We start from the raw sequence: 54,696 nt of genomic DNA, 5'->3' as shown, positions 1-54,696 counted from the left end.
TGCCGGCGCGCTATGCGCCGATCGTGATGCCATTTGTGCTGTCCATCCTCATGACGGCCGTGGTGTCGGTCATTTCGACGCTCCGGAGCCTCGGCGCGACGCCGGCGTTCCTCGCGACCTGGCCGGGCGCCTGGGCGCTGTCATGGCTCGTCGCCTTTCCCACGCTGCTGATGGTGCTGCCACTGGTCCGACGGATCGTGGCGTGCGTCGTCGCTTCCCCATCTCAACCAGGCCGATAGCCGGCGCGGACGGCGGCACACGAAGCACGCCGTCCCGCTTCCATGATTGCGCCTGCGGGAGTGATCCTACGACAGCGCTCCGAGCACGCCGCGCGTTGCCTTGTCGATCTCCTCGACATAGCGGCGGCGGGCAAACGTCTCGGTGAGGAAGCCGACCACCTTGCGGCTGTCGGTGGAATCGACCACCGCCAGCATCTCGGCTTCCGCCTCGTCGAACACGGCCATCGCCGACTTCACGTTCATTTCCGGGATCAGCACGATCTCGGTCAGGCGGGCGAGCTCGATCACCTGGATGTCGTCGGCGATGCTGTCGAGATCGCTGGAGAACAGGTCGGGCAGCAGGACGAGGCCGACATATTCGTCGGCATTGTTGACGATGACGATGCCGGGCCGCGAGCCCAGCGCGAATTCACCGCGCACGGCGGCGATCGTCGTGGTCGATGGCACCTTGCCGACGTCGGAGCGCATCAGCCGCTCGACCGTGAGGTTGCGCAGCCAGCCGACGTCGTTGGCGCTGCGGATGGTCTCGCCGCGCAGATGCAGGCGCCAGGTCGAGAAGGAATGGCCGAACATGAAGCGGACGCAGATCGAGGTGACGATGCAGCCGGCCAGCACCACGGCGGTGACGTCGACATTGCGAGTCATTTCCAGCACGAGGAACGACATGGTCAAGGGGCCGCCAACGATGGCGACGCCGAGCGTCGCCATACCCGTCAGCATCGCGACCAGCGGGTCGATCACGAATTCCGGGCTGATGAGCAAAAGAACCGCAGCGAAGAACTTTCCGATCAGGCTGCCGACGAACAACGAGGCAAAGAACAGACCGCCACGGAAACCCGAGGCGAGCGAGATCAGGCAGGCCGTCACCTTCAAGGCGATGATGATCGCGATCAGGCCGATCGTCATGTCGTGAAAGAGATCGAGCACCATGGCGCCGTGGCCGGCCGCGAGCACCTGTGGCGTGACGATGGCAAAGCTGCCGACGATAAGGCCGCCGATCACCGGGCGCAGCCAGACCGGCAGCCAGATAAACAGGCGCTCGAACATCGAAGACGACCGCATCACCGCGATGCCGACGCCGCTGGTAATGAGCGCAAGCCCGATCAATGCCAGATATTGCTCGACGCCGACCGCGCTGACCTTCGGTATCTCGATAGAGTACGGCGCGCCGCCGAGCCATTGCGCGGTCAGCGCGCCAGCAAGCGAGGCCGCCAGGATCGGCGCGGCGCTGCCGACCGAATAGACGCCGACGATCAGCTCGCAGGCATAGAAGGCGCCGGTGATCGGCGCGCCAAACGCCGCTGCGATCGCAGCGGCGGCGCCGCAACCGACGATCAGCCGCAAATCGTTGCGGCGCAGATTGAAGAACTTGCCGAGCAGTGAGGCGATACCCGAGCCGATCTGGGTGTAGCCGGCCTCGAGGCCGACCGAGGCGCCGCAGCCGTTCGAGATCAGCGTCTGGCTCGACACCACCATGCTGTCGCGCATCGACAGATTGCCGCCGCGCAGCGCGTTCGCCTCGATCGGGTCGACCGCGTTGGAGATCTTCAGCCGCCGCCGCCACCACTCCATGATACCGAGCGCCAGTCCGCCGAGCGCGGGCGCGATGAGGGCCGCCCAGGGGCTGACCCGGGCGTGGGCGGATAGGCGAACATCGACGGGAATGCCGTAGATCACCATATGGGCAATCTGCGCGATCTCGGCCATCAGCGTCACGATGGCACCGGTAAGCGTGCCGATCACGAGCGCCAGCGGGATCAGGTAGAACTCGTTGCTGCGCAAGAGCGCGCGCAGGCGAACCATGACGCGGTTCGATCCCTTGCGATCGGCGATGTGTCTGATCCGCGCGAACACCTTTTTGCCCGCCCTAACCTTCCGACATGCCGTAGCCGGCCATGCGCTGGCTGACACGTTCGATCTCGGCACTCGACAGCAGCGGCGGTTTTCCGATCTGGAGGCAGCCGTGATACTGCCGCGCCAGCGTCTCGACCTCGACGGCGAGCCACATCGCCTTGTCCAGCGTCTTGCCGACCGCAATCATGCCGTGATGGTCGAGCAGGCAGGCGAGCCGGCCCTCCAGCGCCCGCAGCGCATGCTCGGACAGCTCCGCCGTTCCGAAGGTGGCATAGGGTGCGCAACGGATACTGTCACCGCCGGCGGCCGCGATCATGTAGTGCACAGGCGGAATCTCCATGCCCATGATCGCCAGGATGGTGCAATAGGTGGGATGAGCGTGGACGACGGCGTTGACGTCGGGCCGCGATTTCAGGATGTCGCGGTGGAAGCGCCATTCACTGGACGGCTTCTGACCGGGGGCATGCGAGCCGTCCATCGCCATGAACACAATCTGGTCGGGCGTCATGGCGTCATAGGGCACGCTGGTCGGCGTGACCAGAAGCCCGTCCAGATGCCGGACGCTGATATTGCCCGAGGTGCCCTGGTTGATGCCGAGCGCGTTCATGCGGCGGCACGCGTCGATTATGGCCTGTCTCTTGTCGAGCTCGTCCGCTGTCATCGATATCTCGACTTCTTGGCGATGGGCGTTTGTTAGACCGGGAGTACGTCAAAGCAATATGGCAGTGCAAGCGAAAGCGACCCGGATCAGGTACCGTCTTGCCGGCAGCCCCGCCAAGCCACGAAATATCACTTGAAATCAATAAATTAGCAGATTGCCGCAGGCCCAGGGCAACCCCTAGGGCAGGCTCGCCCGGACGGCCGCGATCCCGTTGATCACGAACTGCACCGAATAAGCTGCGAGCAGCATGCCAAGCACGCGTGAGAGCACGGCATTTCCGGTGCGCCCGAGGGTGCGCGCGATCAGGCTCGCGGAGACGAAGCACAGCATGCAGAGCAGGCAGACGGAGACGACGACCGCGATGATGATCGCGAGCTTGGCCCCATAGCCGGCATTGCCCGTCAGCAGCAGAGTGGTCGCGATCGCGCCGGGACCGGCCATCATCGGGATGGCCAAGGGAAACACCGCGACGTCGGAGGCGTGCTCCGAGGTCGCCTTGTCGGCCTCGCGCGCCTCGCGATGCGGACGGTCGCCGAAGATCATCTGGTAGGAGACGCCGAACAGCAGCAGTCCGCCGGCGATCTGGAAGGCGGGGATGCCGATCCCAAGTTGGCGCAACAGCCAGTTTCCGGCCAGCGAGATCACCACCAGGATCGAGGCCGCGATCAGCGGCGCGCGCAGCGCGATCGTGCGCTTGACCTTGTCGGGCATGCCTCCGGTCGCGGCCAGGAAGGCCGGCGCAAGGCCGACGGGATCGACCACCAGCAGCAGCGTCACGAAGGCGGACAGGGCGAAGTCGAGCATGCGGGTGGGTCTCACGCGAGGTGCAGCCGCAATCCATAACCGCTGGAGGAGGCCTTCGCGAGGAACATTTGCCCTCGCAGAGTCTTGGTCGCGCGAGGATTGAGGAAGGCATCGCCCTTCCCGTGTCGCCTCAAGAGGAGGATTTATGGCTAAACGAGCGAAGAAACGTGCGAACGCGAAAAAGACCGCGGCGCGCCGTCCGCGTCAGGCACCGAAGATGTTGAGCGACCTGTTCCTGGAGACGCTGAAGGACATCTATTACGCCGAGAACAAAATCATCAAGACGCTGCCGAAGATGGCCAAGGCCGCGCATTCCAAGGACCTTGCCGCCGCCTTCAACAAGCATCTGCGCGAGACGCAGGGCCAGGTCAAACGGCTCGACCAGATCTTCAAGATGCTGGGCAAGCCGGCCCGCGGAAAGCCCTGCGAAGCGATCAACGGCATCACCGACGAGGGCGCCGAGATCATGAAGGATTTCAAGAACGCCCCTGCCCTCGACGCCGGCCTGCTCGCGGCCGCTCAGGCCGTCGAGCACTACGAGATCTCCCGCTACGGCACGCTGCGCACCTGGGCCGAGGAGCTCGGCATGCCGGACGCGGCAAGGCTGCTCCAGGAGACGCTGGACGAGGAAGAGGCGACCGATCACACGCTGACCGAGCTCGCGACCTCGGTCATCAACCTCGAAGCGGAAGAGGAGTACCGCGCCGCGGCCTGATCGGCGCGACGCGCCCTACTGTTGCCTTCGATGCCGCGGAATATCCCCGCGGCGTCGAAGCGTGCGACCACAAGGGCCTCTTCCGGTTGGAGAGGCCAGGCATGCTCCAAACGCGCGATGCTGGAATTTTGGGGAACCGTCCCCATATGCTCGTTTTCCAACCGCAGCGCCTTCCCCGAGTTTTGCCATGCAACCCAAAAATCCCCTCGACTGGATGCTGTCCGAAGCCCTGGACTCGCTGACCCGCGCCGAACGGCTGCGCCAGCAGTTCGGCCGCCAGGAAGCCTGCTGGGAGCCGCCGATCGACGTGCTCGAAACCGAGCATGAGCTTTTGATCCTGGTCGCGCTTCCCGGCGTCAATCCCGATAATGTCGAGACGGTGATCCTCGACGGCGTGCTCGTCATCTCCGGCCAGCGCACGCTTCCGCCGGAGCTTCGCAACGCCCGCATCCACCGGCTCGAGCTGCCGCAGGGCCGCTTCGAGCGGCGCATCGCGCTTCCCGTTGGCCGCTACGCCATCAGCCGCTTCGTGATGGACGGCTGCGTCGCGCTGCGCCTCGCCAAATCCTGAGGTCGATCATGGCCACCGAACAGATGAATAACGCACAGACCAATTCCACCGAGTCCGATGTGAAGATTCCCGAAGACGCGCTGATCGTCATCCCGGTGCGCGAGATGGTGCTGTTCCCCGGCGCCATCGCGCCGATCGCGATCGGCCGGGCGAAGTCCATCGCCGCCGCACAGCAGGCGCTGCGCGAGCAGCGGCCGGTCGGCATCGTCCTGCAGCGCAGCCCCGAGATCGAGGAGCCCGGGCCGGACGATCTCTACCGGGTCGCGACCATCGCCAACATCGTGCGCTACATCACCGCGCCCGACGGCACCCATCACATCGTCTGCCAGGGCGTGCAGCGCGCGCGCATCCTCGACTTCCTGCCCGGGACACCGTTCCTGGCCGCGCGTTTCCAGCAGATCCCCGAGCCGACCACGAGCTCGCCCGAGATCGAGGCGCGCGCGCTGAACCTGCAGCGCCAGGCCATCGAAGCGGTCGAGCTGCTGCCACAGGCGCCGCCCGAGCTGGTCGCGATGTTCCAGAGCACCACCGCGCCCGGCGCGCTGGCGGACCTGGCGACCTCGTTCATGGACATCAAGCCGCAGGACAAGCAGGAGGTGCTGGAGACCATCGACCTCGCCTTGCGCGTCGAGAAGGTGTCGAAGCATCTGGCCGAACGGCTGGAGGTGCTGCGCATCTCCAACGAGATCGGCCAGAAGACCAAGGCCTCCTTCGACGAGCGGCAGCGCGAGGCGATCCTGCGCGAGCAGATGGCGACCATCCAGCGCCAGCTCGGCGAAGGCGACGGCAAGGCGGCCGAGGTCGCCGAGCTGACGGCTGCCATCGCCAAGGCCAACATGCCGCCGGAAGCGGAGGCGCACGCCAAGAAGGAGCTGCGGCGCTACGAGCGCATGCCCGAGGCTGCCGGTGAGTCCGGCATGGTCCGCACCTATCTCGACTGGCTGATCGAACTGCCCTGGGCGCTGCGCGCGGAGAAGCCGATCGACATCACGGAAGCACGCCGCATCCTCGACGCCGATCACTTTGGCCTGGAGAAGATCAAGGGCCGGATCATCGAATATCTGGCGGTGCGCAAGCTCGCTCCGCAGGGCAAGGCGCCGATCCTGTGCTTCGTCGGCCCGCCCGGCGTCGGCAAGACCTCGCTCGGCCAGTCCATCGCACGCGCGATGGATCGCCCCTTCGTGCGCGTCAGCCTCGGCGGCGTGCATGACGAGGCCGAGATCCGCGGTCACCGGCGCACCTATATCGGCGCGCTGCCCGGCAACATCATCCAGGGCATCAAGAAGGCCGGCACGCGGAACTGCGTCATGATGCTGGACGAGATCGACAAGATGGGCCGTGGCGTGCAGGGCGATCCCTCGGCCGCCATGCTGGAGGTGCTCGACCCCGAGCAGAACGGGACGTTCCGGGACAACTATCTGGCCGTGCCGTTCGACCTGTCGCGCGTGGTGTTCATCGCGACCGCCAACATGCTGGACCAGATTCCGGGTCCGCTGCTGGATCGCATGGAGCTGATCAGCCTCGCCGGCTACACCGAGGAGGAGAAGCTGGAGATCGCGCGCCGCTACCTGGTGCGGCGTCAGCTCGAGGCCAACGGCCTGACGGCCGAGCAGGCCGAGATCGAACCGGAGGCGCTGAAGCTGGTGGTCAAGGGCTACACCCGCGAGGCCGGTGTGCGTAACCTCGAGCGCGAGATCGGCAAGCTGTTCCGCCATGCCGCGGTGCAGGTCGCCGAGGGCACCGCTGCCAAGGTCGTGGTGAGCCCGAAGGACATCGCTATCGTGCTCGGCCAGCCGCGCTTCGAGGGCGAGATTGCGCAGCGCACCAGCATTCCGGGCGTGGCCACCGGCCTTGCCTGGACGCCGGTCGGCGGTGACATCCTGTTCATCGAGGCTTCGCGCGTGCCCGGCCGGGGCGGCATGATCCTGACCGGCCAGCTCGGCGACGTCATGCGCGAGAGCGTGCAGGCTGCGATGACGCTGGTGAAGAGCAAGGCCACGCAGCTCGGCATCGATCCGTCGGTGTTCGAGAAGAGCGACATCCACGTGCACGTGCCGGCGGGCGCAACCCCGAAGGACGGACCGAGCGCGGGCGTTGCGATGTTCACGGCGTTGACGTCCCTGCTCACCAATCGCACGGTGCGCAGCGACACCGCGATGACCGGCGAGATCTCGCTGCGCGGCCTGGTGCTGCCGGTCGGCGGCATCAAGGAGAAGGTGGTGGCTGCGGCCGCCGCTGGACTGAAGCGGGTGATGCTGCCGGCGCGCAACAAGCGGGACTACGACGACATCCCGAAGAGCGCGCGGGACAACCTCGAATTCATCTGGCTGGAGCGCGTCGACGAGGCCATCGCCGCAGCGCTCGAGCCGGCTGATGCCAAGGTCGAAGCGGCGGAGTGAAGGCGATGAAGAAACTGCTGGAAAAAGCGAGGCGATCGCGGAAGACGCAGCGGCTGCGTCAGCTGCTCGACCGTGCGATCGACCGGGTTCGCGATGCGCTGGCGGCACCAGGGCCGCGGCTTCAGCCCGTTCCGATCCGGGTGAAGCGCCGCAAGGGTTGAGCCCTCCGTCTCAAGCCCTCGCGGCAGCCCCAAACAAAAGGCCCCCTCCTAGCCGAGGGGGCCTTTGCGTTGTTAGCCCACCGCGTCCTTGGCGGCCTTGACCGGGCGGGCGCGGACGATCTTCCGGGCCGGCTTGGCCTTGAACATCATCTCTTCACCCGTGAACGGGTTGGTACCCTTGCGCGCCTTGGTCGCGGGCTTCTTGATGACCACGAACTTGGCGAAGCCCGGCACCAGGAACAGGCCGTTCTTCTTGAGCTCCTTGTGACCGACGTCGGTCAGCGTCTCCATGACGCTCTTGACGTCGCGCTTGGAAAGCTCGGTGGCGGTCGCAATCTTTTCGATCAGCTGCGATTTGGACATTTGGGTTGGCATCGTGTCTCCTCTGATTCGTTGCCGGTTGCATATTAGACCAACCGTTGAAGGCCCAGAGCCTTCTGCACAGTTTTGTCGCGATTTTACGGGCTTTTTTGGCCCTCTGAGGCAAAAAACCCTGCTTTTCAGCGGCTTCCAGCGCGGAAGGAGCCTCCGGCAGCGGTTTTTGCCTTGTTTCAAAGGCCCGCACGCCGCCTTGCTAAAGCTGATTCGCTGCTTTCGACAAGCGACGACCGGCCTCTTTGTTAAAGGCCGGTCGCGATTCACCCTGAAAAATAAGGCTAGACGCGCTCGATGATGACGGCGGGAGCCATGCCGCCGGCGGCGCACATGGTTACGAGACCGCGCTTCAGGTCGCGCCGTTCGAGCTCGTCGAGCACGGTGCCGATCAGGATCGAGCCGGTGGCGCCGATGGGATGGCCGAGTGCGATCGAGCCACCATTGACGTTGACCTTGGCGCGGTCGAGCTTGAGGTCACGGATGTACTTTTCCGCCACCACCGCAAAGGCCTCGTTGATCTCGAACAGGTCGATGTCGTCGATGGAGAGCCCCGCCTTCGCCAGCACCTTGCGCGTGGCCGGCACCGGCGCGTTCAGCATCAGGGTCGGCGAGTCCCCCATGTTGGCCATCGCGACGACGCGAGCGCGCGGCTTCAGGCCGTGCGCGCTGGCATAGGCGGGCGATGCGAGCAATATCGCGGCGGCACCGTCGACGACGCCGGACGAGTTGCCGGCGTGATGCATGAAGTCGATGTTCAGGTCCGGATATTTCTGCAGGATGAGGCCGCGATAGGTCGTGCCCTTGTCGTCGAGCGCATAGTCGGCGATCGCAGGGAATGCGGGCTTCAATCCGCTCAGCCCTTCCATCGTGGTCTGCGGCCGCGGATACTCTTCATGGTCGAGCGCGAGGCTGCCGTCCTCGCGATGCACGGGCACGAGGCTCTTGTTGAAGTGACCGCCGGCAATCGCCTGCGCTGCGCGCTTCTGGCTTTCGAGACCGAGCGCGTCGACGTCCTGCCGCGTGATGCCTTCCAGCGTCGCGATCGCGTCGGCGCAGACGCCCTGATGCGACTGCGGATGCCGCGCACGCAGGCGCAGATTGCCGGAGTCCATCATCATCGGACCGCCGCCGCGGCGTCCTTCCATCGACATCATCTCGCAGCCGCCGGCGATGACGAGGTCTTCGGTGCCCGACATGATGGAGGCCGCCGCCATGTTGACGCTGGTGATGCCGGAGCCGCAAAAACGATCCAGCGTCACCGCGCTGGCGCGCACGTCGTAGCCGGCATCGAGCGCCGACATGCGGCCGAGGTCGCCACTTTGGGTCGCGACCTGCGCGCTACAGCCCCATACGATGTCGTCGACATCGGCGGTGTCGATGCCGGTGCGATCGGCGAGCGCGCGCAGCACGGTCGCGCCGAGCTGCTGCGGATGAATGCCCGAGAGTGCTCCCTTGCCGGCCTTGCCGACGCCCCGCGGGGTCCGGCAGGCATCGATGATCAGCGCGTCAGCCATTGGCGTTGTCCTCTTGTTTATGGGTGTTGATGTCGTTTCTGAATAAGGGGAAGAGTGGAGTCAACGTGCGGTGCCGCGCGGCCTCCTTGCAAAAAACTGAAAAACAACCCCATGCACAGTAGAAACGCGGGTTCCGCATGAGGCGCGGCGATACCGGCGAAGCGATTGGCCTGTCAGGCTAAACGGCCGTGGCCGCGCGATCTTGCGTCACCTCGCCCCGCCTGCGGGAAGAGGTCGGATTTTACGCGCGGCGGAAAATCCGGGAGAGCGAGAGAAAGCTACGCCCCCGCCGCGTTCTTCGCGATCACGTTGCGGTAGAAGGTCGCGCTGAGCTTCGGCGTGCGCACCTGCGTGTCGAAATTGACGTGATAGAGCCCGAAACGCTTGTTGAGCCCGAACACCCATTCAAAGTTGTCCAGCAGGCTCCAGAGGAAGTAGCCGCGCACCGGCACGCCCTCGGCGGTGGCGCGCTGGAGCTGCGCGAGATAGTTGCGCAGGTACATGATGCGGTCGGTATCGTAGATCTTGCCGTCGGGCGTCACCACGTCGTCGCCGGAGGTGCCGTTCTCGCTGATGTAGATCGCATCCGTCTTCCAGATCTTTGCGGCCAGCTTCGGCACCCAGTAGATCGTCTCCGGCGCGACGCGGAGCCAGTTCGAGTTCATGTGCGGGAACGATTTCGGGATCGGCAGCGGCATGAAGCCCGCGCCCTGGTCGGAAGGCACCACATAGTTCTGCGGCGCGTAGATGTTGAGGCCGAGGAAGTCGACCGGCGAGGAGATGATCTTCAGCTCGGCGTCGGTGTATTTCGGCGCATCGGCGCCCGCGTATTTCAGGAAGGCGTCGGTATACCGGCCGGTCATGATGACGTTGAGATAACCGGCATTCATCTCGCGCAGCGCGATCTCGGCCGCACGGACATGCTCGGGCGTGTCGATTGCGGGAACGCAGACGTCGATATTCTCGGCCGGCCCGACCCTGGTGCCACGGCGGCCGTGCGCCCGCACCGCCTGCACGGCGAGCCCGTGCGCGAGCGCACTGTTATGCCTGACCTGGTTGACCTCTGCTTGCGGCAGCGTCACGCCCGGCGCGTCGATGCCGAGGCCATAGCCGAACTGGACGAAACGTCCGCTCTCGTTCAGCGTGAACACGTTCTTGACGCGATCGGTCAGGCGCTCGGCGACATAGCCCGCATAGTCGCCAAAGATCTTGCACGTCTCGGTCGAGCGCCAGCCGCCGAAGCGATCCTGGAGCGATTGCGGCAGGTCCCAGTGATATAGCGTCAGCCACGGCTCGATGCCGTTCCTGAGGAGCTCGTCGACGAGACGATTGTAGAAGTCGAGCCCCTTCGGGTTCGGCTTGCCGTCGCCGTCCGGAAACACCCGCGGCCATGCCACCGAGAAGCGGTAGGCCTTGCAACCGAGCTCCTTGATGAGCGCGATGTCTTCCTTGTAGCGGTGATAATGCTCGACGGCGCGATCGCCGGTGGTGCCGTCCTCGATCTTGCCGGGGATGCGCACGAACTTGTCCCAGATCGAAGCCCCCCGCCCGTCGACGTCGACCGCACCCTCGACCTGATAGGACGAGGTCGCCGTGCCCCAGACAAAGCCCGCCGGAAAGCCGTCCACGCCCCGCGGCGCCGGCGCCGGCTTAACCTCGGCGGCCTCCAGCGGATTTGCGATTCCGGCTGCGGACAATCCCGCCAGCTTGGCAAACTGGCGACGCGAAACCTTGTCCGACATTGATACTGCCCCTTGAGACGATTGTTGCGGCGGCACAATGGCGTGTCGGAAGCTGCTTGAAAAGCGGGAGTTCCGGGACTTTCGGATGCAAAAATGCAGAAGAACGCCCGGATTTACCCCCTGCCCTGCTTTTTGCCCTTCACGCCCTGAGCCGCGTCGAAGCACGCCAACAGCGAATTGATCACGGCTCGCGAGCCCAGACCATCCACCACGAAGTCGCGGTCCTTGCCGTTGGGCGGTATGATCTTCAGCTTCGCGCTGCGAATGCAGGAGCGATCGTCCGAAACCATCGATAGAACGATCCGACGCTCCACCATCGATGGCAAGAACGCATACGTCCGTTCACAAACGCGGTCCCGAGTGATTGCGAGTCCTGCTGCGGCCGTCGCGCCAGCCTGGTCAGTTGGCGACGCGCGAGCCCGCCGGCTCGCTCGATCAGCGCGAGCGCTTGGGCAATTTCGGAAGCTTGTCGGGATTGAACGCCGATGCCTGCTCGGTTCGTTCACGTGCGGGCAACTGCTGTTCCGAGAGGATGAGCGTACCCTGAAGGATCATTCCCGGCATCTGCGCTGCCTTCGCCGTGTAAGTCGCGACCTTGCCGGGGCAGTTTCCCTCGATGTCCAGCGTGAGCTCGTCGTCGATGCCGAAGACCGTTGCACGTCCGTCGGTATGACGCTTCGTCGACACGGTGGCGGTGAAGCGATCTCCATCGACCTTGCAGGAGCCGTGATAGGTCATCAGGCTGTCGCAGCCCCAGATTTGTCCGTCTGCGACATGGACGATCCCGGTACCCTGGTCCAGTGGCGTCTTGTACCACGCCGCGTAGGTGCCGTCCTTCAGCATGGGAGCAGTCTCCCTTGACATTCCCTCGCGAATAATCCGCATGATCAGCGCTAAGAAACGGTTAATCGCGCGGCCCGTGCGAATCCGGTCTGTCCCTTCGCAACTCGGCTTCCAGATCCTCGATGATGCTGTGAAGCAGGCACGCGGCAAGCGGATCGGTGACTTCGCGCTCCAGAAGCCTGTAACGCGCGATCTGGAATTCCCGCTCTCGCAACTGGTGCTCTGTCATCGGACGGGCCCTCCGGCAAACCTACCCGGAAACAGCCAAGTCGTTTCGTTACAATTTTCAGATCATTTGCTATGGTTTCTGATCGGTAAAGGAACGCGGCGCCAAGCAGGTCGGTGTACGGGGTTTGCAATGTCGATCGTTCAAAGCTATCGCGCCTTCGCCTACAATAATGCCTGGGCGAACCACCGGTTGCTCCGCGCGTGCGCCGAGCTGAGCCAAGGCGAATTTGAGGTCGAGCGGACGGGCTTCTTCCCGAGCCTACAGCGGACGTTGAACCATATTTACGTCGTCGACCTCTTTTACGTCGATGCACTCGAGGACGGATGGCTTGGGCCGAAGGCCTGGGAGGATCCGATCCCATTTCCAGCTCTTGCAGGGCTCTCGGAAGCTCAAGCATCGATGGACCGGCGCTTCATCGGCGTCTGCGATGCTCTGACGCCCGCCTCCTTGAACGAAGACGTGCGGATCAATCGAGATCCCAGTGTCCAGATAGAGCGACGCGACCGGCTGCTGATGCATCTCATTCAGCATCAAATTCACCACCGTGGGCAGGCGCATACGATGTTATCGGGAACGCGCATCAAGCCGCCGCAGCTCGACGAGTTCTTTTCAACCGCCGAAGCGCCGTTGAGGGCATCCGAGTTTGCCGATCTGGGCTGGACGGAGGAAACCGTTTGGGGGCCGCCCAACTGAGCGAGCCCGCGCTACCGATTGCGGTTCCGACCTGCTCCGACCGAGGCGAAGACAACCTCCATCAGCCATGCAACACCGGCGTCCTTCATCGCAGCCTTGGTTGCGATGGCGCAGATCGTATCCGGTTTACGGGCGAAAGGCAGCTCGACGAACATCAATCCGAAATGCCCGGCGTGCTGCTGCACCAGACGCCGCGGCAATGCGGCGATCAGTTCGGACCCTGCAAGCTGGACCAGCGCCATCATAAAGTTCGGGACAGTCAAGGCAATGCGGCGCTTGAGACCGCGCTTTGCCAACATCTCATCGACGAAGCCGCGCGGCTCGCCGCTGAGAGACACCAGCAGATGCTGCGCTTGCGAGAATGCCGCGGGTGTCGGAGCTCTGGCGAAGGCGTGTCCCTTGCGCATGGCCAGCACGAATTCCTCGTCGTAGAGCCTGCGCGCCTCGAAACGCGGCGATACCGCCGGCAGCGGCAGCATCGCGACGTCCAGCTCTCGTCTTTCGAGCATCTCGAGGCACTCGTGCCAGGGTTCGCCGATCGCGCCGCCGCGGGGCGCGGGCATCACATGGATCAATCCGATGTCGATGTGGGGCGCCCTACTCGCGATCGAACCGAGTAGCTGCCCCGTTGTCGAGGCGAGAACAGCATCGGGTGCACCGATCGTAAACCGGCGATGGCTTTTTGCAGGGTCGAATGGTCTAGCCGAGCCAACCAGTTGTTCGACGCGCGCGATGATTTCAGCGATCGGGTGGTCGAGCTCCAGGGCCCGCTCCGTTGGAACGACGCCCTTCGGCGTTCGCAGGAACAGCGGGTCGTTCAAAACAAGGCGCAGCCGGCCAAGCGCGTGGCTGACAGCGGACGGCGTCAGGTTCAGTCGCGCGGCCGCGCGCGCGACATGGCGTTCTTCCAGGACCACGCGGAAGACCACAAGGAGATTCAGTTCGACCCTGGATAGATCAATTTGGTTCAGCATGTTGCTGAAATCATATCGCTGGATTCATCGAGATCAAGGCCCCATGGAATGCGTAGATCGTGCAATCAGGAGCCTCGAAATGATCAGAAGGTCGAAAGGGGTGAGCAAAGGCCATGGCTCGCCGGACAACCAGGACTCGCCGCACAGAATGTCGAGGCGCTCGATGATGATGGCGGCGGCGGCAATTCCTGCTTCCGGTCAGCTTCCATGCAATGCAACCGCCGGGGACGCCGCGCTAGCCAGCATCATCCAGCGCGCCGGGGAGAAGAATGCGGCCTTCATGCGTGGAGATATGGACCGTTGGTCCCAGCTTGTCCGCATTGCGCCGGATTTCACACTGATGCAACCTTTCGGAGGCCCTGCGAGTTTCGGATTCGACAGCAGTCCAAAGCGGCTGGCCGACCTGGCGCAATATTTCAGGAACGGTGAGACCGAGCTGGAGGTCTTGCAGATCTATGCGTCGAACGGGCTCATCGCTCTCGTCATGATCGAACGCCAGAGCGCGGAGGTCGGCGGCTTGCCTGCCCAGGACTGGTCGCTGCGCGTCACGGAAATCTATCGCAAGGACAGCACGGATTGGCAGCTGGTGCACCGCCATGCAGACCCGCTGGTCCGGCGCATTTCCTTGCAGCAAGCCGCGATCCTCGCCCGAGGCTGGGTGGAGTAAAGATGATAATGTCTTTCGCCCTCCAGAGGCGGCCGGGCTTGCGTGTCGAACTCAGAACGTCATCCGCATGCCCGCATAGAACGCACGGGGCCTTGCCGGGCTCAGCGATCGCGGGTCATTAAATTCCGCACCGCCATTGGTGAAGTTGGGCAAGGCTTCCCTATCGAAGAAGGTGCCAAGGGTCGAGTAGCGGTTGTCGAAGATGTTGGCGACGCGACCGTAAATCTGCAAGTTCTTGGTGATCTGGTAGGAGGTGTGGAGATTGAACACCGCGTAGGACGGCAGCTTCGGAAACTGGTTGGACTCGTCGCCGACGAAATACTGGCTCGAGACAAAGAGCGCGTCACCCCCGACCTTCCAGACATCGGTAACCGCATATTCGATGCTTGCCTTAATAAGGTGGCTAGGGAGGCGCGGAATGTGATTGCCCGGCAAGACCTGGATGTTGCCGGCGTCGGCGAATGGGCTCTCTGATCCAAGCGTCAGCGCGTCGAGGAAGCGCGCGTCCAGGAACGCATAGCTCGCCTGGAACTGAAGGACATTCGACTTCAGGCTCACCTCGGCTTCGACACCCTGCCTGCGTGTCCGGCCGACGTTCTGGAAAAAGCCGAAGCCCGTCAGGCCCGGAATTGGGGTCGCGAGGATGTCGTCGTAGTTGGTGGCACGGTAGGCACCGATTTTCCAGCCTAGGGAGCCGATGTTCAATTCCTTGGTACCACGGAAGCCCGCTTCGAAGGTCTTGGATACGACTTGCTGCAGTGGGGGGTCAGCGATCAGGAACTGCCCGATGATGCATGGCCTCGCCGGATCGGCGCAGCCGAGTTCGAGTGGTGTCGGCACCCGGTTGGCTTCGGAATAGCCCGCATAGGCGGTCACTTCAGACGTGATCTTGTAGGTGCCACCGATGATCGGATTGAATCGATCATAGGTATGATCGCCATTGAGCGCGGTGCCGAGTTGGTCCATCAGCGTGACACGGGCCGCATTGAACCGGCCGCCTGCCGTCACCGCAAAGCGATCGTCCACGTTGAACGTGTCGAGCGCATAGAGCCCGTGATATTGGTTGACGGTGCGAAGCGACACGGGACCAACCGATGTCGGGTCACCGGAGGGACCCAGGAATATGCCGCTGCCCGTGACGACATAGTTCGTGCCTATGGTTCCCAATTCAGCGCTGCCGGTGAAGCGCGTGCTGCTGACATCATAGCTCGCGCCAACTACGAAGCGGTTCTCATGACCGAACAGCTGGTCGGTGTTGGTTGCCTGACCGGATACGCCAAATGTGGTCGATTTCGTGCTGGTGCGATCGATCTCGCTGAGGATGGCGTCTGGCGCAAAGGTATTGGCGAGCTGAACGCCATTCAGGCCAAAAGCCGGGACCGTATCATTGCCAAAGCACAGGAGCGTTGGATCGGCACATGCCTGGGCGTCGGTCGGGTTTCCGTCCACGGTGCTCTGTTTGAAGCTCCGCAGATGCGCCGTGCCCTCAAAGGTCCAGGTCGGCGTCGCCTCCACCTTGCCGGTCAGGTTGAGATAGCCGACCTTGTTGGAGATGGTTTGCGGCGTTGTGTAGGTCGCCCCCCAATATTGCTGGAGCAATTCGGCCGGAACAGTGCTGGGTCCTGCCAGGGAATTGTTGGCGACGCCGCCATTGAGGTGAAACTCGTTGCCTTCGAAGCGATACCCGACATCGCCATAGAACCGCCGGACATCCGATTGCGAGAAATTGCGGAAACCATTGTCGTGAACGCCTTCGAGCGCTCCGTAGACCGACCAATTATTGTCGACCTGCTTGCCCCATTGTGCAGAGCCCTGGATGCGGCCGAATGAGCCGCCCATGATGTCGATTTCGGCACCTTGATAGTTAAAGCCGTTCTTCATCTGCAGATCGATGGCGCCGCCGAGCGCGTTAAGGCCGTATGCCGGATTGTTAGTTACGACCACTGCCGATCGGATCGCAGCCGTCGGGATCAGATCCCAATTAACAGTGTCGGAAAACGCCTCGTTGATGCGTACGCCGTTCTGGTAGACGGCGAGGCCCTGCGGCGTGCCGGCCAGAGGTGAAGCGACGAAGCCGCGAAACTGCACATCGGGCTGGAATGGATTGCCGGTCACTTCATTGATGCTGAGACCAGGCACGTACTGCTGCAGGGCAACGGCGATATCTGGCGAGGCGGTACGCCTGATCTGGCTGGCATCAACCGCATTGATCGCGGACGGCACCTTGTCGACATCGAGACCTCGGCCGGTGCCCGGCGAGGTCGGGTAGACGTAAAGGCGCGTCTTCGGAGCGGCGGACGCCGGTGCCCCTACCCGTGCGACCGGCCGCGTTGGCGCACTGCGCCTCACGGCCGACGGCGGTGGTGCCGTGATCTCGACCGCCGGCAGATTCTGGACGTTGGTTTCCTCATCCTGCGCGGCTGCGGCGGGGCCTGCAAGGACCAAGCCCGACACCAGCCCCGTCGACACCGAGGCTATCAACAAACGACGCTTGAACCAAAGAGGCTTGCCCATCCCTGCCTTCCCATCCGTGACCACCGGCTGTTTTGATTTTCGCCGTTTGGTTGAGATGAGTGTATTCGGCGGCAGTGAGTTCGCCAGCCACAAAAGGTCTGGCACTATCCGCACCCGTTTTCCCGACCAAATCGGGAATTTTTCCCGATGTAATCAGGACGCCGCCGTCGGAACCAGCGCCTCCACGGTCAAGCCGCCGTCGCCGGAGACGACGTTGAGCGTGCCGCCCAGCGCCAGAATGCGCTCGCGCATGCCGACGAGGCCGAAGCCGAGCTTCTGGCCCGGCTCCATGCCGCGGCCGTTGTCGCTGACCCGCACGCGCGCGTAGCCGCGGCCGCCGGCCTGCTCGACGGGCTCGATCACGACATTGACCGAAGTCGCGCCGGCGTGGCGGAACACGTTGGTAAGCGCCTCCTGCACGATGCGGTAGATGGTAAGATCGGCCGTCTCGCCGGTGACCCCGAGCGTGGCGGAGATCACGGTTTCGATCGCGACGTCGGGATGCGACTCCCGCCACAGCCGCGAGAGCGATTCCAGCGCCTGGCGCAGGCCGAGCTCGGCAAGGCCGACCGGCCGGAGCCGCTCCAGCACGCGGCGCGTGAACTGCTGGAGCTGGTTGATCTGTTCCAGCAAGGCGCTGCCGTGCTTCCGGACCGACTCGGCATTCGGCGCGCGCCCGTCCGCGAGCTTCGCCAGCGCGCTCGCATGCGCGCGCAGCGAGAACAGATACGGCCCGAATTCGTCGTGCAGCTCGCGCGCGATCTCCTTGCGCTCGACGTCCTGGAGCGACACCGCGCGCTCGGCCAAAAGCCGCTTTTCCTCTACCGCCTCGCCGAGCGCCGCCGCGAGATGATTGAGCTTGCCGCAGATCGCGGCCAGCTCGGGCGCACCGCCCGGCGTGGCGCGCGCGTCATAATGCCCGCCCTCGATCGCGGTCATCGTCTGCGCCAACGACTGCAGCGGCGCGAGCGCGCGGCCGATCACCGTCATCATCACCAGGAACAGCGCGAGCGCGATCACCGAGCCGACCTCGAGCTGGGTCACGATGGCGTCCCAGATCTCGGCGATCTCGTCATCGGGATGTGCGGTGATCACCAGCGAGCCCGGCTTGCCATGGACCGAGACCGGCACGCTCACCGCGGTCTGCTCGGGATGAACCAGGCCGACGAACCAGGCCGGCGGTCCGCGCGCGTCGTCGTCGGCAGGCCGGGGCGGCGTCAGCGGGTTACCGCCGGCGTCCAGAAGCGCGATGCTGACATGGCGCAGGCGACTCAGATCGCGCGCGATCTGGTTCAGCCTGGCATCCGGGTCGGGCGCCTCGTTCAAATCCGCAACGATCATCTCGATGAATTCGCGCGCAAGCCGGATCACGCTCTGGTCCTCGGCCTGCACGCGGGGACCTGCTTCCGCGACCTGGCGGCCGATATTGACGGCGAGCCCCAGCGCCAACAGCAGCGCCAGCAGAAGGTTGATGCGCGCGCGCAACGATAGATTTTGCCACATTGGTGCCGCCCGTGCCTCGCGAAGGTTGGCCCGCGCCTGTCCGATGACGTTGACAGAGGCGAAGCGCCCGATATCTAATCGAAAGCGTACAGCAATCCCGGCCGGGTTGCATGAGGCGACATGAGACGCGCGCAGCGTTCTTGTTCGGATCATGCGGCGCAAAAGCAGGCCGAGGCTGTCACGGGGAACGCCTATGCGCATTCTGATCGTCGACGATCATCCCATTGTCGCCTCCGGCTGCCGTGCCGTGCTGGCCGACGAGGGCGAGATCGAGATTTTGGAGGCCGCCGACGCCGAGGACGGCGAATGCGTCTTCATTGTCGAGCGCCCCGACCTCTGCATCATCGACATCAACCTGCCGACCGTCTCCGGCTTCGAGCTCGCGCGCCGCATCCTCGAACGTGCGCCCGAGGCCCGCATCATCATGTTCAGCATGAACGACGACCCTGCGTTCGCCGCGCGCGCGATCGAGTGCGGGGCCAAGGGCTACGTCTCCAAGACCGGCGACCCCGACGACCTCGTCGAGGCGATCCGCGCCGTCGGGGGCGGCGGCACCTATCTGCCGACCGCGATCGCGCGCAGCATCGCGTTTGCAGGACCGACGCTGGCACAAAGCCCGCTGTCGAAGCTGAACGCGCGCGAGATGGAAATCCTGCGGCTGCTCAGCGCCGGAAAGAGCCTGTCCGAGATCGCCTGGCTGGTGCAGTCGTCCTACAAGACTGTCGCCAACACCTCCTCGATCATGCGACAGAAGCTCGGCGTGAAGACCTCGGTCGAGCTGGTGCGGCTGGCGATCGACAGCGGCGTCGCCTGACGCGCACACCGCCACGAATTCGGTCACACAAGCGTTGCAATCTTGATGTGGTTAGATGCCACGGAGCATAACGGCATGACGATCCAGACTGTCTCGACCAACACTTCCTATGGCGGCGTGCAGGGCGTGTACCGCCACGCCAGCCAGGCGACCGGAACCGACATGGTGTTCTCGGTCTATGTTCCCCCACATGCCGCCGGCGCAAAGCTGCCCGTGGTCTGGTATCTCTCCGGCCTCACCTGCACCCATGCCAACGTCACCGAAAAGGGCGAATTCCGCAAAGCCTGCGCCGAGCTCGGCCTGATCTTCGTCGCGCCGGACACCAGCCCGCGCGGGCCCGACGTGCCGGGCGACGCCAACAATGCCTATGATTTCGGCCTCGGCGCCGGCTTCTATGTCGACGCGACGCAGGAGCCGTTTGCGCGCAACTATCGCATGTGGAGCTATGTCACCGACGAGCTGCCCAAGCTCGTGGCGGAGAATTTTCCGGTCGACGCCAAGCGGCAATCGGTGATGGGCCATTCGATGGGCGGCCACGGCGCGCTGACGGTCGCGCTGCGCAATCCGCACCGCTATCGCGCGGCAAGCGCGTTCGCGCCGATCGTGGCGCCCTCGCTCGTGCCCTGGGGCATCAAGGCGCTGACCGGCTATCTCGGACCGAACAAGGAGACCTGGCGCAACCACGACACCGTGGCGCTGATCGAGGACGGCGCGAAATATTCCGGCTTCCTCGTCGACGTCGGCGAGGCCGACAATTTCCTGAAAGAACAGCTCAAGCCCGAGCTGCTCGAGGCCGCCTGCACCAAGGCGGGCATCCCACTGACGCTGCGGCGGCAGGCGGGATATGACCATAGCTATTATTTCATCTCGACCTTCATGGGCGATCATCTGCACTGGCATGCGGAAAGATTGAAGGGGTGATTTCTTCCTTCTCCCCTTGCGGGAGAAGGTGGCATAGGCGGCCCACGGCCGCCGTTCTTAAGAACGCCGAAGCAAAGCTTCGGCTATGGCGCCGGATGAGGGGTTCTATCCGCGCTTCAAGTGAAAGTTAGACTCGCGGAGAGAGACCCCTCACCCGTCTTCGCTTCGCGAAGCCACCCTCTCCCACAAGGGGCGAGGGTGCAGCAGAGCTAGCGGGGAGAGGCGAAGATCTACTCCGGCTTCCCGTAATTCGGCGCCAACAATCGATTGCGGATCAGGTAGCTCATCGTGCGCGACCACGATTCGTCCGTGTTGCCGCGCATGTCGGCGCTGGCGGCGGTGATCATGTTGCCGGTCTTCACGTCGCGCAAATAGATGTTGAGATTGATGATCAGGTTCGAGACCTTCTGCACCATGCCGGTGATCTCGAGGTCGGCGCCAAGCTGGCCGGCAAGCTTGAGGTCGCAGCCGCCGCAGGCCTGAAGATTGGCGTGACGGGCGGCATCCCTGACCGGCGCGATGTCGAGCAGCTGGAACCTTCCCGACAGCGCCAGTTCCTTGCGCAGTTGCTCGCTGATGCGCTCGAGCCGCGCCTCCTCCGGCCTGGAGCCGTAGAACTCGCCGGGAAGGCTGGTGTCGATCAGCTCGAAGTCGAACACCGCGAGCCTTGGCGGATCGGCCAACGCGACCGAACCGGTCAACAGCAAAGCTGCGAAACAGATCAGCGCTCGCACGATCGTGATTCCCGGCCTCTCGCGCGCGGGGACGAAATGCGGGGTTGCAAGCCGGGCCAAATCGGTCATGCTTTAGCAGAGACAATTCTCCACCGGCGGTCAAGCCAGGGAGAACATCTGGAGGAAACATGATCCGATGGTTGGTCGGCCTGATCGGCCTGGGTCTTGCCGCGACGAGCGCGCTCGCGGCCGACCCGGTGCAGATCGGCGTCGGCTATCTCGGCGTCGCCGGCACCAGATCGACGCTGTCGCTGGTCGAGCAGCCCGCGGAGAATGACGGCGTCGCCGGCGCGCGCCTCGCCATCGAGGACAACAACACCACGGGAAAATTCCTCAACCAGCGTTCCACGCTGGAGGAGCGCCGCATCAGGGAAGGCGAAGATCCGGTCCAGGCTGCGGCTGCGCTCGCCGAGAAAAACGGCTTCATCATCGCCGACCTGCCGGCCGACGCGCTGTTGAAGGTCTCGGACGCCCTGCGCGAGCGCGGCACGCTGCTGTTCAACGCCGGCGCGATCGACGAGCGCCTGCGCGAGGCCGATTGCCGCGCCAATGTCATCCACACCGCACCGACGCGCGCGATGCTGGCCGATGCGCTCGGTCAATATCTGGTGTGGAAGCAGTGGAAGCGCTGGGTGCTCGTGGTCGGCTCGCATGACGAGGACAAGCTGTTTGCAGACGCACTCCGGCGTACCGCCACACGCTTCGGCGCCAAGATCGTGCAAGAGAAGACCTTCGAGGACAAGGGCGGCGCGCGCCGCACCGATAGCGGTGTCACGCTGATCCAGCGCCAGATGCCGGTGTTCACGCAACAGTTGCCGGCCTATGACGTGCTGGTCGCCGCCGACGAGAGCGAAGTGTTCGGCGCCTATCTGCCCTATCGCACCTGGGATCCGCGCCCCGTCGCAGGCTCGGCCGGCCTCGTGCCGCGCAGCTGGGACGCATCGCAGGACCAGTGGGGCGCGATCCAGATGCAGAACCGCTTCATCAAGCTGAATTCGCGGCGCATGACCGCGCTCGACATGCAGGCCTGGACGGCGGTGCGCATGATCGGCGAGGCCACCTCGCGTACCAATTCCGGCGACGTCAAGAAAGTCACCGACTTCATCAAGGGGCCGGACTTCTCGGTCGCTGCCTTCAAGGGCACAAGACTGACCCTGCGCGACTGGAACCTGCAGCTGCGCCAGCCGATCCTGCTGGTCGACGGCCGCATGGTGGTGTCGGTGTCGCCGCAGGAGGGATTTCTGCACCAGGTCTCCGAGCTCGACACGCTCGGCTACGACCGCCCGGAGAGCAAATGCAAGCTGAAATGAGGACGCGAATGTTGCGCATGTGGCGTGTGGGGTTGCTGTCCGGACTGGCGCTTGCGGCCGCGCCCGCGCACGCCTTCATCGCCTATGTCTCGAACGAGAAGAGCAACACGGTCTCGGTGATCGACACCGACAGCTGGACCGTGACCAAGACCATCAAGGTCGGCCAGCGCCCGCGCGGCATCGATTTCACGCGCGACGGAAAGTTCGTGATGGTCGCGGTCGGCGACGACGACACCATCCAGGTGATCGATGCCAAGACGCAAGCGATCGTGGACAGCCTGCCCTCCGGGCCCGACCCGGAATTGTTCGCGCAGGATGCGGCCGGAAAAATCCTCTATGTCGCCAACGAGAACGACAACACGGTGACCGTGATCGATCTGGAGAAGCGCGCGCGGCTCGGCGACATCCAGGTCGGCGTCGAGCCCGAGGGCATGACCATCAGCCCGGACGGCAAGACGCTGATCAACACGTCCGAGACGACCAACATGGCGCATTTCATCGACACCTCGTCGCGCCAGATCGTCGCCAACGTGCTGGTCGACGCGCGGCCGCGCTTTGCCGAATTCAAGCACGACAGTTCCGAGCTGTGGGTGTCCTCGGAGATCGGTGGCACCATCTCGATCATCGATCCCAAAAAGCACGAGGTGACCGGCAAGGTCACGTTCGAGATTCCGGGGTTGCGGAAAGAGGCGATCCAGCCGGTCGGCATCGGCATGACCAAAGACGACAAGACCGCCTTCGTCGCGCTCGGCCCGGCCAACCGCGTCGCCGTGGTCGACGTCGCGTCGCGCAAGGTGACGAAATATTTGCTGGTGGGGCAGCGCGTCTGGCACATGGCGTTCACGCCGGACGAGAAATACCTGCTCACCACCAACGGCGTGTCGAACGACGTCTCGGTCATCGACGTCGCCGCGCAAAAGGTGATCAAGACCATTCAGGTGGGCGAACTGCCCTGGGGCATTACGATCTCGCCATGACCAGCCCTGCTCCCATCGCCGAGCCACAGGAGATGCCGAGGCTGCAAGCGGCCGCGGTGCCGGCGCTGTCGATTGATGGCGTCAGCCATTCCTATGGGCCGCGCCGGGCGTTGATGGACGTCTCCTTCCATGTGCAGCCCGCGAGCTTCACTGCGCTGCTCGGGCTCAACGGCGCCGGCAAGAGCACACTGTTCTCGCTGATCACGCGCCTGTTCGGCATCAAGAGCGGCCGCGTCGGCATTTTCGGCCACGACATCAGCAAGAGCCCCGGCGAGGCGCTGCGGCTGCTCGGCGTCGTGTTCCAGCCGCGTACGCTCGATCTCGACCTGTCGCTGACGCAGAACCTGCTCTATCACGCCGCACTCCACGGCATCAGCCGGCGCGAGGCGGCCGCGCGCAGCGCCGAGCTGCTCGGCCGCATCGGCCTCTCGGAGCGTGCCGGCAGCAAGGTGCGCGATCTCTCCGGCGGCCAGATGCGGCGGCTGGAGATCGCCCGCGCCCTGCTGCACCGGCCGCGCCTCTTGCTGCTGGACGAGCCGACCGTCGGCCTCGACGTCAAGGCGCGCGCCGACATCATCAGCCATGTCCGCCAGCTCGTGACCGAGCAAGGCATCGGCGTGCTCTGGGCCACGCATCTGTTCGACGAGATCATGGCTGGTGACGACCTCGTGGTGCTGCACCAGGGCAAGGTGCTGGCGCAGGGGCCGATGAGCCGCGTCATCACGGATGCCGGCGCGCAGGACGTCAACACCGCCTTCATGCGCCTGACCGGTGCGCAGACGATGCCGGGAGGCGGCGCATGAGCAGCATCACGACGCGGGATACACCGCGCGGTTTCTCGGCCGCGGAATACATGACCTGCCTCACCGGCATCGTCTGGCGCGAGGGCCTGCGCTTCCTGCATCAGCGCGAGCGCTTCGTCTCGGCGCTGGTGCGGCCGCTGGTATGGCTGTTCATCTTCGCCGCCGGCTTCCGCCAGGTGCTCGGCATCTCGATCATCCCGCCCTACGAGACCTACATCCTCTACGAGGTCTATATCGCGCCCGGGCTGATGGCGATGATCCAGCTCTTCAACGGCATGCAGTCCTCGCTCTCGATGGTCTATGACCGCGAGATGGGCAACATGCGGACGCTGCTGGTGAGCCCGCTGCCGCGCGGGTTCCTCTTGTTCTGCAAGCTGCTGGCGGGCACCGCGGTGTCGCTACTCCAGGTCTATGCGTTCCTGCTGATCGCCTGGTTCTGGGACATCACCCCTCCCGCGATCGGCTATCTCACCGTGCTGCCGGCGCTGATCCTGTCGGGGCTGATGCTGGGCTCGCTCGGCATGCTGATCTCCTCGGGCATCAAGCAGCTTGAAAGCTTCGCCGGCGTGATGAACTTCGTGATCTTTCCGATGTTCTTCGCCTCCTCCGCGCTCTACCCGCTCTGGCGCGTGCAGGAGGGGAGCCCCTATCTCTACTATCTCTGCCAGGCCAACCCGTTCACCCATGCGGTCGAACTGATCCGTTTTGCATTCTACGGGCAAATCAACTGGATCTCGCTGGCGGTAGTGGCGGCCTGCACAATCGTCTTCATGATCGGCGCGATTCTGGCCTATGATCCCTCGCGCGGGCTGGCGCGACGGGGCCCTGCGGGAGGCGAAGGATGAAGGTTCTGGCCATGGCCGCTTTTGCGCTCGCCGTTGCGAGCACGGCTGCGTGCGCCGCCGATCCGCGCTATCCCAACTGGCCTTGCACGCAGGCCAAGGTGCCGGACATCTCGCTCGCCGCCGTCTGGGCCGGTCCCGCACTCGACGACGCCGAGACCAAATGGAAGGACGACGCAAAGGTCACCGCGCTGGTCTCAAAACTGTCAGCGCGGAAGACGCCGATGGACGAGGCCGAGAAGTCGGTGAAGGAGTTTTTGGCCGGCTCCGCCGCTGACAAGACGGCGAACGCCAAGCTGTTGTTCGCCGGCTTGTTCGACACGCTCAACGCCCAGCGCTCGCAGGTCATGAACGGGCTCGAACGCGTCAGCCGCAAACAGCGCGAGGCGGCCGACAAGATCCGCGAGGAGTCGATCCAGCTCCAGGCGCTCCAGAGCGCGACACCACGCGACGACGCAAAGGTCGATGCGCTCAGCAACCAGTTGATCTGGGAAACCCGCATTTTCGAAGATCGCCACAAGGTGGTGCGGTTCGTCTGCGAGGTTCCGACCGCGATTGACCAGCGCCTGTTCGCTCTCGGACGCGTGATCCAGCAGGAAATGGAATAGCGTCAGCCTCGCTGACGACGACTTTCGGAAAGTTCCCGCGATATCAATCGTTACCCTTTGCCGCGCTATCAGCCGGAACCAAATCGCTCTAGGATGGCTTGTCGACGTGAACTCCAAGACGTCGGGAGGCCTCGATGGGAACAACAAAATTCATCTTCGCATGCGCTGCAGCCATCAGCACGCTTGCGTCCCCTGCTTTTGCTGACGACATGACCGGGATGGTCACCAGAATCGACCGGCTCAACAGCACGATCTCGATCCAGCAGACACAGAAGGGCACGGTCGGCGGCAGCGCAGGCGGCGCCGGCACGCTTCAGGAGTACAAGGCCAAGGACGCCGCGATGCTGGATGCCGTCCATGCCGGCGACAGGGTGACGTACTCGGCGACCGACAACAACGGTACGGGCACGCTGACGAAGCTGCAGAAGCAGTAGGCTTTGCTTCCGCCTCGCTCTCGGCGAAAGGAAGCTTCCGCGAGGCGTCTAGTCGATGTGCGCGGACGCTCGACCCACACCGTCATTGCGAGCGCAGCGAAGCAATCCAGAATCTTTCCACGGAGGGACTCTGGATTGCTTCGCTACGCTCGCAATGACGAGGAGAGAACTATTGCTCCGGCCGCGGCTCGGGTTGCGCATCGTCCAGCGGAAGCTTCGCGCGCTCCCAGCCGTCGGTGCCGTCGGGGTACCAGGCGACGTTGGCATAACCGTAGGCCAAGGCGCGCTTGGCGGCGTTCCAGGACATCCAGCAGTCGGCCAGGCAATAGATCACGAGCAGCGCAGCCTTGTCGCCGCGCGCGGCGTGGGCGAGGCCGCGCTGGAAATAATCGTCCATGGCGGGCGGCAGCACGCCGTAGCCGGTGTCCGGCAGCCAGGTGCTGCCCGGTATGTTTTTTCGCGGCATATCGCGCCAGACGGTGCCTTCGGGAAGGTTCTTCGGCTTCGGCGCGCGCGGCAGCACGTCGATGAAGGCGCCGCTCTTCGCACGCCAGATTGCTTCGGCCTCCGCAGTCGTCAGCACGCGCGCGCCAGTGAGCGTCGCCGGCACCGGCGCGCGGTAATTGTCGGAGCGATACCCCTCGGGCTCGAACGGCTCCTGCTGCTGCGCCAACGCTGGCGCCACCAGAATGGCGGCAACCAGCGCAGCGGCAACGCGCCGCCTCATGGCGTCTTCTTGGCCGTCTCCGCGCCGAGCGGCTTGTCGCTCTCGTCGAGCAGCGGCACGCCAAAGTCGATCAGGATCTTGTTGATCTCGCCCTGGTTCTCCTGGATCAGCTTGTTGAGCTGCCGCTTCCAGTTCTGGTCGGCGGGGCGCACGCCCATGCCGATGCGATAGACCAGCTTTGGCCCCGAGGTTTCCTTCACCAGCGGCGTGACATGAAGCGAGCCAGCCTTCTTCGCATAATACCCGGCCATCGGACCCCACAGCACGCCTGCGTCGATCTTGCCGGCGACGAGGTCGTCGACCATCGCCTGTGCGGAGTTGTCGAAGCGCGTGTCGATCATCAGGGGATAGGGTTTTGCATCGCCCATCAGGCCGGCGATCGCCATGTTGGTGGCCGGCGGCGTGCCGGCGACGATGCCGACATGCTTGCCTTTCAACTTCGGGTCTTCGAGCGTATCGACTTCCTCGAGCCCGCTGCCTGTTTTCGCGACCAGCGCGTATGACGTGCGATAATAGGGATTGGTGCCCTGCACGAGATCGTCGCCTTGCGGAAATCCCATGATGACGTCGCAGCGATGCGCGCCCAGCGTCATCCGCACGAAGCCGGTGGCCTGCGGGAAGAAGACGTAGTCGAGCTTCTTCTGGAGCTTGTCTGCGAGCAGCTCGGCGAGCTTGTTCTCGAACCCCTCGCCCTTCTCGTTCGAGAACGGCAGATTGCGCGGGTCTGCACAGACGCGCAGCACTTTTGGATCGACCAACTCGAACGAGAGGTCGCCGGTCTCGCTGGTCTGCGCAATGGCGACGTCGCCGAATGCGCAGGATGCCACCAGGACCCACAGTGAAAACAACCAGCGACGATGTCGCCCGGCCTCCGTCATCGCGCTTCCTCCTCGGTTTGTTTGAATGCTAGCCATGCAACGCATGACGCGCCATGCTTTGCCAAACTTTGTGTTGGCTTTGGTTTGTTGCAGTGCAGTGCGGCAAGCCATCTGAACTGAGGCGGAAAAGTGTCTCGCATCGCTTCCTTGATCGCAGCCCTGTCCCTGCTGGGGACAGCAACGCTAGCACGCGCCGGGGCAGCCGAATTGCCTGTCAGCGAAGTCGCACCGGGAATCTTCGTGCACTCCGGGACCACCGCCCTCATGACCCGCGAGAACGAAGGCGACATCGCCAATGTCGGCTTTATCGTCGGCGAGGATGCGGTGGCCGTGATCGACACCGGCGGCAGCCTCCGTGAGGGCGAGGCGCTGCTGGCGGCGGTGCGGGCTCGCACATCCAAGCCGATCCGCTACGTCATCAACACCCACGGCCATCCCGACCATGTCTTCGGCAATGCGGCCTTTGCCGCAGAGGGAACCAGCTTCGTCGGCCACAGCAAGCTGCCGCAGGCGCTGGCGACGCGCGGGCCGTATTATCTCGACAATTTTAGACGCATCATGGGTAGCGAATTGATCGATCCCGTGAAGATCGTGCCGCCCACCCTGCTCGTCGTTGATACCCTGACGCTCGATCTCGGGTCGCGCCGCCTCACCTTGCGGGCCTGGTCGGCCGGGCACAGCGACAACGATCTGACCGTGTTCGACGAGACCAGCAAGACGCTGTTCGCGGGCGATCTCGTCTTCCTCCGCCATATTCCGGTGATGGACGGCAGCATCCGCGGCTGGCTCGGCACGCTCGGGGAACTCGATAAAATTCCGGCGCAGCGCGTCGTGCCGGGTCACGGGCCTGTGAGCGACTGGCCTGCCGCGCTCGGCGACGAGCGGCGTTATCTCACGACCCTGCTGGCGGACGTCCGGGCGTCGAACAAGAAGGGCGAGCCGATCCGGACTGCCGCCGACAAGGCGGCCGCATCGGAACGGCCGCATTGGCAATTGTTCGACGACTACAATGCTCGCAACGCAACCGCAGCATTTTCGGAAATTGAATGGGAGTAGTGGACGCGCTACGCTGGACGGGGGATCGGCTGCGCCGCCCCAGAGAAAACTGCTTCGTCCGCACGGAACCACGACCATGACGGGATGCACACGCCGCCTGCCCCTGATCGCCGCATTGCTTGGCATCGCCTTCGCTGTGCCGGCGAGCGCCGAGGAGGCTTACGATCCCTGGCCGGGGCTGGTGCAGGACATCTTCAGCAACCGTCCGATCAACGACGGCAACGACGTCATCGGCATCGAGATGCCCTATCGCGCCGAGGACGCGGCGATCGTGCCGGTGACCCTGCGCAGCAAACTGTCGCCCGCGGATAGCCGCCGCATCCGTTCGATCACGCTGGTGATCGACCGCAACCCCGCGCCGATGGCAGCGAAGTTCGAGCTCGGCGCAGATGCCAACGTCACCGAGATCTCCACGCGCGTGCGCGTCAACAATTATACCGACGTCCACGCGGTCGCCGAGCTCAGCGACGGCCAGCTCTACGTCGCCAAGACCTATGTGAAGGCCTCAGGCGGCTGCTCGGCGCCGGCAGGAAAGAACATCGAGGAAGCCAGGAACCGGCTCGGCCAGATGCGCTACCGGCAATTCGCGCGCGAGGAGGCACCGGCCAGCCGCGTCCGCGAGGCGCAGATCATGATCGGCCATCCCAACAATTCCGGGCTGCAAATGGATCAGGTCACGCAGCTCTACATCCCCGCCTTTTTCGTCAACCAGCTGAAGCTGACGCAGGACGACAGCCCCGTGCTGTCGATGGAGGGCGGCATCTCGATCTCGGAAGATCCCAACCTGCGCTTCACGTATGTGTCCAACGGTGCCAAGCGCTTCCGTGCGGAGGCGAAGGACACGGATGGGCACGTGTTCCGCAATGAATGGGATGTGGAGAAGCCGGGGACGTAAGGCGCTGCCTTCCCTCCCCCTTCAAAGTCAAACGCGGTGCGAATGACTGTGCCCTCGCCCCGGAGAGGGCAGCACCGCTGGTAGACAAAAATTCGCTTGGGTGAGGGGTTTGTCTCCGCGAGCTACTCTCTTGCGATAGTATTCGCGGAGGCATACCCCTCATCCGGCGCTTCGCGCCACCTTCTCCCACAAGGGGAGAAGGGACCGCACCCTCTATGCGGCAGCTAGAAACACCTCACCTCGGCTTCCGCCTGCGCGCGCCGGAGATCGTTCACCGCCGAGTTCGCCTGCTCGGACGTACGAAACTGAACGCCGAGATTGCCGCGCACCTGGGACATGCTCAGCGCCGTCTCGGCGGTGACGTAACGGTCATAGGACACGATCGAGGCCACCACGTCGATCGAGCAGGAACATTGCTCGATCGACTGCCGGCTCTCGCCATTGGCCTTCATGCAGCCATAGACGTATTCGGCACGCGCCGAGGTCGGATAATCGTTGGCCTCCTCGGCACGTGCGGCGTAGACGGTCGCAGCCCACACCGCCAATGCGGCGACAATCGGTCGTAGCTGTCCCGCCAGATTCATGAGCGTCCTCCCGCTGGTTGCGACGAAAGCTATGCTATGCGTATTGTCATGAAAAGCACTCCCTTCGAGGAAACGGCTCACAAGGTGATGAGAGCACTTGGTTTGAGAGCGCCTGGACGAACATTGGCGCTCGCGATGACGCTGGCGCTGTCGCTGGCCGCACCCGGCCGCGCCGCGGATACGATCCGCCTTGCAGTGCAGAAGACGGGAACATTCTCCTGGGAGCTGGCGGCGATCCGCGCCGGCGGGCTCGACAAGGAAGCCGATCTGTCGCTCGACGTCGCCGAGCTCGCGAGCCCCGAGGCCGGCAAGATCGCGCTGCGTGCCGGGAGTGCCGACATCATCCTGTCCGACTGGCTGTGGGTGTCGCGCGAGCGCGTGCTCGGCGCCAAGCTCACCTTCTATCCTTATTCCAGCGCGCTCGGCGCGGTGATGGTGCCCGCATCCTCGCCGCTCAAGACGCTCGCCGACCTCAAGGGACGGAAGCTCGGCGTCGGCGGCGGCGCGATCGACAAGAGCTGGCTGCTGCTGCAGGCGCGGATGAAGCAGGACGGCATCGACCTGAAGTCGGACGCGAGCATCGTCTATGGCGCGCCGCCCTTGATTGCCGCCAAGGCGCTCGATGGCGAGATGGATGCGAGCCTCAACTTCTGGAATTTCTGTGCGCAGCTCGAGGCCAAGGGCTTTCGCCGCCTCGCCGGCATCGAGGACATTTTGCCGAAGCTGGGGGCCAAGGGCGCGGTGTCCGCGGTCGGTTATGTCTTCGACGAGAGCTGGGCCGCAACCCACCGCGATGCGGTGGCGCGTTTCATTGCGATGACCCGCAAGGCCAAGCAGCTGCTGGTCACCTCGGATGCCGCCTGGGACAAGATCGCGCCGCTCACCGGCGCGAGCGATCCGGCCATCCTGAAGACCTACCGCGACCGCTATCGCGACGGCATTCCGCGCCGGAGCATCGTGGACGAGGAGGCGGATGCGCGCGTGCTCTATCGCGTGCTCGCCGAGATCGGCGGACGTGACCTGGTCGGGCCGGCGGCCGAGCTCGATCCCGGCACCTTCTATCACGCAGTCCCCGGAGACTGAGGTGCTGCGTCTTCTCTCGTTTTCCCTGTTCCTCGCGACCTGGTGGATTGCGGCTCTGTTCGTCGGCGGCGCAAAGCTGCCCTCCCCGCCTGCCGTGCTCAACGTCATCATCGCGGAAGCATCGAGCGGCGCCCTGTTCCTGCATCTCGGCGCCACGCTGGCGCGCGTCGCGCTCGCCTTCGTGCTGGCGATGTCGCTCGGCAGTGCCATCGGCTATTTGATGGGGCGGGTGAAGCTCGCCGACCGGCTCGGCGATCCCTGGCTGATCCTGCTGCTGAACCTGCCGGCGCTGGTCGTGATCGTGCTGGCCTATATCTGGGCCGGCCTGACCGAAGCGGCCGCGATCGCGGCGATCGCCATCAACAAGCTGCCGACCGCCATCGTCACCTTGCGCGAGGGCACGCGTGCGCTCGACCGTTCGCTGGACGAGATGGCCACTGTGTTCGCGATGCCGCGCTGGCGCGCGTTCCGCCACGTCGTGCTGCCGCAGCTTGCGCCCTATATCGCAGCCTCGGCCCGGTCCGGATTGTCGCTGGTATGGAAGATCGTGCTGGTGGCCGAGCTGCTGGGACGGCCGAACGGCGTCGGCTTCGAGATCGGCGTCGCCTTCCAGCTGTTCGACACGCCGCGACTGCTGGCCTATTCGCTCACCTTCGCGGCCGTCGTACTCGTCATCGAAACCTTGCTGGTGCAGCCGTTCGAAGCCCGCGCAACACGGTGGCGGCCCCGTGCGGCTTGAAGTCGATATCTCCGGAAAGACATTCAGGAGTGCCGCGGGCGAAACGCACGAGGTGCTGGCCCCGGTCAGCTTCGCGCTTCAATCCGGTGAGGTCGGCGTTTTGATCGGCCCCTCCGGCTGCGGCAAGAGCACGATGCTGCGCATCATCCTCGGGCTCGACCGCGATTTCCACGGGACCATCGCGCGTCCACCGGAAGCGCGGATCGGGATGGTGTTCCAGGAGCCGCGGCTGCTGCCGTGGCGCTCGGTCGAGCAGAATGTGCGGCTTGCGGCTCCTGATATCTCCGAGGCGAAGCTGTCGGAGCTGTTCAGGATCCTGGAGCTGGAGGCGCATCGGAGCCACTTTCCCGGCGAATTGTCGCTGGGTCTTGCCCGGCGCGTCGCGCTGGCCCGCGCCTTCGCGGTCGAGCCCGATCTGCTCGTGCTCGACGAGCCCCTCGCCTCGCTCGACGACGCGCTCGCCGGCCGCCTGCGCGAGGAGATCGCGACGCTGGTCGCAAGCCGCCCCATGATGACGCTGCTCGTCACCCACAGCCTCGACGATGCGATCCGCCTCGGCGACCGCTTGTTCTTCCTGTCGCCGCAGCCGGCGCGAATTCTGGCAGAGGTGCCCATCAGCATCCCGCGTGGCGCACGCGGCGACGCAGAGGTAGCCGCGATCAGGGCGGACCTCGCGGCGAGAATCCAAGGCGAACATGGCGGCGAACGCGCCGGGCGTGATGCCTCATAGGCAGCCACGCAAAGCGCGTGCTAAACAGGGCCCGTAGCGGAGCCCGATGATGACGCGAATGGTCGCCCTCATGACGCTTGGCCTCGCTCTCGTCGCGACCATGGCGAGCGCGCAGGACATGATGCGTGACGTCGACCTCACCTCACCCGCGATGGTCTCTGCGGAAATGAGCCGGCAGGAGGTCGAGGCCATCCTGGCCAAAGCCAGCGCCGGGGCGCCGGCCGATTTCACCGGCAAGCGGTTGTCGGGGCTCGATCTCTCGGGGCTCGACCTTTCCACGGCGATTCTCCGTGCGGCACGACTCAACAAGACGAAACTCGCCGGTGCCCGTCTTGATCGGGCGATCCTCGATCAGGCGTGGCTGCTGGACGCTGATCTCGCGGGCGCGAGCCTGAAGGGCGCCAATCTGTTCGCCTCGCAGATGGCGCGCGCGCGTCTGGACGGCGCGGACCTGACCGGTGCTCGCATCGCGGCCGACCTCACCGGCGCAAGCCTGATCGGCGCCTCGATTGCGGACGCGCATCTTGGCGCCGATATGCGCAACCAGTCGATGGGGCTGATGCGCGCCGTGCTGCGATCCGCCAATCTGGAAGGGTTGAACGCGCGCAATGCCGACCTGTCGCGCGTCGATCTCGAATTTGCCTCCCTCAAGGGAGCCGACCTGACCGGCGCATCGCTCAAAAATGCTCAGCTCGGCGGCGCCGACCTGACCGGAGCCACCGTCACTGACGCCGATTTCGAGGGCGCTGATCTTGCCTCGGCGAAGCTGATCGCGCCGATCGGCCTTGACCGCGCCAGGAATTTCGACAAGGCAAAGAACCGCGAGCGCCTGATCAGGGAATAACAGGGCGCCTTTGGGAGGATCGGCTGATGCGTTGGTTTCTGGCTTTGATCGCGTTGTTGACGTTGACCGGCGAAGCCGCCGCCCAAAGCAAAGGCAAGGGCATCCGGCTCTGGAATTTGACGACGGAGACGATCTCCGGCTTCCAGCTCTCGCCCGCCGGCAAGACCGAGTGGGGCCCGAACCAGTGCCTGAACGACAAGGACAAGGAGGTCGACCACGACGAGCGGCTGCGCATCACCGGTGTCGAACCCGGCCGCTATGACGCCAGGGTCAGCTATCCCAATGCGCGGCAGTGCATCGTCCGCGACATCGAGATCAAGGCGGACGCGGTGTTCTCGATCGCCGACAAGGACCTGAAGGACTGCACGAAGTAGTTATGAGACCCTCATGGTGAGGAGCGCGAAGCGCGTCTCGAACCATGAAGGCCCGGCTGATTCAGCTCGGCCTCGATCCTTCGAGACGCCGCTTCGCGGCTCCTCAGGATGAGGGGTCAGAGCACTCAAGGCCCGGCAGCGCGAGCGCTTCACGCCTTGTCGTTCGGGTGCGGATATTCGCAGCGCCACCGCACCGCCTGCCACTTCGGATGGTCGCCGACCCATTGGGCGATATAGGGCGGCGCGGCCATCACGCATTGCCTCGGCGACCCCGCAAAGTTGAACACCAGATGCTGCTCCTCGCAGGTCGCAGGCGAGAGCACCGCACATACAGTCACCACCAGGTCAATCGGGTTCATGCCGGGATCCTGTCGCAAGGGGACAATGGAGATTAGCACGAAAGATTACGTTCCGAGGAGCGGGAAGTTTCAAACGGACGGATGTTCCCTCTCCCCCGCGCGCGGGCAAAGGCGGAACACGCTAGAAGTTTACCCCGAACACCAATCGCGCCTGATGACGCTCGAAATTGACGAGGTCGAGATTGCCGCCAGATCCGGCCGGGCGGCCCCAGGCCTGCATGCTCCAGCTCAGGGTGAGCCGCGACTTCTCCGATAGCTGGAAATAGGCGGTCGGACCGACAAACAGCGCCTGCCCCGAGAACTCACCGAGGCCGATGCCCTCATACTGGCGGAAGTAGCGCATCTCCCCACCGAGCAGAAAATTGGGGCGCACGCGCACCAAGCCGCCAAACGCCGCCCCGATCGTCGAACTCTTCTCGGACAGACCTGCCACCTCGAAGCGCGCCCATTCCGGCTGATAGATCAAGTTGAGCGCGCCGATGACGAAGTTCGGGACCAGCTCGCGGTCGAAAGCGAGCGTGAATTCGGAGCCGTACATCCGTCCCTTCGCGCCGCTGGTCTCGTCGATGCGATCGCCATGGAGTTCGGCGGCGACAGTCAATCCGAACGGCGCGCGCTCGCGGTCGAGCAGGCGGTAACGCAGGTCGAGCGAGGCGCCCTGGAAATTGAACTGACGGCGGTCGTCGATATCGGGGACGCCGGTGATGTCATGCAGCGTGGCGGTGCCGCCGACCTCGATACGGAAGTTCGGCAGCGGCACGACTTCGATCTCGACCTCCTGCTGGAGGGCGCGATAGGTGCCGCCCTTGCCGAAGCGTCCCGTGGTCTGAGTCTGGAATTCGCGCTCGCCGGGATTGCCGACATCGGTGCCGATCATGAAGCCGAAGATGTGCTCGGTATCAAAGCTCTCTTCGGCACTGACACACGCCGGTGCAAGCGCAACACCGAACGCAATTGCCGTCCAGATCGTGTGGGCTCCAATGGGCATTGCGAACACTACCACGGCTTCGACGGCGTTCGCCATCGAAGCCGCGGCAGGTCGTCAGTCTTACTTGCGCGCAGCGCAGGCGTACATGTTGATTTCCATGCCGACCGGCACTTCCACGATCTTCGGAGCTTTCCAAGCCATTCGGGTCTCCCAAGGGTATTGAGCGCGACATCGCGCGGGGCAAAACCTAGGGCTGCGTCAGGTGCAGCGCAAGCCTGGAATCGAAGCGCAAACACAGCGAACTGTCGCATTATGCTCGCGAATTTCCCTCTCGGGCAAATCGCCTTCGCTCCCAGTCAAGCGCCGCGTCTCTCACCGCAACAAGCGCAGCAGCGCGCGGCCGGCGCGCGAGTTCAGCTCCTTCGCATCCAGCGTTCCGTCCTTGTCGGGATTCGCTGCGTTGAAGCGCTGTTCCACCACCGCGAGATATTCGTCGAGCGTGAGAGTCCCGTCGCGATCGGGATCGGCGGCGGCGAGTTCTTTCGCCGTTAACCGTCCGCGCAATTCGCGCGCGTCCAGCGTGCCGTCGTGATCGGGATCGAGCTTTGCGAACAGCGCGGCGGCCGCCTTCTTTACCTCGGCGAGATCGAGCGTGCCGTCATTGTCGGTGTCGAACATCTTTACGGCGTTGCCGGAAGCAGCCCAAGCTGGACCGGACAGCACTGCAATCGTGAGCGCAAGCGCAACTGAGCGACGTGAAATCATCAAACCCTCCTGACCAGCCCCCCGATTCGTAGGGGGTCGAAACGACATAAGTCTACAAGCGAGCCCCGGTTCAAGTCCGGAATTGCAACCTCCGCACCGCACAACTCGCGGAACCCGACGGCCCGAGCAGAGCGGCCGAAGCCGGCACCGCTTCATGCCACGGAATTTTTTCAGCGTCTGCGCACAAGTGAAAGTCGGTTGTCAGGTTTCTGTCAGGTGACCGGCATCTGGCATCCAACATATCGGCGACGCACTTACGACTTTCGTATTGACGTGTTTTGCGTTCGGGCGGAGTGTTGGTGCCGCAGCGTCAAAAGGCGCGCATATTGGGAGGAACGGATGAAACGCTTTGCGATGGCCGCGAGCCTCGTCATGCTTGCATCGACTTGTGCGAGCGCACAGACCACCGAGCAACTGGTCAAGGGCGCGACCGATACATCGAACGTTCTCAATTACGGGATGGGCTACAATCTGCAGCGCTTCTCGACGCTGAACCAGGTCAACAAGGACACCGTCAAGAATCTCGTCCCGGTCTGGAACTACAGTTTCAACGACGATCGCAGCGAGGAATCGCAGCCGCTGGTGTACCAGGGCGTGATCTACGTGACCTCGCACAACGCCACCATGGCGGTCGACGCCAAGACCGGCAAGCAGATCTGGAAATCCAAGGTCGAGTATCCCGCCGAGACGCCGCGCATCGTCTGCTGCGGCATCATCAACCGCGGCGCCGCGCTCTATGACGGCAAGGTCTTCCGCACCACGCTCGACGCCAACGTGATCGCGCTCGATGCCAAGGACGGCAAGGAGCTGTGGCGTCAGAAGGCCGCCGACATCAAGGAAGGCTATTCGATGACGGTGGCGCCGCTGGTCGCCGACGGTGTCGTCATCACCGGCATCTCCGGCGCCGAGTTCGGCACCCGCGGCTTCATCGACGGCTGGGATCCGGCGACGGGCAAGCATCTCTGGCGCACCCATTCGATCCCCTCGCCCGACGAGCCCGGGGGCGACACCTGGAAGGGCGACACCTGGAAACTCGGTGGCGGTTCGACCTGGATCACCGGCTCCTACGATCCCGAGCTCAACACGGTCTATTGGGGCATCGGCAATCCCGGACCGTTCAACTCGGCGGTGCGTCCCGGCGACAACCTCTACACCTGCTCCGTGCTGGCGATGGATCCCAAGACCGGCAAGATCAAGTGGCACTACCAGTTCTCGCCGAACAATCCGTTCGACTATGACTCGGTGGCCGAGATGGTCCTCGCCGACATGAATGTCGAGGGCAAGCCGACCAAGGTGCTGATGGACGCGAACCGCAACGGCTTCTTCTACGTGCTCGACCGCACCAACGGAAAGCTGCTCGCGGCCAATCCTTACGTGAAGGTGAATTGGGCGACCGGCGTCGACATGAAGACCGGTAAGCCGATCGAGACCGACGTCACGAAGGACGCGCGCGACGGTAAGAAGGTCACCGTCTATCCGTCGATCCTCGGCGGCAAGAACTGGGAGCCGATGTCGTTCAATCCGCAGACCGGCCTCGCCTATGCCAACACGCTCGCCTTCGGCGGCAGGTACAAGACCGAGCCCGTCACCTTCAAGCAGGGCGAATGGTATCTCGGCATGGACCTCACCGACCTCTGGGAGTGGGGTGACGGCCCGCGCGGTCATCTGAAGGCGATCGATCCCATGACCGGCAAGGCCAAGTGGGAAGCGCCGAGCGACATCCCGCGCTTCTCGGGCGTGCTGTCGACCGCAGGCGGCGTCGTGTTCTCGGGCGCGCTGACCGGCGAGTTCGAGGCCTTCGATGCCGACACCGGCAAGAAGCTCTGGCAGTTCCAGACCGGCTCGGGCATCGAGGGACAACCGGTGACCTGGCAGCAGGATGGCGTGCAGTACGTTGCCGTCACCTCCGGCTATGGCGGCGTCTACTCGCTGTTCTCCGGCGACGAGCGGCTTGCCAAAGTGCCGCCCGGCGGCTCGCTGTGGGTTTTTGCGGTCAAGCAATAACCACGGCCCGATGCTGAAGGACATATCTCACAAGACGGTGGCGACGATCGCCACCGTCGCGGTGCTGACGGTCGCGCTTGCGGCGACCGTTCGTGCCGCGGACGATGCAACCGACAATCCCGTGCAGGCACAGATCGACTATGGCAAGTCGACCTATACTTCGAAATGCTCGCACTGCCACGGCCCCAACATGATGAATTCCGGCACCATCACGCCGGACCTGCGCGCCTTTCCCGACGACAAGACGCGCTTCGTCACGACGGTGAAGAACGGCAAGAACAACAAGATGCCGCCCTGGGCCGACATTTTGAGCGACGACGAGATCGGCAATCTCTGGGCTTTCGTCTCGAGCAGGAGAAAGCCATGAGACCCTGGCTCGCCGCATGGAGCGTTGCCGCGATCCTCGCGGCGGCGACCACAGCCGCGCGTGCGGCCGATGAGCCGCTGAAGGTCTGTCTCGACGAGGACCGGCCTCCGCTCTCGATGCATCACAAGGGCAAGCCGGATTCAGGCTTCGACGTGCTGCTGGCGCAGGCGATCGCGGACCGGATCGGCCGGCCGCTGAAAATCCAGTGGTTCGAGAGCAAGCTGGACGAGGATTCGAGCCCGCAGCTCGAGGCCAACGCCTTGCTCTCCGATGGGCGCTGCTCGCTGGTCGGCGGCTATGCGCTGACGACGGATTCCCTCGTCAAGCCCGGCATGAAGACGGCACGCTTGCCGGACTTCGCCGGGGCCACGCGCGACGACCGGCGCCGCCGCGTCGCGCTCGGCGTGCTTGTGCCCAGCCAGCCTTACGTCTATTCGCCGATGACGGTGGTACTCGGGCCGAAAGCGCAGGGCCGCAAGATCGGCGACATCGGCGATCTCGCCGGCCTTCGCCTTGCTATCGAGAGCGGGTCGCTGGGCGATGCCATCCTGATGACCTTCGACAAGGGCCGCCTGATCGACAGCATCACCCATCTCGTCCCCGGCCGCGACGATCTCCTCGGCGCGCTCCAGCGCGGAGACTATGACGCGACGCTGATCGACCTCGGCCGTTTCGACGCCCACCGCGCCGCGCATCCGGAGACGACGATCACCGCGTCGGGCTATTATTATCCAATCGGCGCCAATCGCGGCTATGTCGGGCTCGCCAGCGACGGCGCACTGATCGACGCGGTCAACAAGGCGCTGACCAGCCTTGGCGCCGAGGGCAAGATCGCCGAATTCGGCAAGCAGGCCGGCCTCACCTATCTGCCGCCGCGCGAGCCTGCGGTGCTCGGCGATGTCTGGGCGAAGATCATTCAAAGGTGAGGTGGCCTCACGTGCCACCACATCACCGGTGTCATGCCCCGCGACCCGGCTACGCCAAGGCTTCGCCGGGGTTGAGGTCTAGGGGCGCCGAAGCTTTAGCGTAGGCGGCAGGCGGGGCATCCAGTACGCCGCGGCCTCTCGATTCAATCGCAAGCGCCTCTGGAATACTGGATCGCCCGGTCAAGCCGGGCGATTACAGCGAGGGTGTGGTGCGACCGTCGCTCCACACGCCAAAGTGCCGACCACATTTCCGTGGTATGCATAGTGTTTCGTTCGCCCCTTTGGTGCCCCGTGAATCCCCCCACGACACCCTCCGCCACCAACCTGCGCGATCTCCTCTCCCGCGAAGTCAAGACCGCCGAACTCCTGCGCGCTCTGATCGTCGTCGGCCCGATGGTCGCCGCCTATTTCATCTCGCGCGAGACGGCGCTGCTGAACCTGGGGCTCGTCGCGGTCTCGCTGCTCATTCCGGCGCTCAGGCAGCACTTTCCGCCAAAAGTCGTCGCGTGGCACTATCTCGCCATTCTCGTCACCTTTGCCGCGCTTTTCCTTGCAGCTCCGGTCAAGCCGCTATTCGTGGTGCTGACGGCGATCGCCGGCTTCCTTGCGGTGGCGGGGACGCGCTACGGCGAACATTTCCGCACGCTCGGCAATTGGGTTTTCATCCCGGCCGTCTATCTCGCCTGCGAGGTGCGGGAGGGCGTGAGCGCCGAGGAAGCAATACGTCCTGCCGGCGTGATCATCGCCTCCTCTCCGATCGCGCTGGCGCTCGTCTGCGCTATCCAGATTTACGACCAGCGGCAGCGTGGCAATGCCGCGACCTCGTTCGGACCGCCCGCGGCCGACTGGTTTCTGCCCGCTGCGGCAACCGCCATGGCGGTCTTTGCCGCAGCCGCCCTGGTCGAGATCTTCAACCTCGCGCAGGGGCAATGGGTGATGTGGTCGGCCGCAAGCGTCGTGGTCGGCGACCTCACGGCGTCCACCGGCAAGCTGAAGCAGCGGGCGATCGGCGCCTTCGTCGGCGTGCCGCTCGGCTTTCTCCCAGGCCTTGCCCTGTCGCAAAGCCGCGTCGGCTACGCCATCGCGATTCTGGCGGCCACCCTCACCCTGATCTCGTTCTCCCGCTACATCGTCGGCTTCGGCCTGCGCTGCTTCTTCATTGCGCTCGCCGCATCCTTTGCCGGCGGCGCCAACGGCATCGCCGAGGAGCGCATCGTCAACGTGCTGATCGGCGGTACGTTCGGCCTGATTGCGGTAGCCCTGACCGAGATCGTCTGGCTGCGGGTGATGCGGAAGACCCGATCGCCCGGATGACGCACAAAATGGGCACCGCGGCGGCCTTGTCGAATGCGCCAATCTGTCTCGCCTACCACCCCAGCCTGATGCAGTAGGGTCGGCAAAAATCAGGAGGGAATCATGCCCGCAAAATTCGATCGCCGCCACTTCATCGCCGCCGGTACCAGTGCAATCGCGATGCCCTTCGTCGCGCGCGGCGCCTCGGCGCAAGGCAGTTGGCCCTCGCGGCAGATCCGCATGATTTGCAGCTATCCCGCCGGCGGACAGACCGATTTGCTCGCGCGTGCCTATGGCGAATTCATCTCCAAGCAGGTCGGCAAGACCGTCGTGGTCGAGAACAAGCCCGGCGCCTCCGGCGCGATCGGCACCGCAGAGGTCGCCCGCGCCGAGCCCGACGGCCACACCATCCTGTGCTCGATCTCGACCACCTACATCATGAACCGGGTCGTGATGAAGAATCCCGGCTACGACATGGACAAGGATCTGACGCTGGTCAGCGTCATCCCGGGCGCCGGCCTGTTGCTGGTCGCGAACCCCAAGACCGGGGTCAATACGCTGGAGGATTTCGTCGCCTTCGCGCGCAAGAGCGGCAAGGTCAACTTCGGCACCTATAGCGCGGGCTCGGCCCCGCACATGACGATCAACGAGCTCAACAAGCAGTACGGTCTCAACATCGAGCCGGTCCATTACCGCGGCGAGGCGCCGATGTGGACAGGGATGCTGGAAGGCACGCTCGATGCCGCAATGGGCAGCTACACGGCGGCGCAGTCCGTCCTGCAAAGCGATCGCGGCACTGTGTTCGCCGTGCATTCGAAGAAGGTCGACGCGATCCCCGCCATCAAGACCCTCCCGGAGCAGGACGCAACGTCGAAATTCTTCACCGTGAGCGGCTTCTCCGGCTGGGCCGTGCCGAAGGCGACGCCGCAGCCGGTGGTCGACCGCCTGGCGGCGCTCTGCGTCGCCGCCAACAGCGATCCGAAGGTGAAGGAGGTTCTCGCGACCTTCGTGCTCGAGCCGGCCATCGGCTTCAAGGAGACCAATGCCCTGTATCAGCACGAGTTGCCGATCTGGATCGAGAGCGCGCGGTCGCTCGGCCTCGAGCCGGCCTGAACCTTGCGCGGCGCACCGGGCTGTCCCATCGCAACCCGGCATCCGACCAAAGCCTAGTGTCGGAACCGCACTTTCCCGCTATGATTGTGCGCCGGTACCGCCCCCTCACCGGCGGACAAGAAAGGCCGATCGCATGACACCGGATGGCGTCGCCGTTGCCGTCATGATCATCCTGCTCTTTCCGATGGGCTATTTCACGCTGGCCTCGCCCGCCTTCCTGCTGGTGAAGCTCGATATCCAGCCCGTCGCCCAGCTCTTGCGTGGGATGTTCAACGCCCATTTTCTGGTGATGCGCGTCGCCGGCGTGATCGGGGCGCTGGCTTTCCTGCTCGACGGTCGCCTGGTCGCCGCGATGGGCGTTGGGCTGATTGCAGCCTTGGCCATCTACGGGCGCCGCTGGTTCATGCAACGGATCGACGACCAGCTCCGCGCGAGGGACGCAGGCGATGCTGAAGCCCCGCGCCGGCTGCGCCGGCTGCATTGGAGCGGCATGCTGGGCAACGCGGTGCTGCTGGTCGCTCTCGTGACCAGCATTCCCTACGTCGCCATATCGGCCTGAGAGATATCGCCGCGCGGCCTAGGTCGGCTGCGGCGCTCGCCTAATGCTCGCCCGAGGCCGCGGCGCCTTGCTGGGCCTTGTGGATCGAGGACGGCACCACGCCAAAATATTTCCGGAACACGCGGCTGAAATGCGATGAGCTGGAGAAGCCCCAGGAGAAGGCGACGTCGGTGATGGTCTTGCCGCCGTGCGCCTCGAGCTCCTGGCGGCAATTCTGCAAGCGCGCCTGCCAGATGTAGTCGCTCACCGTGGTGCCGCGCTCGGAGAACAGCATGTGCAGATAGCGCTTGGAGCAGCCGAGCTCGGCGGAGATCTGGTCGATGCACAGATCCGGATCGCGCAGGTGCTCGCGGATGAAGAATTGCGCGCGCACATACATCGCCTCGGGCCCGACGCGATCGAACATCGTGTCCGCTTCGCGCAACGGCAGCAGCAAGAGGTCGATCAGCGAATCGGCGACACCGACCGCGCTGTTCGCCGACAGCTTGGCCGCCTCGTCGAAGGTGGCATGGACGAAATCATGGGCGATCCTCCCCGTCCCGGTCTTCGCCGACAATTTGCAGGCCGGCATCCGCTGCGACGGGAATCCACGGTCACGCAGCAAGGCCTTCGGCACGATCACCACGTCGTGGCGGGTGAAGGCAGGGCTGATGATGGAATGCGGACACGAGACGTCATAGGCGATGATGTCGCCCGGGTTCAGCTCGATGTGGCGGCCTTCCTGCTCGAAATAGGATACGCCGTAGGTCTGGAAGTGGATCTTGATGTACGGGTGTTCATTGGCTTTGGCGCGCGCCAGCGTGTGCGCGATGCGATGCTGGCTGACCTCGATCTGGCAGAGCTTCAGGCGCGAGACGCTCGTGTAGTCGATGCGGCCCTCGAGCGAGGACGCCTCGAGCGGATCGACGTCGAAATGCCCACACAGGCTTGTCAGCCCGTCGATCCAGCTCTGGATCTGCCGCTTCGGCGTCAGGCCGGTCGTCGAGAGCGTGTGAATGGTGTCGGACATTAATCCAGCCGCTGGTTTCATCTGCAGATTCGACGCGAATCGCAACCAGCGCTGCCGGAGCCCTCAGCCATGATTGCGTGACGTTTACCTCGAATTTGAGCGGTCTCTTGCAACGAGCGCGATCGTTCCATTGCCACCCTTGACGGTTAATCCTCCGCCTTAGTTGCAGCGCCGTCAAGGGGAACCTGAACGTCGAAGGCGGTCGCGAAGGCGCGCGGAAGCCGCTGAATTCGCTACTGCAAAATCAAAAACTTTGCGTCCGTGCGCTGTCAAGCAAACCGGCTTCCCTCTTGGGCAAGTTTCCCGATGACGAAGTCGTTAGGGATTGCGGCAGGAACAACAAAAACGGGCCTCTCCTGCACGTGGACCCGTAGCTCTCATCCGGAGGAGGAAACAGCACAGCATCGTTTCTGGTCCCAAACGTGACCGCCCTGCACGAGCAGACGCCGGACGAGAAGCCCGGTGATTAAGCAATGCTTCGGAAACAATAAACGAGACCAACGGAGGAATGACTATGCGCAAGGTGCTAATGGCGACCTATCTTGGCTCCGCGGCGATGCTCGCCGTCGGCAGCGCGTCAGCCAATGACGAGCTGATCAAGATGTCGCAGAATCCCAAAGACTGGGTCATGCCGGCGGGCGACTACGCCAATACCCGCTATTCCAAGCTGAACCAGATCAACGCACAAAACGTAGGCAAGCTCCAGGTCGCCTGGACCTTCTCCACCGGCGTGCTGCGCGGCCACGAAGGTGGCCCGCTGATCATCGGCAACGTGATGTACGTCCACACGCCGTTCCCGAACAAGGTCTATGCTCTTGACCTTTCCAACGAGAACAAGATCATCTGGAAGTACGAGCCGAAGCAGGATCCGAACGTCATCCCGGTGATGTGCTGCGACACGGTCAACCGCGGCCTGTCTTACGGCGACGGCAAGATCATCCTGCATCAGGCTGACACCACACTGGTTGCGCTCGACGCCAAGACCGGCCAGGTCGCCTGGTCTGTGAAGAACGGCGATCCCACTAAGGGCGAGACCGGAACCTCTGCGGCGCTCGTCGTCAAGGACAAGGTCCTGGTTGGCATTTCCGGTGGCGAGTTTGGCGTCCAGGCTCACATGACGGCTTACGATCTCAAAACGGGCAAGTTGGCTTGGCGCGGTTACTCGGGAGGGCCTGATGATCAAATCTTGGTCGATGCCGAGAAGACCACCGCTCTCGGCAAGCCGGTCGGCAAGGACTCCAGCCTCAAGACCTGGCAGGGCGATCAGTGGAAGATTGGCGGCGGCGCCACCTGGGGCTGGATCTCCTTTGATCCTGAGCTGAACCTGATCTATTACGGATCAGGCAATCCCTCGACCTGGAACCCGAAGCAACGTCCAGGCGACAACAAATGGTCGATGACGATCTGGGCCCGCAATGCCGACACCGGCGTGGCCAAGTGGGTCTACCAGATGACGCCGCACGATGAGTGGGATTATGACGGCGTCAACGAAATGATCCTCTCGGATCAGTCGATCAACGGCCAACCGCGCAAGCTGCTGACCCATTTCGACCGCAACGGCCTCGCCTACACGATGGATCGTGTCACCGGCGAACTGCTGGTCGCCGAGAAATACGACCCGAAGGTGAACTGGACCTCCGGCGTCGACATGGACAAGAACTCACCGACCTATGGCCGCCCGAAGGTTCTCGACGCGGCCTCGACTGAAAAGGGCGGCGAGGATCACAACACCAAGGGCATCTGCCCGGCCGCGCTCGGTACCAAGGACGAGCAGCCGGCAGCCTACTCGCCGGACACGCAGCTGTTCTACGTTCCGACCAACCACGTCTGCATGGACTACGAGCCGTTCAAGGTGAGCTACACCGCGGGCCAGCCCTATGTGGGTGCGACGCTCTCGATGTATCCGCCGCAGGGTGAAACCCATATGGGTAATTTCATCGCCTGGGACGGCAAGACCGGCAAGATCGTCTGGTCGAACAAGGAGCAGTTCTCGGTCTGGTCGGGTGCGCTCGCAACCGCCGGCGGCGTGGTGTTCTACGGCACGCTCGAAGGCTACCTGAAGGCGGTCGACGCCAAGACCGGTAAGGAGCTCTACAAGTTCAAGACTCCCTCCGGCATCATCGGCAACGTCACCACCTATGAGAACGGCGGCAAGCAGTATGTCGCAGTGCTCTCCGGCGTGGGCGGCTGGGCCGGTATCGGTCTGGCAGCTGGTCTGACCGATCCGACCGCCGGTCTCGGCGCAGTCGGTGGCTACGCGGCTCTCAGCAACTACACGGCACTCGGCGGTACGCTGACCGTGTTCTCGCTGCCAGCGGCGAACTAGCCTCACCTTCGTGTCGCTCCGGCGCGTGGATCAACTCCACGCGCCGGCTCGTCTCCACCGAACGCCTTCGAGGATCATCTCTTGCGTAAAATCTGCTTTGTCATCGCTGCGACCATCTTCGTGACCTCGGGGGGAATTGCCGTTGCGGACGGTCCGGGCGACCCGACCGCCGTCAAGAAGGAAGACGACGGAAAGTGGCTCGATAAGGAAGGAAACCCGACCTACAAGATTTCGGCCGATGGCACCGTGGACTGGTTCACCTATTCCGGATATCGCCGCTATCACTCCGACTGCCACGTCTGCCATGGCCCCGACGGCATGGGATCCACCTACGCACCGGCGTTGAAGGATTCGGTCAAGACCATGAGCTATGGCGACTTCCTCGGCGTCGTCGCCTCCGGTCGCAAGAACATCTCGACCGCGCAGGAGAACGTCATGCCTGCCTTCGGCGACAACCCGAACGTCGCCTGCTACATGGACGATCTCTACGTCTATCTGCGCGCCCGCTCCGACGAGGCGTGGGGCCGTCAACGTCCCTCCAAGAAGGATGAGAAGAACGAGACCTACACCAAGGCGGAAGACGCCTGCATGGGCAAGAAATGAAGGTTACCAGGACCGATACCACCTCGTGGCGTCCTGCGAGAATTTGAGGAGTTTACGATGAAGACACGTGCCGCCGTTGCTTTCGAAGCCAAGAAACCACTCGAGATCGTCGAAGTCGATCTGGAAGGACCGAAGGCCGGCGAAGTCCTGGTCGAGATCAAGGCGACGGGCATCTGCCATACCGACGCCTACACGCTCGACGGCTTCGACAGCGAAGGAATCTTCCCGTCGATCCTGGGTCATGAGGGCGCCGGTATCATCCGCGAGATCGGACCGGGCGTGACCTCGGTGAAACCGGGCGACCACGTCATTCCGCTCTACACGCCGGAATGCCGGCAGTGCAAAAGCTGCCTGAGCCAGAAGACGAATCTCTGCACCGCGATCCGCGCGACGCAGGGCAAGGGCGTGATGCCCGACGGCACCAGCCGCTTCTCCTACAAGGGCAAGCCGGTCTACCACTACATGGGCTGCTCGACCTTCTCGAACTTCACCGTGCTGCCGGAGATCGCCGTCGCCAAGATCCGTGAGGACGCGCCGTTCGACAAGAGCTGCTACATCGGCTGCGGCGTCACCACCGGCGTCGGCGCCGTCGTCAACACCGCGAAGGTCACGCCGGGCTCCAACGTGGTCGTGTTCGGCCTCGGCGGCATCGGTCTCAACGTGATCCAGGGCGCCAAGATGGCCGGCGCCGACAAGATCATCGGCGTCGACATCAACGACTCCAAGGAGGATTGGGGCCGCCGGTTCGGCATGACCGAGTTCGTCAACCCCAAGAAGATCACCGGCGACATCGTCGCGCATCTGGTCAACCTGACCGACGGTGGTGCCGACTACACCTTCGATTGCACCGGCAACACCACCGTGATGCGCCAAGCGCTGGAAGCCTGCCATCGCGGCTGGGGCACCTCGATCATCATCGGCGTTGCCGAATCCGGCAAGGAGATCGCCACCCGCCCGTTCCAGCTCGTCACCGGGCGCAACTGGCGCGGCACGGCCTTCGGCGGCGCGCGCGGCCGCACCGACGTGCCCAAGATCGTCGACTGGTACATGAACGGAAAGATCCAGATCGATCCGATGATCACCCACGTGCTCAAGCTCGAGGAGATCAACAAGGGTTTTGACCTCATGCATGAGGGCAAATCCATCCGTTCAGTCGTCGTGTTCTAGTTCGAAAGCGTCACACCCAAGGAGGATCGACCCATGACTGTTGCACTCCATCCCTCGATCGATAACGGCGTCAAACAGGGCAGCGGCAACTTTGCCGGCGGCACGCTGGTCTGCAAATGCACGGACCACCCGGTCAAGGTCGCGGTGAAGGGCGACGTCGCCCACAACCACGCCTGCGGCTGCACCAAGTGCTGGAAGCCGCAAGGCGCGAACTTCTCGGTGGTCGCCGTGGTGCCGCGCCAGAACGTCAGCGTGACCGAGAACGGCGACAAGCTCCAGATCGTCGATCCCTCGGCGGTGATCCAGCGCCACGCCTGCAAGGCCTGCGGCACGCACATGTACGGCCGCATCGAGAACAAGGGCCATCCGTTCTACGGCCTCGACTTCATCCATCCCGAGCTGTTCCAGGAGCAGGGCTCGCAGGCGCCGCAATTCGCTGCCTTCGTCTCCTCCGTGATCGAATCCGGCGTGAAGCCGGAACAGATGGCAGGCATCCGCTCGCGGCTGAAGGAAATCGGGCTCGAGCCCTATGACTGCCTGTCGCCGGCGCTGATGGACGCGATCGCGACCCACGTGGCGAAAGCCAAGGCCGCCTAAACAAGGCTGCCTGACAAGGCCGCCTGAACAAGGCCGTCAGACCTTCGCCGTGCCCGTCCGCTCGCTGGCCCCGACCATCGCCAGCGAGCCGGACGGTCCGGCCCTCGACCAAATCGCTGCGATGCCGCCGCATCGCACGAGGCAGACGCGAGCGCCATGAGCTCCTCAGATGAGCTCCTCAGTCCTGGTCTCTGAATGACTGCGCAGTGCCGCCCACTTCCCCCTCGAAGTCCGCGCCGCTGCGTTCTCCCTCCCTCGACTGAGGCATCCTGCTTCGTCCGCGCAGTCTCTGCCGGACGAAGCTTTTTTCGTCGTGCACATTTCGCAGGCGCAGGGGCGTGATGCCGCGCCCTGCTTTTGACAAACCTTCGTTGCAACTTTTCCCTTCAACAACACCCGGCTGTGAACGCCGGGCCGGCGCGGTCTCTGCTACGATCGCGTCGTCACGATGCCGCGCGAATTCAATCAATCAAGAATAAGACGGGAGGTATCGAGCACATCCGGACATCACGATTCGCATTCCTGCTTGCTGCCGGGATCTGCCCGCGCAGGAGAACAAGCCGGGATGCGGCGACACGACGAAACGGGCAGTGCGCCGACCTGTGTCGGCAATGTTGAAATCGACATGCTTATGAAGAGCGAGGGACCATCATGATCAAGGTGAAGATCAACGGCCAGGAACAGAGCTGGGACGGCGACCCGGATCTCCCGCTACTCTGGTTCCTGCGTGACGAGGCCGGCCTGACCGGCACCAAGTTCGGCTGCGGCCAGGCCCTGTGCGGCGCCTGCACCGTCATCGTCGACAAGGAGGCCGTGCGCGCCTGCATCACGTCGATCAACGACGTCGCCGGGCGCGAGGTGACCACCATCGAAGGGCTGCATCCGAACGGCGACCACCCGGTCCAGAAGGCCTGGCGCCAGGTCAACGTGCCCCAATGCGGCTTCTGCCAGGCTGGCCAGATCATGCAGGCCGCCGCGCTGCTGATGGAGAATCCCAAGCCGTCACACGACCAGATCCGCGAAGCGATGGCCGGCAACATCTGCCGCTGCGGCTGCTACCAGCGCATCGAGAACGCAGTTCATCTCGCATCGACGGGAGTGTGACATGAATTTCATCGACAACCCAACGAAGCTCCGTGGCTTCGAGAAGAACCTCAAGGTCGAGAAGGTCTCGCGCCGCAGCATCCTGAAGGGGCTCGGCATCACCGGCGGCTTCGTGCTCGCCGCACCCGTGATGTCGCGCCAGGCGTTTGCCTATGAGACCGGCGCCGGCAAGATGCCGCACGGCGTCGTGGTCGATCCGCGCGTCTTCGTTGCCGTTGCGCCCGACGGCACCGTCACCATCCTCGCCCATCGTGCCGAAATGGGCACCGGCGTGCGCACCAGCCTGCCGCTGATCGTCGCCGAAGAGATGGAAGCCGACTGGTCCAGGGTGAAGGTGCAGCAGGCCCATGGCGACGAGGTCAAGTTCGGCAACCAGGACACCGACGGCTCCCGCAGCACGCGGCATTATCTGATCCCGATGCGCCAGATCGGCGCCTCCGCCCGCACCATGCTGGAGCAGGCCGCAGCCAAGCGCTGGGGCGTGCCGGCGACCGAGGTCAAGGCCGTCAACCACGAGGTCGTCCACAGTGCAAGCGGCCGCAAGCTCGGCTTCGGCGAACTCGCCGCGGACGCAGCCAAGGAATCGGTGCCGAGCATCGAAGGCCTCAAGCTGAAGGACCCCAAGGACTTCCGTTATCTCGGCAAGGGCCAGATCAGCATCGTCGATCTCCACGACATCACCACCGGCAAGGCGCGCTACGGCGCGGACGTGCGACTACCAGGCATGAAATATGCTGTCATCGCACGCCCGCCGGTGACCGGCGGCAAGCTGGTCTCGTTCGATCCGGACGCGGCGCTGAAGGTCCCCGGCGTCGAGAAGGTAATGCAGGTGCGCGGCTGGCCGTGGCCGTCGAAATTCCAGCCGCTCGGCGGCGTCGCGGTGATCGCGCGCAACACCGGCGCGGCGATCAAGGGCCGCGACGCGCTGAAGCTGACCTGGGACGACGGCGCCAACGGCAAATACGACTCCGTCGCCTATCGCAAGGAGCTCGAGGAAGCCTCGCGCAAGCCGGGCCTCGTCGTACGCCAGGAGGGTGACGCAGACGCTGCGCTGAAGGCCGCCGACAAGGTCGTCGTCGGCGAATACTATCTGCCGCACCTCGCCCATGTCAGCATGGAGCCGCCGGTGGCGGTCGCCGACGTCAAGGGTGACAAGGCGGAGATCTGGGCGCCGGTGCAGAGTCCTGGCGGCACCCGCGAGGACGTCGCCAAGACGCTCGGCATTCCCGAGGACAACGTCACGGTAAACGTCACGCTTCTTGGCGGCGGTTTCGGCCGCAAGTCGAAATGCGACTTCGCGCTCGAGGCCGCACTGCTGTCGAAGGAGCTCGGCGCGCCGGTGAAGGTGCAATGGACGCGCGAGGACGACGTCCGTCACGACTTCCTGCACACCGTCTCGGTTGAGCGGATCGAGGCGGGACTCGACAAGAACGGCAAGGTGATCGCCTGGCGCCACCGCAGCGTGGCCCCGAGCATCGCCTCGACCTTCGCCGCGGGTGCAAACCACCAGGCGCCCTTCGAGCTCGGCATGGGCCTCGTCGACATGCCGTTCGAGATCGCCAACATCTCCTGCGAGAACCCGGAAGCCGCGGCGTTCACCCGCATCGGCTGGTTCCGTTCGGTCTCGAACATCCCGCGGGCCTTTGCAGTGCAATCGATGGTCGGCGAGATCGCGCAGGCGACCGGGCGCGACCAGAAGGAGACGCTGCTCGCGCTGATCGGCAGTCCCCGCATCGTCAAGCCGGCGGTGAAGGACATGTGGAACTACGGCGAGCCCTATGACAGCTACCCGATCGACACCGCGCGCCTGCGCAAGGTGGTCGAACTGGTCGCCGAGAAGGGCGAATGGGGCCGTCAGGTGCCGAGAGGCCACGGCCTCGGCATTGCTGTGCACCGCAGCTTCGTCAGCTACATCGCGACCATCGTCGAGGTGGCCGTCGACGAGAAGGGCAAGCTGACGGTGCCGCGGGTCGACACCGCGATCGACTGCGGCACCTATGTCAATCCCGAGCGCATCGCCTCGCAGATGGAGGGCGCGGCGATCATGGGGCTGAGCGTCGCCAAATACGGCGCGATCACCTTCAAGGACGGCAAGGTGGAGCAGAAGAACTTCGACGACTTCCAGGTCCTCAGGATGGATGAATCTCCTCTTGTAACCAACGTCTACATCGTCCCGCCCGGACCCGAAACGCCGCCGAGCGGCGTCGGCGAGCCCGGTGTTCCGCCGTTCGCACCCGCGCTGATGAACGCGATCTTCGCCGCGACCGGAAAGCGTATCCGCAGCCTTCCGCTCGGCAAGCAATTGGAGGCCTAAAGCGGAACATTGAGCGGCCTCGCGCCGTTTCCATCGATCTGACAGGAGCAGATCGATGACCAACATCTCGAAGGCGCTCGCAGTCTCGTTGCTGTCGGGCGCCTTTTTCATGACGACCACGGCTGCGTTCGCTCAAAGCAACACCACCCCGCCGACCACCGCCACGCGCCCCACCGCGCCGGAGCAGAACTCGCTTCCCAACGCCGGCGCCCCGCCGCCTTCGACCACGCAGACCACCGGGCAGACCAGCTCCGATCCGAAGGTTCAGGAGATGAACCAGAAGGAAAAGGACAAGGTTGATCGGCAGGGGAAGTAGCGGTCCAACGCCTGCGCCCACAAACCGCCGCTCGCCGTCATGGCCGGGCTTGTCCCGGCCATCCACGACCTCTGCCGCGGCACGAAGAACGTGGATGCCCGGGACAAGCCCGGGCATGACGAGTTCGTGGCGCGAGCACCGCACACGCAAAATGCGGCGGATGTTGCCATCCGCCGCATTGCCCCCCTCACCGCTCCGCTTCTTGCGATCCGCCCGCGGAGCTTATTTCTTCAGCGCGAACACCCAGATGACGCCGCCCTGCGGCACATTGGCTTCGATGCCGATATTGTTGGTCGCGAGCGCATCCTGGATGCGTTGCGCGTCCACGCCCCACCCCGACTGGATCGAGATGTATTGCGTGCCGTCGATCTCATAGGACACCGGCATGCCCATGATGCCGGAGTTGGTCTTCTGCTCCCACAAGAGTTCGCCGGTCTTGGCGTGGAAGGCGCGGAAGTTGCGGTCGTTGGTGCCGCCGACGAAGACGAGATCGCCTGCGGTTGCCGTCACCGAGCCGAACAACTGCGACTTCGGGAAATTGTGCTGCCACACCTTCTTGCCGGTGACGGGATCCCAGGCCTGGAGTTCGCCGAAATGATCGGCGCCGGGCTTCGTCGTCAGGCCGATGTCCTCCGGCTTGGTGCCGAGCCAGAGTTCGCCCGCCTTGAGCGGAACCTTCTCTCCGGTGAAGCCGCCGCAGAAATTCTCGTTGGCGGGCACGTAGACGAGGCCGGTCCTCTGGCTGTAGGCCGCCGACGGCCAGTCCTTGCCACCCCACAGCGACGGACAGAACTCGACCCGCTTGCCGATGACCGGCTTGTGCGCAGGATCGACGATCGGCTTGCCGCTCTCGGCATCGATGCCCTTCCAGACATCGGTCGCGACGAAGGGCCAGCCTGCGACGTAGTTGATCTTGGTCGGGGTGCGCTCGAGCACCCAGAAGATCGCGTCGCGGCCCGGATGGATCAGGCTCTTGATGGTGCGACCGTCGCGTTGCAGGTCGACCAGGATCGGTGCTTCGACCTCGTCCCAGTCCCAGGAATCGTTCTGGTGGTACTGGTGGTAGGTCTTGATCTTCCCATTGCTGGGATCGAGCGCGAGCACCGAGGAGGTGTAGAGATTGTCGCCGGGATGCGTCTCGCCAGGCCATGGCGCGGCGTTACCGACGCCCCAGTAGATCGTCTTGGTGTCCTTGTCGTAATTGCCGGTCATCCAGGCGGAGCCACCGCCGGTCTTCCAGTCGTCGCCCTGCCAGGTATCGTGACCGGGCTCGCCCTCGCCGGGGATGGTGAAGGTGCGCCACAACTCCTTGCCGTCCTTGGCATCGTATGCGGCGACGTAACCGCGCACGCCGAGTTCACCGCCGGAGCCTCCGACGATGACCTTGCCCTCGACGACCAGCGGCATCAGGGTCATGTACTGGCCCTTCTTGTAGTCCTGCACCTTGGTGTCCCACACCACCTTGCCGGTCTTGGCGTCGAGCGCGACGACATGGTCGTCGGTGGTGGCGAGATAAAGCTTGTCCTCCCAGAGACCGACGCCGCGGTTGGTCGGATGCAGCTGAAAGAGGTCGTCGGGAAGCTGCCGCTTGTAGCGCCAATATTCGTCGCCAGTCTTCGCGTTCAGCGCGATCACCTGCCCCATCGGGGTCGTTACGAACATCACGCCATTGTTGACGATCGGCGGCGCCTCGTGGCCTTCGACCACGCCGGTGGCAAAGGTCCAGACCGGTGTGAGATTCTTGACGTTCGAGGTGTTGATCTGGTCGAGCGGGCTGTAGCCCTGTCCGTCATAGGTGCGCCGATAGAGCATCCAGTTGCCGGGTTCCGGATTTTCCAGCCGCTGCTGGGTGACCGGCGCGTAGTTCTCGATCGGGCCGGCGACGGCGACGGTCGAGACAAGGCACGTGAAGGCGACGAAGCCGGACAGTAACCATTGCTTCCTGGTCATGAACGTTCCCCTTTTTCATCCGTTTGAATTCTTGTTTTGAATTCTTGTCGTTCGTCCCGTCGTCCGCCCATCGGCGGATGCGGCCTCTCGTGACGCGGGCACAACCCGCACCGTCCGTCATCCTGGCTGCACGCCACCTACCTTTCCGATGAAATTGTCGGCGACGCTGAGCGAACCGTCAGCGAGCGCGAGCGGCAGCGCGGCAAGCCGCCGCGGCGCCGGACCGAACACGACCTGCGCGCCCTCGCGGGGATCGTATTCGGAGTTGTGACACATGCACTTGAACACGTCCTTGTCGCCGACATCGCTCTTGACCCAGGCGGTGACGGGACAGCCGGCATGCGAGCAGATCGCCGAATAGGCCAGGATGCCGTCGACGGCACGCGCGCGGGTCTTCTCGTCGAGCTCGGCGGGATCGAGTCTGATGATCAGGATTTCGTTGAGGCGCGAGGCGCTGCGCACCACCGATGTGTTGGGATCCTTCGGCCACGCATGGACCGGCGGTCCACCGGCCGGGAGATCGGCCGCGGTGATGAGCTTTCCCTCCTGGCCGCCTTCGGAGAAGACGAGCAGATCACCCTTCTGCGGACGTTCGTCGGAGCCTGGCGGATCCTCGCCCGCGCGCGCCTGCGTGAAACAACCAAGGCAGGCGGTCGTGGCGAGCGCGCCAAGCAGCAGCGTTCGCCGCGTCTGTTCTGTACCCGCGTCGACTTCAGACTCCGCGGTGCTCTCGGACGATGAGGGGGTGGTGTTGAACGATGCGCGCGACATGCACGCTAGCAGGCGCTGGAACTCTGCCGAAAAAAAGGCGGAGAATTGGCGCCGCAGCGCATCAATATGTCTTTGCTCGCTTTGGTTGAACGCAAATGAATGCGTTCCAGCGCATATTTGCAATTGCAACGTCGCGTCGCGCGATCGGCATGATGATTTTGCAGATCAGACCGATGATGCGGGAATTGGTGCAACGCGTTATTGGCCGCGCAGCACAACCTCGAAGCGACACAACTGCACGTTTTACAGGCAGATTTGCTGTCGTCAGGACCGGAGCACGTGACGCGGCGCAGCGATCCGGCCGGCGATGGTCGCCGACGCCATCTCAAAACTGTCGGCGATGCGACGCGCCTTGTCGATGAAGAGCGCGGCCGCCGGCGGCGGACAGACCTCGCGCGCGGTCTGCTCGAACAG

Annotated in this window: 58 protein-coding genes (2 of these 58 only partly in view); 35 read left to right on the top strand and 23 right to left on the bottom strand. The window is 64.1% G+C overall.

Translation table 11 applies throughout. The annotated features are described in order from the left end of the window. On the top strand, positions 1–239 hold the 3' portion of the coding sequence (locus ABIB99_RS25660; RefSeq protein WP_014493668.1) for a DUF2798 domain-containing protein. The gene continues 19 nt to the left of window position 1, outside the view; 239 of the gene's 258 nt are visible here — the last part of the coding sequence; its start codon lies beyond the left edge, outside the window; its stop codon occupies positions 237–239. A gap of 66 nt (positions 240–305) precedes the next feature. Here the strand turns inward: ABIB99_RS25660 and ABIB99_RS25655 are convergent, their stop codons facing one another. From ABIB99_RS25655 to ABIB99_RS25645, 3 genes are all read right to left on the bottom strand, one after another. Further along, positions 306–2,093 carry a chloride channel protein gene (locus ABIB99_RS25655; RefSeq protein ID WP_354177982.1) on the bottom strand — a complete coding sequence of 596 codons (1,788 nt, stop codon included), beginning with the start codon at positions 2,091–2,093 and terminating at the stop codon, positions 306–308. Between the two features lie 13 nt (positions 2,094–2,106). Next, a complete protein-coding gene (locus ABIB99_RS25650; RefSeq protein WP_354177980.1) occupies positions 2,107–2,754 on the bottom strand; it encodes an L-fuculose-phosphate aldolase in 648 nt (215 codons plus the stop codon). Between the two features lie 177 nt (positions 2,755–2,931). Next, a complete protein-coding gene (locus ABIB99_RS25645) occupies positions 2,932–3,558 on the bottom strand; it encodes a MarC family protein (protein WP_028156691.1) in 627 nt (208 codons plus the stop codon). A 145-nt stretch (positions 3,559–3,703) separates the two neighbouring features. Between ABIB99_RS25645 and ABIB99_RS25640 the strand changes: the two genes are divergently transcribed. The 4 genes from ABIB99_RS25640 to ABIB99_RS25625 all read left to right on the top strand — a co-directional run bounded on the left by ABIB99_RS25640 (position 3,704) and on the right by ABIB99_RS25625 (position 7,404). Then, on the top strand, positions 3,704–4,273 hold the full coding sequence (locus ABIB99_RS25640) for a YciE/YciF ferroxidase family protein (RefSeq protein ID WP_063982009.1): 570 nt from the start codon (positions 3,704–3,706) through the stop codon (positions 4,271–4,273). Between the two features lie 187 nt (positions 4,274–4,460). Then, positions 4,461–4,844 (top strand): Hsp20/alpha crystallin family protein, encoded by a 384-nt coding sequence (locus ABIB99_RS25635; RefSeq protein ID WP_014493661.1) that lies wholly within the window; start codon positions 4,461–4,463, stop codon positions 4,842–4,844. 8 nt (positions 4,845–4,852) lie between these two features. Next, entirely contained in the window at positions 4,853–7,243 is a 2,391-nt protein-coding gene (gene lon, locus ABIB99_RS25630; protein WP_354177976.1) for an endopeptidase La, read from the top strand. Continuing rightward, positions 7,240–7,404 (top strand): hypothetical protein, encoded by a 165-nt coding sequence (locus ABIB99_RS25625; protein WP_247304837.1) that lies wholly within the window; start codon positions 7,240–7,242, stop codon positions 7,402–7,404. Before lon ends, ABIB99_RS25625 begins: the two co-directional genes overlap by 4 nt. A 72-nt stretch (positions 7,405–7,476) precedes the next feature. Here the strand turns inward: ABIB99_RS25625 and ABIB99_RS25620 are convergent, their stop codons facing one another. From ABIB99_RS25620 to ABIB99_RS25600, 5 genes are all read right to left on the bottom strand, one after another. Further along, entirely contained in the window at positions 7,477–7,779 is a 303-nt protein-coding gene (locus tag ABIB99_RS25620; RefSeq protein ID WP_014493658.1) for an HU family DNA-binding protein, read from the bottom strand. 281 nt (positions 7,780–8,060) lie between these two features. Beyond that, complete coding sequence (locus tag ABIB99_RS25615) at positions 8,061–9,293, bottom strand: acetyl-CoA C-acetyltransferase (protein WP_354177974.1); 1,233 nt, start codon at positions 9,291–9,293, stop codon at positions 8,061–8,063. Positions 9,294–9,571: 278 nt separating this feature from the next. Continuing rightward, positions 9,572–11,035: a GH1 family beta-glucosidase gene (locus ABIB99_RS25610; protein ID WP_354177972.1), complete on the bottom strand. Its 1,464-nt coding sequence runs from the start codon at positions 11,033–11,035 to the stop codon at positions 9,572–9,574. A 113-nt stretch (positions 11,036–11,148) separates the two neighbouring features. Continuing rightward, on the bottom strand, positions 11,149–11,325 hold the full coding sequence (locus tag ABIB99_RS25605; RefSeq protein ID WP_166100412.1) for a hypothetical protein: 177 nt from the start codon (positions 11,323–11,325) through the stop codon (positions 11,149–11,151). Positions 11,326–11,470: 145 nt separating this feature from the next. Next, entirely contained in the window at positions 11,471–11,878 is a 408-nt protein-coding gene (locus tag ABIB99_RS25600) for a hypothetical protein (protein WP_166100419.1), read from the bottom strand. 358 nt (positions 11,879–12,236) lie between these two features. Between ABIB99_RS25600 and ABIB99_RS25595 the strand changes: the two genes are divergently transcribed. Continuing rightward, on the top strand, positions 12,237–12,800 hold the full coding sequence (locus ABIB99_RS25595; RefSeq protein WP_166100423.1) for a DinB family protein: 564 nt from the start codon (positions 12,237–12,239) through the stop codon (positions 12,798–12,800). An 11-nt stretch (positions 12,801–12,811) separates the two neighbouring features. Here ABIB99_RS25595 and ABIB99_RS25590 read toward each other — a convergent pair whose 3' ends face one another. Continuing rightward, positions 12,812–13,774, bottom strand: a complete 963-nt coding sequence (locus tag ABIB99_RS25590; RefSeq protein WP_166100434.1) for a LysR family transcriptional regulator — start codon at positions 13,772–13,774, stop codon at positions 12,812–12,814. Positions 13,775–13,853: 79 nt separating this feature from the next. On the opposite strand from ABIB99_RS25590, the gene ABIB99_RS25585 reads away from it, so the two are divergent. Then, on the top strand, positions 13,854–14,441 hold the full coding sequence (locus tag ABIB99_RS25585) for a YybH family protein (protein ID WP_225048661.1): 588 nt from the start codon (positions 13,854–13,856) through the stop codon (positions 14,439–14,441). Positions 14,442–14,492: 51 nt separating this feature from the next. Here ABIB99_RS25585 and ABIB99_RS25580 read toward each other — a convergent pair whose 3' ends face one another. After that, positions 14,493–16,955 carry a TonB-dependent receptor gene (locus tag ABIB99_RS25580; RefSeq protein ID WP_354178126.1) on the bottom strand — a complete coding sequence of 821 codons (2,463 nt, stop codon included), beginning with the start codon at positions 16,953–16,955 and terminating at the stop codon, positions 14,493–14,495. Between the two features lie 153 nt (positions 16,956–17,108). After that, positions 17,109–18,458, bottom strand: coding sequence for a histidine kinase (locus tag ABIB99_RS25575; protein ID WP_354177968.1), 1,350 nt, complete (start codon positions 18,456–18,458; stop codon positions 17,109–17,111). Positions 18,459–18,651: 193 nt separating this feature from the next. Here ABIB99_RS25575 and ABIB99_RS25570 point away from each other — a divergent pair, with 193 nt between their 5' ends. Both ABIB99_RS25570 and fghA read left to right on the top strand, forming a co-directional pair. Then, a complete protein-coding gene (locus tag ABIB99_RS25570; protein ID WP_014493646.1) occupies positions 18,652–19,272 on the top strand; it encodes a response regulator in 621 nt (206 codons plus the stop codon). A gap of 75 nt (positions 19,273–19,347) precedes the next feature. Beyond that, positions 19,348–20,193 carry an S-formylglutathione hydrolase gene (gene fghA / locus ABIB99_RS25565; protein WP_085405684.1) on the top strand — a complete coding sequence of 282 codons (846 nt, stop codon included), beginning with the start codon at positions 19,348–19,350 and terminating at the stop codon, positions 20,191–20,193. A 230-nt stretch (positions 20,194–20,423) separates the two neighbouring features. On the opposite strand, the gene ABIB99_RS25560 is transcribed toward fghA, so the two are convergent. Further along, positions 20,424–20,996, bottom strand: coding sequence for a DUF3280 domain-containing protein (locus tag ABIB99_RS25560; RefSeq protein ID WP_354177965.1), 573 nt, complete (start codon positions 20,994–20,996; stop codon positions 20,424–20,426). Between the two features lie 59 nt (positions 20,997–21,055). On the opposite strand from ABIB99_RS25560, the gene ABIB99_RS25555 reads away from it, so the two are divergent. The 6 genes from ABIB99_RS25555 to ABIB99_RS25530 all read left to right on the top strand — a co-directional run bounded on the left by ABIB99_RS25555 (position 21,056) and on the right by ABIB99_RS25530 (position 25,901). Further along, positions 21,056–22,237, top strand: coding sequence for a lanthanide ABC transporter ABC transporter substrate-binding protein PedA1 (locus ABIB99_RS25555; protein ID WP_354177963.1), 1,182 nt, complete (start codon positions 21,056–21,058; stop codon positions 22,235–22,237). Between the two features lie 8 nt (positions 22,238–22,245). Next, entirely contained in the window at positions 22,246–23,214 is a 969-nt protein-coding gene (locus ABIB99_RS25550) for a YVTN family beta-propeller repeat protein (protein ID WP_063981999.1), read from the top strand. Beyond that, entirely contained in the window at positions 23,211–24,017 is an 807-nt protein-coding gene (locus tag ABIB99_RS25545; protein WP_354177961.1) for a lanthanide ABC transporter ATP-binding protein PedB/LutE, read from the top strand. The genes ABIB99_RS25550 and ABIB99_RS25545 overlap by 4 nt, the downstream gene beginning before the upstream one ends. Next, complete coding sequence (locus ABIB99_RS25540) at positions 24,014–24,862, top strand: lanthanide ABC transporter permease protein PedC (protein WP_063981997.1); 849 nt, start codon at positions 24,014–24,016, stop codon at positions 24,860–24,862. The genes ABIB99_RS25545 and ABIB99_RS25540 overlap by 4 nt, the downstream gene beginning before the upstream one ends. Continuing rightward, a complete protein-coding gene (locus tag ABIB99_RS25535) occupies positions 24,859–25,467 on the top strand; it encodes a hypothetical protein (protein ID WP_063981996.1) in 609 nt (202 codons plus the stop codon). Before ABIB99_RS25540 ends, ABIB99_RS25535 begins: the two co-directional genes overlap by 4 nt. Before the next feature lie 134 nt (positions 25,468–25,601). Next, positions 25,602–25,901: a copper-binding protein gene (locus ABIB99_RS25530; RefSeq protein WP_063981995.1), complete on the top strand. Its 300-nt coding sequence runs from the start codon at positions 25,602–25,604 to the stop codon at positions 25,899–25,901. Positions 25,902–26,070: 169 nt separating this feature from the next. On the opposite strand, the gene ABIB99_RS25525 is transcribed toward ABIB99_RS25530, so the two are convergent. Next, positions 26,071–26,628: a PQQ-dependent catabolism-associated CXXCW motif protein gene (locus ABIB99_RS25525; RefSeq protein ID WP_354177958.1), complete on the bottom strand. Its 558-nt coding sequence runs from the start codon at positions 26,626–26,628 to the stop codon at positions 26,071–26,073. After that, positions 26,625–27,506 (bottom strand): substrate-binding domain-containing protein, encoded by an 882-nt coding sequence (locus ABIB99_RS25520; protein WP_354177956.1) that lies wholly within the window; start codon positions 27,504–27,506, stop codon positions 26,625–26,627. The genes ABIB99_RS25525 and ABIB99_RS25520 overlap by 4 nt, the downstream gene beginning before the upstream one ends. A 129-nt stretch (positions 27,507–27,635) precedes the next feature. On the opposite strand from ABIB99_RS25520, the gene ABIB99_RS25515 reads away from it, so the two are divergent. Beyond that, on the top strand, positions 27,636–28,562 hold the full coding sequence (locus ABIB99_RS25515) for a quinoprotein relay system zinc metallohydrolase 2 (protein ID WP_354177954.1): 927 nt from the start codon (positions 27,636–27,638) through the stop codon (positions 28,560–28,562). A gap of 76 nt (positions 28,563–28,638) precedes the next feature. After that, positions 28,639–29,457 (top strand): quinoprotein dehydrogenase-associated SoxYZ-like carrier, encoded by an 819-nt coding sequence (locus ABIB99_RS25510; RefSeq protein WP_028156716.1) that lies wholly within the window; start codon positions 28,639–28,641, stop codon positions 29,455–29,457. A gap of 224 nt (positions 29,458–29,681) precedes the next feature. Here the strand turns inward: ABIB99_RS25510 and ABIB99_RS25505 are convergent, their stop codons facing one another. Continuing rightward, positions 29,682–30,041 (bottom strand): hypothetical protein, encoded by a 360-nt coding sequence (locus ABIB99_RS25505; protein WP_014493633.1) that lies wholly within the window; start codon positions 30,039–30,041, stop codon positions 29,682–29,684. A 135-nt stretch (positions 30,042–30,176) separates the two neighbouring features. On the opposite strand from ABIB99_RS25505, the gene ABIB99_RS25500 reads away from it, so the two are divergent. The 5 genes from ABIB99_RS25500 to ABIB99_RS25480 are packed head-to-tail and all read left to right on the top strand — an operon-like array spanning position 30,177 to position 33,811. After that, on the top strand, positions 30,177–31,124 hold the full coding sequence (locus ABIB99_RS25500) for an ABC transporter substrate-binding protein (protein WP_354178124.1): 948 nt from the start codon (positions 30,177–30,179) through the stop codon (positions 31,122–31,124). 1 nt (position 31,125) lies between these two features. Next, a complete protein-coding gene (locus ABIB99_RS25495) occupies positions 31,126–31,863 on the top strand; it encodes an ABC transporter permease (protein ID WP_038957639.1) in 738 nt (245 codons plus the stop codon). Beyond that, the gene (locus ABIB99_RS25490) at positions 31,853–32,593 is read left to right on the top strand and encodes an ABC transporter ATP-binding protein (RefSeq protein WP_354177951.1); all 741 of its coding nucleotides are present in this window, start codon (positions 31,853–31,855) and stop codon (positions 32,591–32,593) included. The genes ABIB99_RS25495 and ABIB99_RS25490 overlap by 11 nt, the downstream gene beginning before the upstream one ends. A 46-nt stretch (positions 32,594–32,639) precedes the next feature. Beyond that, positions 32,640–33,437: a pentapeptide repeat-containing protein gene (locus ABIB99_RS25485; RefSeq protein WP_354177949.1), complete on the top strand. Its 798-nt coding sequence runs from the start codon at positions 32,640–32,642 to the stop codon at positions 33,435–33,437. Between the two features lie 26 nt (positions 33,438–33,463). Beyond that, positions 33,464–33,811, top strand: coding sequence for a hypothetical protein (locus tag ABIB99_RS25480; protein WP_354177947.1), 348 nt, complete (start codon positions 33,464–33,466; stop codon positions 33,809–33,811). A 149-nt stretch (positions 33,812–33,960) separates the two neighbouring features. On the opposite strand, the gene ABIB99_RS25475 is transcribed toward ABIB99_RS25480, so the two are convergent. The 4 genes from ABIB99_RS25475 to lanM form a co-directional block, all read right to left on the bottom strand. Further along, positions 33,961–34,170 (bottom strand): hypothetical protein, encoded by a 210-nt coding sequence (locus ABIB99_RS25475; RefSeq protein WP_014493627.1) that lies wholly within the window; start codon positions 34,168–34,170, stop codon positions 33,961–33,963. Between the two features lie 121 nt (positions 34,171–34,291). Further along, on the bottom strand, positions 34,292–35,194 hold the full coding sequence (locus ABIB99_RS25470; RefSeq protein WP_354177945.1) for a DUF6662 family protein: 903 nt from the start codon (positions 35,192–35,194) through the stop codon (positions 34,292–34,294). Positions 35,195–35,218: 24 nt separating this feature from the next. Beyond that, positions 35,219–35,299 (bottom strand): pyrroloquinoline quinone precursor peptide PqqA, encoded by an 81-nt coding sequence (gene pqqA / locus ABIB99_RS25465; RefSeq protein ID WP_012029362.1) that lies wholly within the window; start codon positions 35,297–35,299, stop codon positions 35,219–35,221. A gap of 171 nt (positions 35,300–35,470) precedes the next feature. After that, positions 35,471–35,863 (bottom strand): lanmodulin LanM, encoded by a 393-nt coding sequence (gene lanM, locus ABIB99_RS25460; protein ID WP_063981985.1) that lies wholly within the window; start codon positions 35,861–35,863, stop codon positions 35,471–35,473. 339 nt (positions 35,864–36,202) lie between these two features. Between lanM and ABIB99_RS25455 the strand changes: the two genes are divergently transcribed. The 6 genes from ABIB99_RS25455 to ABIB99_RS25430 all read left to right on the top strand — a co-directional run bounded on the left by ABIB99_RS25455 (position 36,203) and on the right by ABIB99_RS25430 (position 42,125). Then, positions 36,203–37,867 (top strand): methanol/ethanol family PQQ-dependent dehydrogenase, encoded by a 1,665-nt coding sequence (locus ABIB99_RS25455; RefSeq protein WP_135216043.1) that lies wholly within the window; start codon positions 36,203–36,205, stop codon positions 37,865–37,867. A gap of 10 nt (positions 37,868–37,877) precedes the next feature. Continuing rightward, positions 37,878–38,234, top strand: a complete 357-nt coding sequence (locus ABIB99_RS25450; RefSeq protein ID WP_354177942.1) for a c-type cytochrome — start codon at positions 37,878–37,880, stop codon at positions 38,232–38,234. Beyond that, positions 38,231–39,160: a substrate-binding periplasmic protein gene (locus tag ABIB99_RS25445; protein ID WP_354177940.1), complete on the top strand. Its 930-nt coding sequence runs from the start codon at positions 38,231–38,233 to the stop codon at positions 39,158–39,160. The genes ABIB99_RS25450 and ABIB99_RS25445 overlap by 4 nt, the downstream gene beginning before the upstream one ends. A 291-nt stretch (positions 39,161–39,451) precedes the next feature. Further along, complete coding sequence (locus tag ABIB99_RS25440) at positions 39,452–40,474, top strand: FUSC family protein (protein ID WP_354177938.1); 1,023 nt, start codon at positions 39,452–39,454, stop codon at positions 40,472–40,474. A gap of 102 nt (positions 40,475–40,576) precedes the next feature. Beyond that, positions 40,577–41,566 carry a Bug family tripartite tricarboxylate transporter substrate binding protein gene (locus ABIB99_RS25435; RefSeq protein ID WP_354177936.1) on the top strand — a complete coding sequence of 330 codons (990 nt, stop codon included), beginning with the start codon at positions 40,577–40,579 and terminating at the stop codon, positions 41,564–41,566. A gap of 133 nt (positions 41,567–41,699) precedes the next feature. Continuing rightward, positions 41,700–42,125 carry a hypothetical protein gene (locus ABIB99_RS25430; protein ID WP_259256575.1) on the top strand — a complete coding sequence of 142 codons (426 nt, stop codon included), beginning with the start codon at positions 41,700–41,702 and terminating at the stop codon, positions 42,123–42,125. Positions 42,126–42,165: 40 nt separating this feature from the next. Here ABIB99_RS25430 and ABIB99_RS25425 read toward each other — a convergent pair whose 3' ends face one another. Beyond that, positions 42,166–43,134 carry a helix-turn-helix domain-containing protein gene (locus ABIB99_RS25425; protein ID WP_014493617.1) on the bottom strand — a complete coding sequence of 323 codons (969 nt, stop codon included), beginning with the start codon at positions 43,132–43,134 and terminating at the stop codon, positions 42,166–42,168. Positions 43,135–43,648: 514 nt separating this feature from the next. On the opposite strand from ABIB99_RS25425, the gene xoxF5 reads away from it, so the two are divergent. The 7 genes from xoxF5 (at position 43,649) to ABIB99_RS25390 (ending at position 51,561) form a co-directional block, all read left to right on the top strand. After that, entirely contained in the window at positions 43,649–45,460 is a 1,812-nt protein-coding gene (gene xoxF5 / locus ABIB99_RS25420; protein ID WP_063981978.1) for a lanthanide-dependent methanol dehydrogenase XoxF5, read from the top strand. A gap of 81 nt (positions 45,461–45,541) precedes the next feature. Continuing rightward, positions 45,542–46,063 (top strand): c-type cytochrome, methanol metabolism-related, encoded by a 522-nt coding sequence (locus ABIB99_RS25415; RefSeq protein WP_207794581.1) that lies wholly within the window; start codon positions 45,542–45,544, stop codon positions 46,061–46,063. A 57-nt stretch (positions 46,064–46,120) separates the two neighbouring features. Further along, entirely contained in the window at positions 46,121–47,230 is a 1,110-nt protein-coding gene (locus tag ABIB99_RS25410; RefSeq protein ID WP_014493614.1) for an S-(hydroxymethyl)glutathione dehydrogenase/class III alcohol dehydrogenase, read from the top strand. A 33-nt stretch (positions 47,231–47,263) separates the two neighbouring features. Beyond that, entirely contained in the window at positions 47,264–47,827 is a 564-nt protein-coding gene (gene gfa, locus ABIB99_RS25405) for an S-(hydroxymethyl)glutathione synthase (RefSeq protein WP_166100510.1), read from the top strand. Between the two features lie 651 nt (positions 47,828–48,478). Continuing rightward, positions 48,479–48,931, top strand: a complete 453-nt coding sequence (locus ABIB99_RS25400; protein ID WP_085405661.1) for a (2Fe-2S)-binding protein — start codon at positions 48,479–48,481, stop codon at positions 48,929–48,931. 1 nt (position 48,932) lies between these two features. Then, the gene (locus ABIB99_RS25395; protein WP_354177932.1) at positions 48,933–51,245 is read left to right on the top strand and encodes a xanthine dehydrogenase family protein molybdopterin-binding subunit; all 2,313 of its coding nucleotides are present in this window, start codon (positions 48,933–48,935) and stop codon (positions 51,243–51,245) included. Positions 51,246–51,300: 55 nt separating this feature from the next. Continuing rightward, entirely contained in the window at positions 51,301–51,561 is a 261-nt protein-coding gene (locus tag ABIB99_RS25390; RefSeq protein ID WP_028151274.1) for a hypothetical protein, read from the top strand. A 222-nt stretch (positions 51,562–51,783) separates the two neighbouring features. Here ABIB99_RS25390 and ABIB99_RS25385 read toward each other — a convergent pair whose 3' ends face one another. The 3 genes from ABIB99_RS25385 to ABIB99_RS25375 all read right to left on the bottom strand — a co-directional run. Further along, positions 51,784–53,511, bottom strand: coding sequence for a methanol/ethanol family PQQ-dependent dehydrogenase (locus ABIB99_RS25385; protein WP_085405657.1), 1,728 nt, complete (start codon positions 53,509–53,511; stop codon positions 51,784–51,786). Positions 53,512–53,628: 117 nt separating this feature from the next. Further along, positions 53,629–54,282 carry a QcrA and Rieske domain-containing protein gene (locus ABIB99_RS25380; protein ID WP_354177929.1) on the bottom strand — a complete coding sequence of 218 codons (654 nt, stop codon included), beginning with the start codon at positions 54,280–54,282 and terminating at the stop codon, positions 53,629–53,631. Positions 54,283–54,546: 264 nt separating this feature from the next. Then, positions 54,547–54,696, bottom strand: partial view of a group III truncated hemoglobin gene (locus ABIB99_RS25375; protein ID WP_354177927.1) — the 3' portion only. Its footprint extends 315 nt past the window's final position; the window shows 150 of its 465 coding nt (coding positions 316–465); its start codon lies off the right edge, out of view — the gene reads right to left on this strand; it ends in the stop codon at positions 54,547–54,549.

It is taken from the genome of Bradyrhizobium sp. LA6.1, from assembly GCF_040547805.1.
GTDB classification, from domain to species: domain Bacteria; phylum Pseudomonadota; class Alphaproteobacteria; order Rhizobiales; family Xanthobacteraceae; genus Bradyrhizobium; species Bradyrhizobium barranii.
This window is presented reverse-complemented; position numbering and strand designations above follow the sequence as displayed.

What these genes read in the sequence shown, in the direction of transcription:
- ABIB99_RS25595 (WP_166100423.1), top strand. Translation starts at nt 12,237, where the DNA reads ATGTCGATCGTTCAAAGCTATCGCGCCTTCGCCTACAATAATGCCTGG.
- gfa (WP_166100510.1), top strand. Translation starts at nt 47,264, where the DNA reads ATGACTGTTGCACTCCATCCCTCGATCGATAACGGCGTCAAACAGGGC.
- ABIB99_RS25430 (WP_259256575.1), top strand. Translation starts at nt 41,700, where the DNA reads ATGACACCGGATGGCGTCGCCGTTGCCGTCATGATCATCCTGCTCTTT.
- lon (WP_354177976.1), top strand. Translation starts at nt 4,853, where the DNA reads ATGGCCACCGAACAGATGAATAACGCACAGACCAATTCCACCGAGTCC.
- fghA (WP_085405684.1), top strand. Translation starts at nt 19,348, where the DNA reads ATGACGATCCAGACTGTCTCGACCAACACTTCCTATGGCGGCGTGCAG.
- ABIB99_RS25650 (WP_354177980.1), bottom strand. Translation starts at nt 2,754, where the DNA reads ATGACAGCGGACGAGCTCGACAAGAGACAGGCCATAATCGACGCGTGC.
- ABIB99_RS25610 (WP_354177972.1), bottom strand. Translation starts at nt 11,035, where the DNA reads ATGTCGGACAAGGTTTCGCGTCGCCAGTTTGCCAAGCTGGCGGGATTG.
- ABIB99_RS25540 (WP_063981997.1), top strand. Translation starts at nt 24,014, where the DNA reads ATGAGCAGCATCACGACGCGGGATACACCGCGCGGTTTCTCGGCCGCG.
- ABIB99_RS25550 (WP_063981999.1), top strand. Translation starts at nt 22,246, where the DNA reads ATGTTGCGCATGTGGCGTGTGGGGTTGCTGTCCGGACTGGCGCTTGCG.
- ABIB99_RS25615 (WP_354177974.1), bottom strand. Translation starts at nt 9,293, where the DNA reads ATGGCTGACGCGCTGATCATCGATGCCTGCCGGACCCCGCGGGGCGTC.
- ABIB99_RS25620 (WP_014493658.1), bottom strand. Translation starts at nt 7,779, where the DNA reads ATGCCAACCCAAATGTCCAAATCGCAGCTGATCGAAAAGATTGCGACC.
- ABIB99_RS25500 (WP_354178124.1), top strand. Translation starts at nt 30,177, where the DNA reads ATGACGCTGGCGCTGTCGCTGGCCGCACCCGGCCGCGCCGCGGATACG.
- ABIB99_RS25445 (WP_354177940.1), top strand. Translation starts at nt 38,231, where the DNA reads ATGAGACCCTGGCTCGCCGCATGGAGCGTTGCCGCGATCCTCGCGGCG.
- ABIB99_RS25535 (WP_063981996.1), top strand. Translation starts at nt 24,859, where the DNA reads ATGAAGGTTCTGGCCATGGCCGCTTTTGCGCTCGCCGTTGCGAGCACG.
- ABIB99_RS25475 (WP_014493627.1), bottom strand. Translation starts at nt 34,170, where the DNA reads ATGAACCCGATTGACCTGGTGGTGACTGTATGTGCGGTGCTCTCGCCT.
- ABIB99_RS25640 (WP_063982009.1), top strand. Translation starts at nt 3,704, where the DNA reads ATGGCTAAACGAGCGAAGAAACGTGCGAACGCGAAAAAGACCGCGGCG.
- ABIB99_RS25485 (WP_354177949.1), top strand. Translation starts at nt 32,640, where the DNA reads ATGATGACGCGAATGGTCGCCCTCATGACGCTTGGCCTCGCTCTCGTC.
- ABIB99_RS25520 (WP_354177956.1), bottom strand. Translation starts at nt 27,506, where the DNA reads ATGACGGAGGCCGGGCGACATCGTCGCTGGTTGTTTTCACTGTGGGTC.
- ABIB99_RS25510 (WP_028156716.1), top strand. Translation starts at nt 28,639, where the DNA reads ATGACGGGATGCACACGCCGCCTGCCCCTGATCGCCGCATTGCTTGGC.
- ABIB99_RS25455 (WP_135216043.1), top strand. Translation starts at nt 36,203, where the DNA reads ATGAAACGCTTTGCGATGGCCGCGAGCCTCGTCATGCTTGCATCGACT.
- ABIB99_RS25380 (WP_354177929.1), bottom strand. Translation starts at nt 54,282, where the DNA reads ATGTCGCGCGCATCGTTCAACACCACCCCCTCATCGTCCGAGAGCACC.
- ABIB99_RS25410 (WP_014493614.1), top strand. Translation starts at nt 46,121, where the DNA reads ATGAAGACACGTGCCGCCGTTGCTTTCGAAGCCAAGAAACCACTCGAG.
- ABIB99_RS25580 (WP_354178126.1), bottom strand. Translation starts at nt 16,955, where the DNA reads ATGGGCAAGCCTCTTTGGTTCAAGCGTCGTTTGTTGATAGCCTCGGTG.
- ABIB99_RS25435 (WP_354177936.1), top strand. Translation starts at nt 40,577, where the DNA reads ATGCCCGCAAAATTCGATCGCCGCCACTTCATCGCCGCCGGTACCAGT.
- ABIB99_RS25590 (WP_166100434.1), bottom strand. Translation starts at nt 13,774, where the DNA reads ATGCTGAACCAAATTGATCTATCCAGGGTCGAACTGAATCTCCTTGTG.
- ABIB99_RS25645 (WP_028156691.1), bottom strand. Translation starts at nt 3,558, where the DNA reads ATGCTCGACTTCGCCCTGTCCGCCTTCGTGACGCTGCTGCTGGTGGTC.
- ABIB99_RS25605 (WP_166100412.1), bottom strand. Translation starts at nt 11,325, where the DNA reads ATGGTTTCGGACGATCGCTCCTGCATTCGCAGCGCGAAGCTGAAGATC.
- ABIB99_RS25450 (WP_354177942.1), top strand. Translation starts at nt 37,878, where the DNA reads ATGCTGAAGGACATATCTCACAAGACGGTGGCGACGATCGCCACCGTC.
- pqqA (WP_012029362.1), bottom strand. Translation starts at nt 35,299, where the DNA reads ATGGCTTGGAAAGCTCCGAAGATCGTGGAAGTGCCGGTCGGCATGGAA.
- ABIB99_RS25505 (WP_014493633.1), bottom strand. Translation starts at nt 30,041, where the DNA reads ATGAATCTGGCGGGACAGCTACGACCGATTGTCGCCGCATTGGCGGTG.
- ABIB99_RS25635 (WP_014493661.1), top strand. Translation starts at nt 4,461, where the DNA reads ATGCAACCCAAAAATCCCCTCGACTGGATGCTGTCCGAAGCCCTGGAC.
- lanM (WP_063981985.1), bottom strand. Translation starts at nt 35,863, where the DNA reads ATGATTTCACGTCGCTCAGTTGCGCTTGCGCTCACGATTGCAGTGCTG.
- ABIB99_RS25400 (WP_085405661.1), top strand. Translation starts at nt 48,479, where the DNA reads ATGATCAAGGTGAAGATCAACGGCCAGGAACAGAGCTGGGACGGCGAC.
- ABIB99_RS25480 (WP_354177947.1), top strand. Translation starts at nt 33,464, where the DNA reads ATGCGTTGGTTTCTGGCTTTGATCGCGTTGTTGACGTTGACCGGCGAA.
- ABIB99_RS25585 (WP_225048661.1), top strand. Translation starts at nt 13,854, where the DNA reads ATGATCAGAAGGTCGAAAGGGGTGAGCAAAGGCCATGGCTCGCCGGAC.
- ABIB99_RS25575 (WP_354177968.1), bottom strand. Translation starts at nt 18,458, where the DNA reads ATGTGGCAAAATCTATCGTTGCGCGCGCGCATCAACCTTCTGCTGGCG.
- ABIB99_RS25525 (WP_354177958.1), bottom strand. Translation starts at nt 26,628, where the DNA reads ATGAGGCGGCGCGTTGCCGCTGCGCTGGTTGCCGCCATTCTGGTGGCG.
- ABIB99_RS25390 (WP_028151274.1), top strand. Translation starts at nt 51,301, where the DNA reads ATGACCAACATCTCGAAGGCGCTCGCAGTCTCGTTGCTGTCGGGCGCC.
- ABIB99_RS25530 (WP_063981995.1), top strand. Translation starts at nt 25,602, where the DNA reads ATGGGAACAACAAAATTCATCTTCGCATGCGCTGCAGCCATCAGCACG.
- ABIB99_RS25425 (WP_014493617.1), bottom strand. Translation starts at nt 43,134, where the DNA reads ATGTCCGACACCATTCACACGCTCTCGACGACCGGCCTGACGCCGAAG.
- ABIB99_RS25385 (WP_085405657.1), bottom strand. Translation starts at nt 53,511, where the DNA reads ATGACCAGGAAGCAATGGTTACTGTCCGGCTTCGTCGCCTTCACGTGC.
- ABIB99_RS25560 (WP_354177965.1), bottom strand. Translation starts at nt 20,996, where the DNA reads ATGACCGATTTGGCCCGGCTTGCAACCCCGCATTTCGTCCCCGCGCGC.
- ABIB99_RS25555 (WP_354177963.1), top strand. Translation starts at nt 21,056, where the DNA reads ATGATCCGATGGTTGGTCGGCCTGATCGGCCTGGGTCTTGCCGCGACG.
- xoxF5 (WP_063981978.1), top strand. Translation starts at nt 43,649, where the DNA reads ATGCGCAAGGTGCTAATGGCGACCTATCTTGGCTCCGCGGCGATGCTC.
- ABIB99_RS25600 (WP_166100419.1), bottom strand. Translation starts at nt 11,878, where the DNA reads ATGCTGAAGGACGGCACCTACGCGGCGTGGTACAAGACGCCACTGGAC.
- ABIB99_RS25570 (WP_014493646.1), top strand. Translation starts at nt 18,652, where the DNA reads ATGCGCATTCTGATCGTCGACGATCATCCCATTGTCGCCTCCGGCTGC.
- ABIB99_RS25470 (WP_354177945.1), bottom strand. Translation starts at nt 35,194, where the DNA reads ATGGCGAACGCCGTCGAAGCCGTGGTAGTGTTCGCAATGCCCATTGGA.
- ABIB99_RS25395 (WP_354177932.1), top strand. Translation starts at nt 48,933, where the DNA reads ATGAATTTCATCGACAACCCAACGAAGCTCCGTGGCTTCGAGAAGAAC.
- ABIB99_RS25545 (WP_354177961.1), top strand. Translation starts at nt 23,211, where the DNA reads ATGACCAGCCCTGCTCCCATCGCCGAGCCACAGGAGATGCCGAGGCTG.